This window comes from Acinetobacter sp. TW_SC_4 (assembly GCF_054861205.1).
The window spans coordinates 3,052,092-3,109,762 of sequence record NZ_CM142174.1; the positions used below are offsets into that span (position 1 = coordinate 3,052,092).

Annotated in this window: 55 protein-coding genes and 2 pseudogenes (2 of these 57 cut by a window edge); 21 read left to right on the forward strand and 36 right to left on the reverse strand. The window is 43.7% G+C overall.

The window, feature by feature from the left end; translation table 11 throughout:
- The 6 genes from ftsZ to murG all read right to left on the reverse strand — a co-directional run.
- Positions 1-515, reverse strand: partial view of a cell division protein FtsZ gene (gene ftsZ / locus ACWM1W_RS14865; RefSeq protein ID WP_341120510.1) — the 5' end (the start) only. 673 nt of this gene lie to the left of the window's left edge; 515 of the gene's 1,188 nt are visible here — the first part of the coding sequence; the start codon lies at positions 513-515; its stop codon lies beyond the left edge, outside the window.
- 159 nt (positions 516-674) lie between these two features.
- Positions 675-1,937: a cell division protein FtsA gene (ftsA, locus tag ACWM1W_RS14870; protein WP_341120509.1), complete on the reverse strand. Its 1,263-nt coding sequence runs from the start codon at positions 1,935-1,937 to the stop codon at positions 675-677.
- A gap of 71 nt (positions 1,938-2,008) precedes the next feature.
- Positions 2,009-2,863: a cell division protein FtsQ/DivIB gene (locus tag ACWM1W_RS14875; RefSeq protein ID WP_448765252.1), complete on the reverse strand. Its 855-nt coding sequence runs from the start codon at positions 2,861-2,863 to the stop codon at positions 2,009-2,011.
- A gap of 3 nt (positions 2,864-2,866) precedes the next feature.
- Positions 2,867-3,796 (reverse strand): D-alanine--D-alanine ligase, encoded by a 930-nt coding sequence (locus tag ACWM1W_RS14880; RefSeq protein ID WP_312085897.1) that lies wholly within the window; start codon positions 3,794-3,796, stop codon positions 2,867-2,869.
- Positions 3,797-3,849: 53 nt separating this feature from the next.
- Positions 3,850-5,298 carry a UDP-N-acetylmuramate--L-alanine ligase gene (gene murC, locus ACWM1W_RS14885; protein WP_341120504.1) on the reverse strand — a complete coding sequence of 483 codons (1,449 nt, stop codon included), beginning with the start codon at positions 5,296-5,298 and terminating at the stop codon, positions 3,850-3,852.
- Between the two features lie 12 nt (positions 5,299-5,310).
- On the reverse strand, positions 5,311-6,408 hold the full coding sequence (murG, locus tag ACWM1W_RS14890; RefSeq protein ID WP_340810478.1) for an undecaprenyldiphospho-muramoylpentapeptide beta-N-acetylglucosaminyltransferase: 1,098 nt from the start codon (positions 6,406-6,408) through the stop codon (positions 5,311-5,313).
- A 468-nt stretch (positions 6,409-6,876) separates the two neighbouring features.
- Between murG and ACWM1W_RS14895 the strand changes: the two genes are divergently transcribed.
- Positions 6,877-8,022, forward strand: coding sequence for an MFS transporter (locus tag ACWM1W_RS14895; protein WP_448765251.1), 1,146 nt, complete (start codon positions 6,877-6,879; stop codon positions 8,020-8,022).
- A gap of 40 nt (positions 8,023-8,062) precedes the next feature.
- Here the strand turns inward: ACWM1W_RS14895 and gshB are convergent, their stop codons facing one another.
- Both gshB and ACWM1W_RS14905 read right to left on the reverse strand, forming a co-directional pair.
- Complete coding sequence (gene gshB / locus ACWM1W_RS14900; RefSeq protein ID WP_034703620.1) at positions 8,063-9,010, reverse strand: glutathione synthase; 948 nt, start codon at positions 9,008-9,010, stop codon at positions 8,063-8,065.
- Positions 9,011-9,145: 135 nt separating this feature from the next.
- Positions 9,146-9,892 (reverse strand): IS5 family transposase, encoded by a 747-nt coding sequence (locus ACWM1W_RS14905; protein ID WP_261634917.1) that lies wholly within the window; start codon positions 9,890-9,892, stop codon positions 9,146-9,148.
- A 107-nt stretch (positions 9,893-9,999) separates the two neighbouring features.
- Between ACWM1W_RS14905 and ACWM1W_RS14910 the strand changes: the two genes are divergently transcribed.
- Entirely contained in the window at positions 10,000-10,194 is a 195-nt protein-coding gene (locus ACWM1W_RS14910; RefSeq protein ID WP_005232702.1) for a DUF3565 domain-containing protein, read from the forward strand.
- A gap of 120 nt (positions 10,195-10,314) precedes the next feature.
- Here the strand turns inward: ACWM1W_RS14910 and ACWM1W_RS14915 are convergent, their stop codons facing one another.
- Positions 10,315-10,626: a hypothetical protein gene (locus ACWM1W_RS14915; RefSeq protein ID WP_004781472.1), complete on the reverse strand. Its 312-nt coding sequence runs from the start codon at positions 10,624-10,626 to the stop codon at positions 10,315-10,317.
- Positions 10,627-11,043: 417 nt separating this feature from the next.
- The gene (gene pyrE, locus ACWM1W_RS14920; protein WP_034705445.1) at positions 11,044-11,694 is read right to left on the reverse strand and encodes an orotate phosphoribosyltransferase; all 651 of its coding nucleotides are present in this window, start codon (positions 11,692-11,694) and stop codon (positions 11,044-11,046) included.
- A gap of 41 nt (positions 11,695-11,735) precedes the next feature.
- Between pyrE and ACWM1W_RS14925 the strand changes: the two genes are divergently transcribed.
- Both ACWM1W_RS14925 and ACWM1W_RS14930 read left to right on the forward strand, forming a co-directional pair.
- On the forward strand, positions 11,736-12,554 hold the full coding sequence (locus ACWM1W_RS14925; protein ID WP_034705448.1) for an exodeoxyribonuclease III: 819 nt from the start codon (positions 11,736-11,738) through the stop codon (positions 12,552-12,554).
- 474 nt (positions 12,555-13,028) lie between these two features.
- Positions 13,029-13,379: a Spx/MgsR family RNA polymerase-binding regulatory protein gene (locus tag ACWM1W_RS14930; RefSeq protein WP_005232706.1), complete on the forward strand. Its 351-nt coding sequence runs from the start codon at positions 13,029-13,031 to the stop codon at positions 13,377-13,379.
- Positions 13,380-13,464: 85 nt separating this feature from the next.
- On the opposite strand, the gene ACWM1W_RS14935 is transcribed toward ACWM1W_RS14930, so the two are convergent.
- Positions 13,465-13,902 carry a DUF2147 domain-containing protein gene (locus ACWM1W_RS14935; RefSeq protein WP_004781465.1) on the reverse strand — a complete coding sequence of 146 codons (438 nt, stop codon included), beginning with the start codon at positions 13,900-13,902 and terminating at the stop codon, positions 13,465-13,467.
- Positions 13,903-14,057: 155 nt separating this feature from the next.
- On the opposite strand from ACWM1W_RS14935, the gene ACWM1W_RS14940 reads away from it, so the two are divergent.
- On the forward strand, positions 14,058-14,969 hold the full coding sequence (locus tag ACWM1W_RS14940) for an alpha/beta hydrolase (protein WP_341120837.1): 912 nt from the start codon (positions 14,058-14,060) through the stop codon (positions 14,967-14,969).
- Positions 14,970-15,040: 71 nt separating this feature from the next.
- Here ACWM1W_RS14940 and ACWM1W_RS14945 read toward each other — a convergent pair whose 3' ends face one another.
- On the reverse strand, positions 15,041-15,610 hold the full coding sequence (locus tag ACWM1W_RS14945) for an FMN-dependent NADH-azoreductase (protein WP_341120839.1): 570 nt from the start codon (positions 15,608-15,610) through the stop codon (positions 15,041-15,043).
- A gap of 264 nt (positions 15,611-15,874) precedes the next feature.
- Between ACWM1W_RS14945 and ACWM1W_RS14950 the strand changes: the two are divergent.
- Positions 15,875-17,067: pseudogene (locus ACWM1W_RS14950) on the forward strand (GGDEF domain-containing protein).
- Between the two features lie 55 nt (positions 17,068-17,122).
- Here ACWM1W_RS14950 and dsbD read toward each other — a convergent pair.
- The 4 genes from dsbD to ACWM1W_RS14970 form a co-directional block, all read right to left on the reverse strand.
- The gene (dsbD, locus tag ACWM1W_RS14955) at positions 17,123-18,967 is read right to left on the reverse strand and encodes a protein-disulfide reductase DsbD (protein WP_461603278.1); all 1,845 of its coding nucleotides are present in this window, start codon (positions 18,965-18,967) and stop codon (positions 17,123-17,125) included.
- A 17-nt stretch (positions 18,968-18,984) separates the two neighbouring features.
- Positions 18,985-19,752, reverse strand: a complete 768-nt coding sequence (locus ACWM1W_RS14960) for a transporter (RefSeq protein WP_422842119.1) — start codon at positions 19,750-19,752, stop codon at positions 18,985-18,987.
- Positions 19,753-19,776: 24 nt separating this feature from the next.
- Positions 19,777-20,319 (reverse strand): ankyrin repeat domain-containing protein, encoded by a 543-nt coding sequence (locus tag ACWM1W_RS14965; RefSeq protein WP_004781453.1) that lies wholly within the window; start codon positions 20,317-20,319, stop codon positions 19,777-19,779.
- A 128-nt stretch (positions 20,320-20,447) separates the two neighbouring features.
- Positions 20,448-20,816 (reverse strand): HPF/RaiA family ribosome-associated protein, encoded by a 369-nt coding sequence (locus ACWM1W_RS14970; protein ID WP_005232722.1) that lies wholly within the window; start codon positions 20,814-20,816, stop codon positions 20,448-20,450.
- A 240-nt stretch (positions 20,817-21,056) separates the two neighbouring features.
- On the opposite strand from ACWM1W_RS14970, the gene ACWM1W_RS14975 reads away from it, so the two are divergent.
- The 4 genes from ACWM1W_RS14975 to ACWM1W_RS14990 all read left to right on the forward strand — a co-directional run bounded on the left by ACWM1W_RS14975 (position 21,057) and on the right by ACWM1W_RS14990 (position 23,577).
- The gene (locus ACWM1W_RS14975) at positions 21,057-21,200 is read left to right on the forward strand and encodes a hypothetical protein (protein WP_155757201.1); all 144 of its coding nucleotides are present in this window, start codon (positions 21,057-21,059) and stop codon (positions 21,198-21,200) included.
- Between the two features lie 192 nt (positions 21,201-21,392).
- Positions 21,393-22,127 carry an outer membrane protein OmpK gene (locus ACWM1W_RS14980; RefSeq protein WP_286713968.1) on the forward strand — a complete coding sequence of 245 codons (735 nt, stop codon included), beginning with the start codon at positions 21,393-21,395 and terminating at the stop codon, positions 22,125-22,127.
- A 97-nt stretch (positions 22,128-22,224) separates the two neighbouring features.
- Positions 22,225-22,728 carry a GNAT family N-acetyltransferase gene (locus tag ACWM1W_RS14985; protein ID WP_341120841.1) on the forward strand — a complete coding sequence of 168 codons (504 nt, stop codon included), beginning with the start codon at positions 22,225-22,227 and terminating at the stop codon, positions 22,726-22,728.
- A 120-nt stretch (positions 22,729-22,848) separates the two neighbouring features.
- The gene (locus tag ACWM1W_RS14990) at positions 22,849-23,577 is read left to right on the forward strand and encodes a hypothetical protein (protein WP_341120842.1); all 729 of its coding nucleotides are present in this window, start codon (positions 22,849-22,851) and stop codon (positions 23,575-23,577) included.
- 62 nt (positions 23,578-23,639) lie between these two features.
- On the opposite strand, the gene parE is transcribed toward ACWM1W_RS14990, so the two are convergent.
- Both parE and ACWM1W_RS15000 read right to left on the reverse strand, forming a co-directional pair.
- Positions 23,640-25,520, reverse strand: a complete 1,881-nt coding sequence (gene parE / locus ACWM1W_RS14995) for a DNA topoisomerase IV subunit B (protein ID WP_341120844.1) — start codon at positions 25,518-25,520, stop codon at positions 23,640-23,642.
- A 1-nt stretch (position 25,521) separates the two neighbouring features.
- The gene (locus tag ACWM1W_RS15000; protein ID WP_004781441.1) at positions 25,522-26,115 is read right to left on the reverse strand and encodes a YqiA/YcfP family alpha/beta fold hydrolase; all 594 of its coding nucleotides are present in this window, start codon (positions 26,113-26,115) and stop codon (positions 25,522-25,524) included.
- Between the two features lie 247 nt (positions 26,116-26,362).
- Between ACWM1W_RS15000 and ACWM1W_RS15005 the strand changes: the two genes are divergently transcribed.
- Positions 26,363-27,694, forward strand: a complete 1,332-nt coding sequence (locus tag ACWM1W_RS15005; protein WP_286713963.1) for a PGAP1-like alpha/beta domain-containing protein — start codon at positions 26,363-26,365, stop codon at positions 27,692-27,694.
- Between the two features lie 88 nt (positions 27,695-27,782).
- Here the strand turns inward: ACWM1W_RS15005 and ACWM1W_RS15010 are convergent, their stop codons facing one another.
- Positions 27,783-28,310, reverse strand: a complete 528-nt coding sequence (locus ACWM1W_RS15010) for a disulfide bond formation protein B (protein WP_004781437.1) — start codon at positions 28,308-28,310, stop codon at positions 27,783-27,785.
- 18 nt (positions 28,311-28,328) lie between these two features.
- On the reverse strand, positions 28,329-29,906 hold the full coding sequence (gene gshA / locus ACWM1W_RS15015) for a glutamate--cysteine ligase (protein WP_448765283.1): 1,578 nt from the start codon (positions 29,904-29,906) through the stop codon (positions 28,329-28,331).
- 212 nt (positions 29,907-30,118) lie between these two features.
- On the opposite strand from gshA, the gene ACWM1W_RS15020 reads away from it, so the two are divergent.
- From ACWM1W_RS15020 to ACWM1W_RS15030, 3 genes are read left to right on the forward strand one after another with little or no spacing between them, the layout of a single operon-like run.
- Positions 30,119-30,658 (forward strand): DUF924 family protein, encoded by a 540-nt coding sequence (locus tag ACWM1W_RS15020; protein WP_004781435.1) that lies wholly within the window; start codon positions 30,119-30,121, stop codon positions 30,656-30,658.
- Positions 30,659-30,699: 41 nt separating this feature from the next.
- The gene (locus ACWM1W_RS15025; RefSeq protein ID WP_448765282.1) at positions 30,700-31,269 is read left to right on the forward strand and encodes a CC0125/CC1285 family lipoprotein; all 570 of its coding nucleotides are present in this window, start codon (positions 30,700-30,702) and stop codon (positions 31,267-31,269) included.
- Between the two features lie 11 nt (positions 31,270-31,280).
- Complete coding sequence (locus ACWM1W_RS15030) at positions 31,281-32,582, forward strand: DUF445 domain-containing protein (protein ID WP_448765281.1); 1,302 nt, start codon at positions 31,281-31,283, stop codon at positions 32,580-32,582.
- 87 nt (positions 32,583-32,669) lie between these two features.
- On the opposite strand, the gene ACWM1W_RS15035 is transcribed toward ACWM1W_RS15030, so the two are convergent.
- Positions 32,670-32,957: a DUF2798 domain-containing protein gene (locus tag ACWM1W_RS15035; RefSeq protein WP_448765280.1), complete on the reverse strand. Its 288-nt coding sequence runs from the start codon at positions 32,955-32,957 to the stop codon at positions 32,670-32,672.
- 253 nt (positions 32,958-33,210) lie between these two features.
- Here ACWM1W_RS15035 and argS point away from each other — a divergent pair, with 253 nt between their 5' ends.
- Positions 33,211-35,001, forward strand: coding sequence for an arginine--tRNA ligase (gene argS / locus ACWM1W_RS15040; RefSeq protein WP_448765279.1), 1,791 nt, complete (start codon positions 33,211-33,213; stop codon positions 34,999-35,001).
- 313 nt (positions 35,002-35,314) lie between these two features.
- The gene (locus tag ACWM1W_RS15045) at positions 35,315-35,929 is read left to right on the forward strand and encodes an SPOR domain-containing protein (RefSeq protein ID WP_005232743.1); all 615 of its coding nucleotides are present in this window, start codon (positions 35,315-35,317) and stop codon (positions 35,927-35,929) included.
- 16 nt (positions 35,930-35,945) lie between these two features.
- Here the strand turns inward: ACWM1W_RS15045 and ACWM1W_RS15050 are convergent, their stop codons facing one another.
- From ACWM1W_RS15050 to ACWM1W_RS15075, 6 genes are all read right to left on the reverse strand, one after another.
- On the reverse strand, positions 35,946-36,908 hold the full coding sequence (locus ACWM1W_RS15050) for an IS30 family transposase (RefSeq protein ID WP_104425752.1): 963 nt from the start codon (positions 36,906-36,908) through the stop codon (positions 35,946-35,948).
- A gap of 259 nt (positions 36,909-37,167) precedes the next feature.
- The gene (gene asd / locus ACWM1W_RS15055) at positions 37,168-38,019 is read right to left on the reverse strand and encodes an archaetidylserine decarboxylase (RefSeq protein WP_341120850.1); all 852 of its coding nucleotides are present in this window, start codon (positions 38,017-38,019) and stop codon (positions 37,168-37,170) included.
- Complete coding sequence (locus ACWM1W_RS15060; RefSeq protein WP_341120859.1) at positions 38,016-38,864, reverse strand: sulfurtransferase; 849 nt, start codon at positions 38,862-38,864, stop codon at positions 38,016-38,018. Before ACWM1W_RS15060 ends, asd begins: the two co-directional genes overlap by 4 nt.
- Before the next feature lie 179 nt (positions 38,865-39,043).
- Positions 39,044-40,249, reverse strand: a complete 1,206-nt coding sequence (gene pncB / locus ACWM1W_RS15065) for a nicotinate phosphoribosyltransferase (protein ID WP_180033946.1) — start codon at positions 40,247-40,249, stop codon at positions 39,044-39,046.
- Between the two features lie 128 nt (positions 40,250-40,377).
- Positions 40,378-40,905, reverse strand: coding sequence for an ankyrin repeat domain-containing protein (locus tag ACWM1W_RS15070; RefSeq protein WP_312316604.1), 528 nt, complete (start codon positions 40,903-40,905; stop codon positions 40,378-40,380).
- A 186-nt stretch (positions 40,906-41,091) separates the two neighbouring features.
- Positions 41,092-42,606 (reverse strand): catalase, encoded by a 1,515-nt coding sequence (locus tag ACWM1W_RS15075; protein ID WP_448765278.1) that lies wholly within the window; start codon positions 42,604-42,606, stop codon positions 41,092-41,094.
- A 227-nt stretch (positions 42,607-42,833) separates the two neighbouring features.
- Between ACWM1W_RS15075 and dtd the strand changes: the two genes are divergently transcribed.
- A complete protein-coding gene (gene dtd / locus ACWM1W_RS15080; RefSeq protein WP_175966567.1) occupies positions 42,834-43,274 on the forward strand; it encodes a D-aminoacyl-tRNA deacylase in 441 nt (146 codons plus the stop codon).
- A 54-nt stretch (positions 43,275-43,328) separates the two neighbouring features.
- Here the strand turns inward: dtd and ACWM1W_RS15085 are convergent, their stop codons facing one another.
- The 4 genes from ACWM1W_RS15085 to serB all read right to left on the reverse strand — a co-directional run bounded on the left by ACWM1W_RS15085 (position 43,329) and on the right by serB (position 47,370).
- Positions 43,329-44,633 carry an IS4 family transposase gene (locus ACWM1W_RS15085; RefSeq protein ID WP_159124039.1) on the reverse strand — a complete coding sequence of 435 codons (1,305 nt, stop codon included), beginning with the start codon at positions 44,631-44,633 and terminating at the stop codon, positions 43,329-43,331.
- A 143-nt stretch (positions 44,634-44,776) separates the two neighbouring features.
- Complete coding sequence (locus tag ACWM1W_RS15090; protein ID WP_004781417.1) at positions 44,777-45,256, reverse strand: SCP2 sterol-binding domain-containing protein; 480 nt, start codon at positions 45,254-45,256, stop codon at positions 44,777-44,779.
- Between the two features lie 140 nt (positions 45,257-45,396).
- A complete protein-coding gene (gene aciT / locus ACWM1W_RS15095; protein ID WP_004781415.1) occupies positions 45,397-45,732 on the reverse strand; it encodes a ciprofloxacin tolerance protein AciT in 336 nt (111 codons plus the stop codon).
- A 417-nt stretch (positions 45,733-46,149) separates the two neighbouring features.
- Positions 46,150-47,370, reverse strand: coding sequence for a phosphoserine phosphatase SerB (gene serB / locus ACWM1W_RS15100; RefSeq protein ID WP_004781413.1), 1,221 nt, complete (start codon positions 47,368-47,370; stop codon positions 46,150-46,152).
- A gap of 77 nt (positions 47,371-47,447) precedes the next feature.
- Here serB and ACWM1W_RS15105 point away from each other — a divergent pair, with 77 nt between their 5' ends.
- Positions 47,448-48,701 (forward strand): hypothetical protein, encoded by a 1,254-nt coding sequence (locus tag ACWM1W_RS15105; RefSeq protein WP_448765277.1) that lies wholly within the window; start codon positions 47,448-47,450, stop codon positions 48,699-48,701.
- A gap of 95 nt (positions 48,702-48,796) precedes the next feature.
- On the opposite strand, the gene ppk1 is transcribed toward ACWM1W_RS15105, so the two are convergent.
- The 4 genes and pseudogenes from ppk1 to mhpT all read right to left on the reverse strand — a co-directional run.
- Positions 48,797-50,860: a polyphosphate kinase 1 gene (gene ppk1, locus ACWM1W_RS15110; RefSeq protein ID WP_448765276.1), complete on the reverse strand. Its 2,064-nt coding sequence runs from the start codon at positions 50,858-50,860 to the stop codon at positions 48,797-48,799.
- Between the two features lie 177 nt (positions 50,861-51,037).
- Positions 51,038-51,985: a bile acid:sodium symporter family protein gene (locus ACWM1W_RS15115; protein ID WP_448765275.1), complete on the reverse strand. Its 948-nt coding sequence runs from the start codon at positions 51,983-51,985 to the stop codon at positions 51,038-51,040.
- Between the two features lie 107 nt (positions 51,986-52,092).
- Positions 52,093-52,722, reverse strand: coding sequence for a bifunctional nicotinamidase/pyrazinamidase (gene pncA, locus ACWM1W_RS15120; protein ID WP_448765274.1), 630 nt, complete (start codon positions 52,720-52,722; stop codon positions 52,093-52,095).
- 250 nt (positions 52,723-52,972) lie between these two features.
- Positions 52,973-54,160, reverse strand: a pseudogene (mhpT, locus tag ACWM1W_RS15125) (3-(3-hydroxy-phenyl)propionate transporter MhpT); the annotation flags it as partial.
- Positions 54,161-54,888: 728 nt separating this feature from the next.
- Here mhpT and dapA point away from each other — a divergent pair.
- From dapA to purC, 3 genes are read left to right on the forward strand one after another with little or no spacing between them, the layout of a single operon-like run.
- The gene (gene dapA, locus ACWM1W_RS15130; protein ID WP_461603279.1) at positions 54,889-55,788 is read left to right on the forward strand and encodes a 4-hydroxy-tetrahydrodipicolinate synthase; all 900 of its coding nucleotides are present in this window, start codon (positions 54,889-54,891) and stop codon (positions 55,786-55,788) included.
- A gap of 12 nt (positions 55,789-55,800) precedes the next feature.
- Positions 55,801-56,406 carry a hypothetical protein gene (locus tag ACWM1W_RS15135; protein WP_004781397.1) on the forward strand — a complete coding sequence of 202 codons (606 nt, stop codon included), beginning with the start codon at positions 55,801-55,803 and terminating at the stop codon, positions 56,404-56,406.
- A 38-nt stretch (positions 56,407-56,444) separates the two neighbouring features.
- Entirely contained in the window at positions 56,445-57,164 is a 720-nt protein-coding gene (purC, locus tag ACWM1W_RS15140) for a phosphoribosylaminoimidazolesuccinocarboxamide synthase (protein ID WP_004781395.1), read from the forward strand.
- A gap of 267 nt (positions 57,165-57,431) precedes the next feature.
- Here purC and ACWM1W_RS15145 read toward each other — a convergent pair whose 3' ends face one another.
- Positions 57,432-57,671: the end of a replication-associated recombination protein A gene (locus ACWM1W_RS15145; protein ID WP_008305874.1), read on the reverse strand. The gene runs 1,032 nt beyond the window's last position; 240 of the gene's 1,272 nt are visible here — the last part of the coding sequence; its start codon lies beyond the right edge, outside the window — the gene reads right to left on this strand; the stop codon is at positions 57,432-57,434.

Sequence of the window (57,671 nt, forward strand, 5' to 3'; positions counted from 1 at the left end):
TTTGGAATGATGATCAGAGAATCTACGTGCTGTTCTAGCGCTTCAATCCCCTTCTCGGCAGATTGCAAACGGCGTTTACCTTCAAAGTTGAATGGCGTAGTCACGACACCAACAGTCAGAATGCCCATTTCTTTGGCAATTTCAGCAACGACTGGCGCAGCACCGGTACCTGTACCGCCACCCATACCGGCAGTAACGAATACCATATCGGTACCTTCAAGCTGCTGGCGGATCAGTTCACGGCTTTCTTCTGCTGCCGCTTGACCGACCTGTGGATTTGCTCCAGCACCCAGACCACGTGTACTTTGCTCGCCCAGCTGAATTTTAAATTCGGCTTCCATGCGATCCAGTGCCTGTTTGTCTGTATTGGCACAGACGAACTTTACGCCCTGGATATCGGACTGCAACATATGCTGTACAGCATTACCACCCGCACCACCTACACCAAATACAGTGAAACGGGCTTGACCATTGCTATCGCTATGATCTTCTTCGAAAAATTCAAATGAGGCCATGACCTATAAAATTCCTAATTCATAATTGGCAGTCACTAAGCCCGTATACTGCCTTAATCTTGATAAAAATTGTTTTTAAGAATGCTGCTCAAGCAGGCACTTGTCAAGTACAAGCCCGATTAACTACAACTTCTCAACAATATTCACAATAAAAATCGCTTAAAAGATCGCTTTTAACGTTTCGTTAAAACCTGACCATGCCCGTTTAATGCGCTGTGTTACTGATAATTTGTCCCCGTCTTCGGTTTCAACGAGGGTTTCTTGGGTATCACTCTGGCTAAACATCAGCAAACCAGCCACTGTTGCGTACTGGGAACGACGTAAAGCTGCCTGGTGCTGTTCATCCGTATAGACCTGTACTGGCGGATTGCCCAGATGCGCGGACACACCCAAGGTACGACGTACAAAGCTGACCATACCTTCAATCTGACTGGCATCACCAGTCAGCACCACACCATGATAAAGGCCCTGCATTGCGCCATGGTTCACCAGTTCATCACGCACCAGACCCATGATTTCTTCATAACGTGCCATGATAATTTCAGTCAGTTCAATCCGGCTGATAGTTTGTGGTCCATCAATGCCCTGGAACTGAATCATATGCTCTGGTTTAACCACTTTCAGGTCAACACAGCCATAGAGCAATTTCAGACGTTCTGCTTCTTCTGTGGTCGTCTGTAAAACCGCTGCAATATCACGGGTGACATGTTCACCACCACGCTGAATGGTATGGGTTAGCGCCAGACGGCCATCCAGATAAACAGCGACATTGGTGGTTCCCGCACCGATATCCACCAGACACACGCCATATTCTTTTTCATCTTTGAGCAGGCTGGCTTCAGCGGTAGCCAGACAGGACACCACCATTTTCTCCACACCGATATTGGCCCCTTTTAAAGCGCGGTCAATATTCTGCATGGTGCTGATCGGTAACATCATCAAATGATAATGCCCGGTCATGCTATGTGCCGACATACGGATCGGGTTGAGTACCCATTCCGGTGCATCGTCCAGCTCGAAGCCTAAAGGCACCGCACTGACCAGATAGTGATCTGAGGTGACATGACTGGCTTTGGCCAGCTCAAGTGCCCGCACCACTTCACTGGTCGTAATTGAATGTTCACTATTATCAATGGTGGTACGACCCGAGGCATAAAAGCTTTTTAATTCAGCACTTGGGATCGAAATCCACGCAGAATGCACACGACATTCAGCCATATCTTCCGCTTCTTGTACGGCGTTTTTAATGGCGGTAATGACTTTATCGAGACTGACAATTTTTCCTTTATTCATGCCTCGGTTACGAGCGGTCGCCATCCCAACCACTTGGATATTATCTGGCGCGTGTACCTTACCAATCAAAACTGAAACTTTGTGTGTCCCAATGTCAATCGCCACAACCGAGGGAACAGCTTCACTCATTATTAACTACTACCATTACGTGTTTGTTAGATTTATGGCTTTATAAGGCCTCTAGTTTTTAAAGCCGGTCATTATGGCTTTACTGTTACATTATTCTCAATGCCCGTGTCATTAATGGTTACAATAAATTGACCATTTACAATTTTAGGCGGAATTGAATTTTTCCATTGAATCGCCAATCCATTACGATAACGCAGGTCAATCGCTGAAATTTTTGACCATACCGGTTTTAGTTCGCTATAGGACAGATGACTCAAACGTTGCAATTTGCTCATGGTCTGGTCTTTATCGACAATCACACGCAAACCTGAATCAAACTGCATAAACCATGTCATTCGTTCAGTTAAATATAATTCTTTTAAACGAATACCTTGTGGTAAAAATAACTGGTTGATTTCATTATAACGTCGCATCATGGTATTTGCATGAGTAGAGGGTCCATGCAGCAACGGTAAAGCTGAATAATCTTTAGGACTGACTTCAGTGAAAATAATGCCACTATCACTCAGCAGTCGTCCTGTACCCCATCGGGCAATAGCATGATGCGGCATTACCCGGACATGAATCTTGTCTGGCCAGGCACGAGATACCACCACACGGTCCACCCAGGACAATTCCAGTGCGCGGTCACGAATCGATTCCAGGTCCGAAGTGAAATAGTTTTCAGTCACAATCGGTGATACGTACTGCATCACCTGGCGCTCTTCAGCTGCTGAACGCGTTCCTGCCACTTTCAGCTCTGCTACCTGAGCATCAGTCATCACCTTGTACAGGCCAAAAATCCCAAAAGCCAGCACCACCAGCGCGACACACAACAAGGCCCAACCACCCAGGTTGGTCAGTTTCTCTTTGCGTGTCGGCGGCTTGTCGTGAATTGAGGTAATCGCAGCACGTTTACGGCGCATGGTTGCTGGGAGTTGAGCCATAACTTAGTGTGCCGCACCGTTTAATGTTTGTTCCAGAATCGCTACACAGAGCGTATCAAAACTATAGCCAATTGCTGCAGCCGCTTTTGGTACCAGAGAGTGACTGGTCATACCTGGAACTGTATTCACTTCCAGTAACCAGAACTTGCCCTGCTCATCCTGCATTGCATCAATACGGCCCCAGCCACTTGCACCCACTGCCTGGAAAGCACGTAGAGCCAAGGCTTGCAATTCTTTCTCTTCAGACTCGCTCAAACCACATGGAATGCCATATTCCACATCATTACGCTGATATTTAGCTTCATAGTCATAGAAAGCCACATCTTCTGGAGGTTGCAGACGAATGACAGGTAGGGCCTGACCATTCAGAATCACAATGGTAAATTCACGACCTGTGATCCATTTCTCTGCCATAACCACGGCATCATGTTCAGTGGCTTTGGCAATCGCATCGGCAAAGTCTTCTACTTTTTCAACTTTACTCATGCCAATACTCGAACCTTCATGCACAGGCTTAATGATCAGCGGTAAATCTAAAGCAGATACAATTTCTTGCGCATTCGAGTTCTTGGTCACGATCCGGTATGGCGCAGTAGGTAATTCTGAACCCTGCCAAACCTGTTTGGTTTTGACTTTATCCATACCAATGGCAGAACCCTGTACGCCTGTACCGGTATATGGAATATTCAACCATTCCAGTGCACCCTGAATTTGGCCGTCTTCACCGCCACGACCATGCAATACCACGAACGCACGATCGTAATTTACCAGCTCGGTAACACTACGCTCTTGTGGATCAAACGCTTCTGCATTGATCCCAGAACGCACTAATGCCTCAAGTACGGCGGTTCCACTATCTAGCGAAACCTCACGCTCTGCAGATTTACCACCCAGCAATACGGCAACTTTTCCGAATTTTGAAGCATTTGACACGTTTATATCCTTAAACTTTTTGAATCTGTTCAATTAGTCATAACATGACTATTTTACTTTACATATAAATGATTTTGAGCAAGTTCGATTGAGATTGCTCCAACATTACCTGCGCCTTGGGTTAATAACAAGTCATTTGCTTGCAATACCTTTTTCATCACTTGGCTCAGGTTCCCCTCAACCGGATCAAGCAGAATTGGTTCAACTTCCCCACGTAAACGAATACTACGAGCCAATGCACGGCTATCTGCACCTACAATTGGCTTTTCCCCTGCCGGATACACTTCAAGTAAGAGCAGTTGATCGACTTGTGAAAGCACTTCTACGAAGTCATCAAAACAGTCACGGGTACGGCTAAAACGGTGCGGCTGGAACATCATCACCAGACGGCGATCTGGATGGCTGGCACGAGCGGCTTTAATAGTGGCTTCTACTTCTTTTGGATGGTGACCATAGTCATCGACCAGTTTCACATCACCGCCTTCAAGCTCGAATTGGCCTTGTACCTGGAAACGACGACCTACGCCACTAAAGCCTTCCAGTGCGCGGCAAATAGCTGCATCGGATACGCCTTCATCTGTCGCAATACCAATTGCAGCCAACGCATTGAGTACATTGTGCAGACCCGGTTGATTTACAGTAACACGTAGCGGCTCACGATCTTTACGTAATACGGTAAAGTGGCTGCGCATACCTTCCTGTACAACATCGACAGCACGAATGTCATTGTCTTCATTAAAACCATAAGTCAGTAATGGACGACCAATACGCGGCATGATTTCACGGATATTGGCATCATCACCACACACAACCGCCAAACCATAGAATGGCAGTTTTTGCAGAAACTGGATAAAGGTGTCTTTCAAGACATCGAAGCTACCCCCATAAGTATCCATATGGTCAGCATCAATATTGGTTACCACGGCAGCCATTGGTTCTAGATACAGGAATGATGCATCTGACTCATCGGCTTCTGCCACGATATAACGGCTCGCACCCAAAGCGGCATTCACACCAGTACGGTTCAGCAAGCCGCCGATCACATAAGTTGGATCCAGATTTTCTTCTGCTAACATACAAGTGATCAGACTGGTGGTTGTGGTTTTACCGTGAGTGCCTGCAACCGCGATCCCGTGACGGTAGCGCATCAGCTCACCCAGCATTTCTGCACGGCGGACTACCGGTGTACGGGTTTCAAGGGCTGCCTTGATTTCCGGGTTTTCCTTATCAATCGCGGTAGATAACACGATGACATTGGCACCTTTGATGTTGCTGGCTGCATGGCCGATATAGACCTTGATACCATTTTCTTCTAATTGAGCCGTAGTTTTAGAGGCTTTGATGTCTGAACCAGAAACTTTATACCCCTGGTTTTTCAGTACTTCCGCGATCCCGCACATCCCTGCACCACCAATCCCTACAAAATGGATATGCTTGATCCGGCGCATTTCCGGGACTTTAATTAATTTCTTTGCTTGGTCTGCTGGGGTTACTGGAGACATAATTTACTCGGATTACAATTCTTGAATTAAACGGACCACATGCTGGGTCGCATCGGGTTGAGCCTGACGGCGTGCTTTTACCGCCATTTCCATCAATACCTGACGGTCAAGCATCGGCTCTAATAAGGTTTTTAAACTGTCTGGCGTCAAAGTGGCCTGTGGGCAGATTTTGGCTGCCTGCTGATTGGCCAGGAATTTGGCATTCGCAGTCTGATGGTCATCAACCGCACTTGGTAGCGGTACAAAAATTGCAGCTACGCCAGCAGTTGCAATTTCAGTAACCGTCAGTGCACCGGCACGGCAAATGACCAGATCGGCATCGCTATAGGCTTGGGCCATATCTTCAATAAAAGGCTGAACTTCAACCTGCAAGGAAGCTGGTTTGTCTGCATAACGTGCGCGCGTTGCTTCAGCATGATTTTGACCACACTGATGATAGACATTTAACGGCACATTCAACTGTTTCAAGGCTTCCGGCACGCGTTCATTTAAGGCTTGTGCCCCAAGTGAACCACCAACAATTAAAATTCGTAGCGGCTGGCCAGCTTTTTCCCGCTCCTGATAACGCCAGGACGGATTTAAAATTTCTGTAATTTCTTTACGTACCGGATTCCCAGTGGTCACCACTTTATTTTGTGCCGGAAAAGTATCAGGAAAAGCCTGACATACTATTTTAGCGACCCGTGACAACTGGGTATTGGTAAAACCCGCGACTGCATTCTGCTCGTGAATAATCACAGGAATACCCAAGATCCGCGCTGCCAGACCACCCGGTCCTGCCACATAACCGCCAAAGCCTGCAACAGCTTCGACTTTGAGCTGTTTCATATGCTTCATGGCACTAAGAGTGGCTTTTAGAATTTTAAAGGGGGCCAAGGCTTTACGCACAAAACCATTGCCACGCACACCTTGAATATCGATTTGATAAATTGGAATATTATGGTTTTTTAATAATCGGTTTTCCATGCCTGCTGGTGTTGCCAACCAGGACACTTCGATTCCTTGTTGTTGTAAATCTTTTGCAACGGCTAACGCTGGAAACACATGTCCACCCGTACCTGCGGCCATCATCATGACATGTTTAGGCTGTTTTTGCTGAGCGTCGGTCACGGTCTAATTCTTCAATTTTAAAAATGAAACAGGAGGTCTAATTTAAGTCATCAATTGTAATCACAAACGCTTGCCCTTGAAAGTTTATTTACCTTATTTCAACAAGCGTTTCATTGTTTTTTTCATACTAATTTGAAGTTTAAACTAGTTTTATTATAAGGTCTGCATTTTTCCTTAGACTTAAGTGAAATATCAGCATAATTTTTGAATATTTTTCATTTAATCTTTTTATAGTCATTCCCTAAATCTATACATTTTTTCACTACTTACTGGCTATTTTTCTATTTAATTCATCCTATTAACTTATGCCTAAATCATATAAATCTGAATAAAATTTTATGTTATCCCTATATCTAAATAAATTTTTTCAAATTGATCTGTATATTCCTTAAATGGATTCAAGCATTATAGATGTCAAAAATATCAATTCGTGACTTATAGATTATTTTAGCCGGTTATCTGGCGGCCATGCATGTCGGTAAACTGTCTGCTGTTATTCCCATTCTGCAACAGGATTTAAGCTTAAGTTTTACACAAGCCGGGTTTTCTCTATCTTTAGTGCAAGGGGCTGGGATGCTGTTTGCCCTTTGTATTGGTGCTTTTTCGGAAAAAGTGGGGTTAAAGCGCTGCCTGATTTTGGCATTAACCATTTTAGGACTGAGCAGTATCGCTGGCCTCTGGATTCAGCATGCCACAGCCTTATATTTCTTCCGCTTTACCGAAGGGATTGGATTTTTAACTATTTCCTTGTGTGCGCCTGCAATTGTAAAACGGATCAGCCGGCCTGAAACACTGAATTTTAAAATGGGACTCTGGAGTTCCTATATGGGCGTGGGTGTCAGTCTGGCTGTTTTTAGTATTCCTGTTTTACTCGAATACCTGAACTGGCAAAATATTTGGGCCATTCTCGGCAGTCTATGCTTGATTATTGCAGGCATCATTAAACGATACCTACAAATAGATTCAGCCACATTTACACCCAACACAACTACTCATTCAGCACCATCAAATACTTCATTCTGGCAGATTTTCAAAGTTACCCTCACCCATCCACCTATTCTGTGTTTAGCTATTATTTTTGCCTGTTATACCAGTCAGTGGATTACCGTGACCGGGTTCCTGCCCAGCATGTACGTCGAACACGGTATTGATTTAAAAGTTGCAGGCATTTTGGTTTCAATCGTGGTACTTGCCAATCTGGGCAGCACTTTTGGTGCAGGTATGTTGTTACAACGTGGCTGGAAACCCAAGACGCTATTCAGTACCGGATTTACAGCCATGCTGTGCAGCAGCTTTCTGGCTTTTGCAGCCAGTTCATGGCTCATGTTCGACTTACAGTTTATAAGTGCTGTACTTTTTTCACTGATTGGTGGAATTATCCCCACCACTGTTTTTGCCATTACTTTGCAGCATGCCCCGCATGCCAATGCCGCAGCAGCCAGTGTGGATCTGGTTTTACAGCTTTCAGCCTGTGCTCAATTTTTTGTGCCGCCTTTGAGCGCAGCACTGGTTTCGATCACACAGAATTGGGCCTATATCGCGGCCGTTACCGCCAGCCTTTCTATATTAGGAATCTTAATGACCTTGCTTTTATTCAAGCGTTATGCCCAATAAAAAAGAGCCTCAGATGAGGCTCTTTTTTATTATTGGAAGCTTAGGCTTGATCCAGACCGGCTTCCAGTACATCAAACAGGTCATCTGCAATGGAGGTACCAAACTGGGTATCAATTTCACGGATACAGGTTGGACTGGTCACGTTAATTTCAGTGACATAATTGCCAATCACATCCAGACCAACAAATACCAAGCCTTTTTCTCTGAGATAAGGACCAACTTGCGCTGCAATAGCTCTATCATTCTCAGTTAATGGACGCGCTTGGCCTAAACCACCTGCTGCCAGATTGCCACGCACTTCACCATTTTGCGGAATACGGGCCAGACAATACGGTACTGGTTCGCCATTGATCATCAGGATACGCTTATCCCCTTCTACAATTTCAGGAATATAACGCTGTGCCATAATCGGCTGGTTACCATTGTTGGTCAGAATCTCAATAGTAGAGCCGATATTAATACCATCCTGATAGAGACGGAAAATTCCGGTACCGCCCATGCCATCCAATGGTTTTACAATCACATCGACATGTTCTTTTAAAAATTCACGGATCAGGCTTTGTTGCGACGTTACCAAAGTCGGAACTTGCAGATGCGGGAACTGAGTAGCAAACAGCTTTTCATTGCAGTCACGCAGGCTTTGCGGTTTGTTGATAATCCATGCTCCTTCACGTTCTGCCTGTTCCAGAATATAAGTGGTATAAACAAAGTTCATATCGAATGGCGGATCTTTACGCATCAGCACCACGTCATAAGCCGCAATCGACTCTTTTTTCTTTTCACCCAGTTCGTAGTAATGGTTATAGTCTTCAAATACCTGCAAAGGCGAGATCAGACCAAAGGCCTTACCTTGCTCGATATATAAATCTTGCTGTAATGCATAACCGAGTTCATGTCCACGGCGTGCAGCTGCCCATAACATGGCCATGGTTGAATCTTTTTTCAGGTTTACATTTTCGATGGGATCCATCACAACAAGTACGCGCATGTCTGTGTGCTCTTTCTTAAAAATACATTAGCAAGGAGTATAGCCTGTGCAGTTTCTTTTGTTTATGGTGATTTTGCATGACTAATTTTGTATAAATGCTTAGGGTCTGTTGACATTTACTGTTCATAATTAAACCTATAAAGGTAACCATAAAAATATACAGGCTAAGGCAACAGAACTTTGATAATTTCTTTTGAGCTTGTCATATCGGGTAGCTATTCCTCTAAATTGCTTTAATCTACAAAACATATTTTCAACTAAATGCCTGATTTTATATAAATACCAGTCCATATGATCATTGTTCGATTGGCTATTTATTTTCTTTGGTATATTCGCTTTTGTCCCTGTTTTTCTGATCTGTTCACGCAGTGGTTCTGAATCATAGCCTTTATCTGCGCAGACCACTTTTGTCTCTTTTAAGTCTAATGTTGATATTAAATCAGGTGCAACTTTGACGTCATGTGTGGTTCCATCGGTAATCATGAAATCAACAGGATTGCCATTTGCATCAACAATCAAATGTATTTTTGAGGAGTTTCCTCCTACACTTTTAGAAATGGATTGATTCGCTATACCGGCAGAATGTTGATGAGCACGTACGTGAGAGCCATCAATAAAAATCCACTCCATATCGGGGCATGATGCTAATAATTTGAATAATCTAAGTAACTTACCACTGCTTGACCAACGATTAAAACGTTTGAAAATAGAGTTTGATTGACCGAAATAGGAAGGAATATCTCGCCACGGACAGCCTGTTCTAATTCTATAGAGAATAGCTTCAATAAAATTACGTAAGTTTGAGTTGTGATGAATAGATAAATTACGCAAAATAGTTTTCAACTTTTGCCAGTGTTGATCTGTCAGCATGGTACGAGGCATAGCGAATAGTAAAATTGGGTTTGGCGATTTGATTTTACTACTTCGCTATTTTTTAAGCTAAAAGTGTCAACACACCCTAAATACTTTAATCAACAAGAGCATTTATCATGCAGCAGGCAATTGTCGGCTTTCATCTGGATGAAGAAAATCATTGGGTCGCTGAACTGACCTGTGGTCATGGTCAGCATGTGCGGCATGATCCCCCTTGGCAAAACCGTCCCTGGGTCATGACTGAACAAGGCCGCAAAGAAAAACTAGGCGTCTTATTGGACTGCAAAAAATGTGAAATACACGAGGATTAATATCTTCTAAATCAAATCAGTATATACTCACCATAAGTATTTTATCTTGACATAAAATTGATTAAAAACCTGAATAAAAAATAATAATACCTTGTTTGCAAATGCATCTAATTTTATAATTTAACGATTATTTTTCGAAATCATGGTTCCCAGCATAATAATAAAGGTACTGACCCCACCAATCAGTAAACTCATCAGGGCAATTTCCAAGGTGATTTTATGATGCCAGCTCTGATCGGGAATCCAAGGCAAATGCAAATTTTCCCCAAAGATAAAGTTAATAGTACATATAATCAGAAAACCAATTGTTGTAGAGATTAGTAAAGTCACCACTAGGTTTTTCCACATCTTGTAGCCCACTAGCATGACAATAATGGCTAAACCTACCACCATTATAATCGATACAAATAAAACACTGTTCCAGTAATCCATTCCTAGCACTCTTATTTTAAATTAATTAAAATTATGAAATTCTTATAATTAATTACTTAATGTTTATTTTAATATAGACGGATTACAATTTTTAAACAATGATCATAACTATCTTATTCATTTTATTTGTAAAGAGACTTTATGAGGTTTAATTCATGCTTTAATGAGTTTCTTTTAAAAATATTGTTCTTTTTTGATAGAAAAATTTTGATCAAGATTTATATATTGAGAAGAATATTTAGATAGAATTTAATTTTGAAGAAGATAATACAACTTATCGAATTTAAAGTTTATCTAGATCAAAATTTCTATCTTATCATTTCTTTCAAATACAGTCGCCTGAACAGAATTTTTCTTCCCATAAAAAGTAAAGCCTTAGATTACTAAGACTTTACTTTTTATCTGGTGAATCAGGTCTTAGATTCCGTATTTCACACGATAAGCTTCCATCTTCGCCAATGCATCATTATCACCTTTTGCATCTAGGTAATTCATTAAATCTTTCATTGTAATCAGTGCATGTACTGGGATTTCTAGTTCTTTTTGCACTTCCTGAATGGCGGATAATTCACCTTGGCCTTTTTCCTGGCGGTCAAGAGCAACCAGTACACCTGCAATTTGTGCACCAGCATTTTTCAGGATAGTGACCACTTCACGAATCGCAGTACCAGCTGTGATCACATCATCAATGATCCAGACTTTTTTCCCTTCCACTGAAGCACCTACCAGCACACCACCTTCACCGTGATCTTTGGCTTCTTTACGGTTAAAGCCCCACGGCACGCTTACTCCATGATTTTGAGACAGTGCCACTGCTGTAGCTGCTACAAAAGGAATGCCTTTGTATGCTGGTCCAAAAATCACTTCAACATTGTCACATCCAGTTAATTTTGCAGCATAGCCAGAAGCCAGTAATGACAAGGCTTCACCGTCATTGAGCAAGCCAGCATTAAAAAAATAAGGACTCACACGTCCTGATTTTAAAGTAAACTCACCAAATTTAAGCACACCACGTGATAATGCGAGTTCGATAAAAGCTTGCGGGTTAAACTGAGCTGGCGTTGACATGAGGTGCTCCTAAATCCATTAATTAAGGGTAAGACTTGCGCATGATACCAAAGAGTAGCTATCCAGGTGATCAAAAAATTCTTCGTGTCGTTTCAATTAATGTCAACGGTTTACGTTCCTCTGTCAGCAAGGGCTTGTTAGAGTGGATCGAACAGTCTGATGCCGATGTGATCTGCATGCAGGAAAGCCGGATTACCCATGCGCAGTGGACTGACAAATTCAAGCCTGAAGGCTGGTATACTCACCTGTTCCCTGCCGAGCGTCCGGGTTATGCCGGTACAGCGATTTACAGCCGTCTGCCTTTTGTTTCGATTACCGATGGGCTGGGTTTTGAACTAGCTGATTCTCAAGGCCGTTTTATCTCGGCAGAATTTGACTTGGGTCTGGAAAAAACAGCGCATATCTGTTCCCTGTATTTACCTTCAGGTTCTTCGGGAGATGAAGCGCAGGCACGTAAAGATCACTTTCTGGAAGAATATGCAAAAATCCTGAAACAGTGGCGCGATGAAAATAAATCGGTGATTGTCTGCGGTGACTATAATATTGTGCATAAACGTATTGATATTAAAAACTGGTCGGGCAACCAGAAAGCCTCGGGCTGTTTACCGCACGAACGTGCCTGGCTAGATCATATCTACGATGAACTCGGTTACGTGGATACTTTCCGTGAAGTCCGCAAAGAAGCCGAATTATACTCCTGGTGGTCAAACCGTGGACAAGCACGCGCCAAGAACGTGGGCTGGCGGATTGATTATCAGGCCTGCTCTCCAGACTGGAAAGAGCGCACTTTGAATGCCTGGGTCTATAAAGAACAATGGTTTAGCGACCATGCTCCCGTGATTATCGACTACAAATTATAAAGCCTCATCATTTAATTGAGTGAACATTTGTTCACTCAATTAAGGCTTATCTCTTACATGACATGACGTATTTTTTGGGTTTATCTCAATGTAATAACATAGCATTATAGCGCTACGGCACAAGGACATGTCAGGACGACAACATAAGGACAGGACGCCGTAGGACGAAAATAAAACAGACTATAGATTTAGCTTGTTTTGCATGGATGTGACATTGGACGTTGGATTGAGACCCGCATGATCAGGATGATTAAATGCGGGTTTTCTCTTTCTATCATTCCCAAATTTTTATTTTTCTTATTATTTAGATTGTTCTTTTTCTTGCTGCTCATATTAAAGCTGCTTGATGTCATTTTGATGACATGACTTTTCTGCTATTTAAAATTTTTTCCTTTTTTTCATTTGCTTTTGCATGGTCTGCTGCTGCCAAATTGGTTAAGCTAGTTCATGATTTAAATTTTTTAGATGGCAGCTATGTTAAAAATTTACGGAATTAAAAATTGTAGTTCGATGAAGAAAGCCTTTGATCTGCTGACTGAGCAAGGTCTGAGTTATGAATTTCATGATTATAAAAAACAGGGCATCGATGCTGAAACCATCAAAACCTGGCTGGATGCCTTGGGTCAGGATGTAGTCCTGAATAAGAAAGGCACCACCTGGCGTAAACTTACTACTGAAGAGCAGGAAAATGCGCTTGCCAATGAAAATAATCTGATTACCACTTTAACTACTCATACCAGCTTAATCAAACGTCCGGTATTACAGACCGCAACTGGTTTTATCGCTGGTTTTGACGAAGCCGCTTATCGGGAGTTAAAAGACTAATCGTTCGATAAATGGGAAGAATAAAAAAAGCCTGACAGAGGTCAGGCTTTTTTTATGGTAGTTTTTAGAGAACGGTTCTGATCCATTATTTGGCACGAATCCAGGTCTGGTTACGACCTAAAGCAGACACGCCGATATAACCGCGTAGCTCAAGCTTCTTGCCACCATCTGTCAGGTTGCCTTTCAATTTGTAAGTTTTACCAGATTTTGGATCTAGGATCGAACCACTGTCATAGCTGGTTCCGCCTGTATTTTTCAGGCCTTTCACAATCGTCAAACCTTTCAGCGATTTATTGTGATACGGACCTTCACATTTTGTACAAGCATTTTCTTCACCCGGTGTTAATACCGATTGGATGCTTGCAGATAATGTCCCATTTTTTTGCTCAGTAAATTTTACTATAGCCTTTGGTTGCTTGGTTTCGTCGTCAATCGTTTTCCAAACGGTACCATTTAAAGGATCTGCAGCATTGGCCAGCGCAGATAAGCCGAGTAGTCCTAACATTAGCGTAATTTTTTTCATTTTTCTTCATTTCCCTAGTCTGAGATAGACCGATGTAGTATTAAAAAGTCACAACATTTTTGCAATTTTTACCTGTGACTATTTAGTGTAACCTTGTAAATATTGTTGGTAAATAATCAACATAATCAATAAAAGCAGAAAAAGATGGAAAGAAGATGAAGATGAGCCCCGTGACGAAACAATTAATTACAGAAAGTCTTTTAAAAGCGACCATCCGCGCGCCTAGTCGGTTCAATCTTCCTCCAAGCTCCTTACGGGTCGCACTGGAGCAGATGTGCAAGATTTTTCCGCAAGATAAGTCCGTACAAATCCGTTCGCTCCGGCTGGCAGGTGTACATGCCGAGGAAATCAAACCACAGCAGGAATCCAGCCAGCTGATTTTCCATATTCATGGTGGTGCTTTTTATCTCGGTTCCTTAAATACCCATCGTGCCTTTATGACCCAGATTGCCGCTCGCACCCAGATGCAGGTACTGCATATTGATTATCCTCTAGCTCCTGAATCTGCTTATCCTGAACCTTTGGAGGCCCTATTTGATATCTATAATCTGTTATTAGATCAGGGCATTCAGGCTAAGGATATTATTCTGTCCGGAGATTCGTGTGGTGCTAATCTGGCGTTGGCATTGGCACTCAAATTACAGCAGGAAGGCCTGCCCCAAGTGAGTGGGCTAATTCTACTTTCCCCTTTCCTTGATCTGACCCTGACCAGTGAATCACTACGCTATAATCAGAAACATGATGCCCTGCTGTCGATTGAAACCCTGAAAACCGGGATTCAGTATTATGTACCGAGTGCAATGGATCGTGGCGATCCAGAGATTTCCCCATTTTTTGCCGATCTCAGTGGTTTGCCGCCGATACATATACAGGTGGGATCTAAAGAGATTCTGCTGGATGATGCCACACGCTTCAAGGAAAAAGCGGAACAGGCGGGTGTCGAGGTTGAATTCAAGTTATATACCGGCATGTGGCATAATTTTCAGATGTTTAGTGCCTGGTTTGAAGAGGCTCGACAAGCGCTGGCGGATCTTTCGGAATTTGCCCATCGTCTAGATCGAGACTAGAAATTTAGAAGAAGCCATAAAAAAGGTCAGCAATTACTGACCTTTTTTGTTCATTAATTTTCTATCGCTTTTTAGATCTGGCTTACCTGCGCCATCGCCGTTTCAATTGCCTGCTGTTTCGCAGCATCGCCCATATTGACGCCTTCAGCACGAATCACGTGCACATCAGTTACGCCAGTAAAGTTAAATACAGTTTTCAGGAAAGCTTCCTGGAAATCGGCTGGGCTTTGTTCGCCATAAACACCACCACGGCTACTGGCAATATAGACTTTCTTTTCACCTGCCAGACCCACTGGCCCATTTTCTGTATATTTAAAAGTACGCCCTGCCACACTAATGCGGTCAATCCAGGCTTTTAAGGTAGAAGGTAGGCCGAAGTTATACATAGCGGCCCCAACTACCACGATATCCGCCTGTAAGTACTGCTGTAAAATCTGTTCACCTAAAGCCGCCTGCTCAAGATTCTGACCCATCAAAATTTCAGCAGTTAAATGTGGAATCGGCTGTGCAGCCAAGTCCAGATATTCGAGCTCAACTGCTTCACCATGTTTCTGTTGAAGCTGTCCCACAATAGCTTGAGTCAACTGACGAGAAATAGAGGCATCGCCTAAAATACTGGAATCGATCTGTAAAATTTTCATTGCTTAATTTGGTCCGTTCATTGTTCGGGAATAGACATAGCTTAATAAATTTTAAATAATGAAATAATGGGGTTAAATAAAACACTTCATTGCGTATTTAGAACAATAAATTTCCAGCTTAATTTTTCTCCTTTTTTTTAATTTTTGATAAATATTACTGATTATCAATGAATTAATTTTATGTTGTATTTCTGTAAATAATTAAAGCAATATTTTTCCATCTTTTAAAAACTTAGCAATAACAATAAAGGTCAGACCTGTTGTATGAAGCGAATGTCAGCAGTATTACAAAAATTCCAGAATCATCGACTCAAGAAATATCTGATCGAAGATGAAGTAGTGATGAGCTGGGGGATTTTGAAAAAGTGTATCCTGATGCTGGCACTTGGCTGTGGCATACATATAAGCTGGCTAAGTTGGGATCTGTTTGTCCTGTCACATCCACAATACTGGCAGCATGTCCATATTGACGTTGTTCGTTCCCAGGTTCACATGAATGGCCTGTTTTTACTGGCGCTGGTTCTTTTGATTTATCCCTGTTATAAATTTCAGGGTAATGCGCTAATAGAACGATATTTTCCCTATCTGGCAGTGGGTATCTTTGTGGTTTCCCTGTGTCGGGATGCGTATATCGTAGGCATGATTAGTCCGGAGCCACAATTGCCTATGTCTGCCTGATGACGGTAGGACTGGTCCTGTTTCACCGGAGACTGATCTATAGCATGCTGATTCCGGCCTCACTGTTTCTGGTGACTTGTGCCTATTTAAGCTTTAACCAACAACTGCCTTATTCACCACTCTTTAATATTCAGGACCAGTTTTTCCATAATAGCTTCTGGCTATTATCAATGCTGTATTTTATCCTGCCGATTCTTGCTTTCTGCATGATTTTATTTGATATTTTACTCAGTCAATGGCGCTATCGTGAACAGCTGATTAACCATCTCAGCCAGATTGATCCCTTGACCAACTTGTTTAATCGCCGCAGCATTAATTAGTGTCTGGATCAGTTAAATAGTACTGCGACTTTTAACTATGCCCTGGTGCTGCTGCTGGATCTGGATCATTTTAAAAAGATCAATGACTACTATGGACATCACAAGGGCGATGAAACACTGGTACAAGTCAGTGCGGTACTGAACCAGCAATTACGTGAAAGTGATGTCGTCGGAAGGTTCGGTGGTGAAGAATTTATTCTGGTCCTGAATAATTCCAGCCTGGAAAAAGCTCAGCAGGTTGCAGAGCGTTGCCGAAGCGCGATCCGGCAACTACAGATTTTTAGTGATGAAGGACAGTTAATTCCGGTGACTGCCAGCTTTGGTATTGCTATTTCAAAACCAAAATTACGCCCGCAGCAACTCCTGAGCCAGGCCGATCAGGCCCTTTATCAGGCCAAAGCCGGTGGACGGAATCAGGTGAAATCTTATCTTGAACCTCTAAAAGTTCAACCGGCCTGATATTTTCGGCTTTATTCACTTTAAAGCATGTATCAGAAAAGTTTTAAAGTGAATGTTAGAGCTGTTCTAAACGCTGTAGCTGTGCCAATAACTCTGCTCCACTAAATGCACCTGTCAAACGTAAGCTGCGAATTTCCTGCTGCTGAGTATCGAGAAATAAATAAGTCGGTGGTCCCAGAATTTCCCATCGGTTAAGTAAAGTCTGATGGGTAGCATCATACTGACTAAGATCAAGCTTGATCAGAAAATAAGGGGCTAAGGCCTGCTGAACAGCAGCTGCCTTTAATACTTTATGTTCAATCGGCTGACAGGCCACACACCAATCAGCATAGACATCAATAATGACCTTCTGCCCTTTCGGTACTGTAGCCAGTAACTGTTCAAATTCAGTAGCTGTTTTTGCTATATGCCAACTCGCCTGTTGTTGGGCAGTTTCAACAAAAAAGCGCTGACTATGCTGATACTGACTATATGTAATATAAGGCACGGCGATAGCCAAACAGATGATATAAAGCCAGCGCAGTCCGGTATTTTTCCAGAATAATCGTGCCAGAACATAGGCAACAAAGCTTAAGCCCAGCCCTAGCGACAGCCACTGCAATGCAGCTTCTGAAATCAACGGACGGATAAAATACAAGGCCAGAGCCAGCATGATGAAAGCAAAAAGCACTTTCACCTGATTCATCCAGTGCCCGGCTCGGGGTAGAATGCGTGCCCCCATAATACTGGCCAGCAGCAACGGGGTACCCATACCGAAACCTAAAGTAAATAGGAGCACTGCGCCTTGCCATTGGTTCTGGGTCTGGGAAATAAATAATAATGCACCGGCTAATGGTGCCGTCATACAAGGCCCGACCAGCAAGGCAGAAACAGATCCCATGACCGCAGCGCTGACCAGAGTTCCCCCTTGCTGCATCGCCTGAACCCGGTCCAGACGCTGTGTCAGACGCTGTGGCATTTTAATTTCAAACAGGCCAAACAGGTTGAGGGCAAATACCACAAATAGTGCACTAAATGCCATCAGGGTGGCAGGTTGCTGTAACCAGCGCTGAAAGTTGAGTCCGGCTGAAGACGCGATCAAGCCCAGTACCGCATAGACTGTGGCCATACTGCTTACAAAGCTTAGGGCAATCATCCAAGCCTTGATGCCTTTGCTATCACGAACAATCAGTGAAGTCAGAATTGGCAGCATCGGCAAAGAGCATGGCGTAAATGCCAGCAAAATACCCAAGCCAAAAAACAATAGCAATCCATAAGCTAGCGAACTTTCAGCGAGACGTGCAGACCATAGCTGATCTTGTGCCGAGTCGCTGCTGGATCGTGTAGAAATGACTTCGACGATTTTGCTGTCTGTATTTCCTGATTCTAGATCATCAGCAGAATTTGCCATAATCCGGTTGTGTTGCGAGGAAGAGCTGCTTAGATCCAGTAACCTTTTATTACCCGAGCTAGTAGATTCAGATTGCACCAGACCGGATAAGTCAGTCTTGAATTCAATGGTTTGAGGAGGATAACAAAGCCTGTCTTTGGCACAGCCTTGCCAGCTGACCTGATAAGTTTGACCCGCCTGTGTCGGAATCTGAACTTTTAATTGCTGATAATAAACCTGGGTATGACCATAGTTTTCATCATATAGATCTTCAGCGGGTGGTAATTGCAAGGTCATCGGCTGACTTCCCTGCTTTAGCTCTACCTTATGCTGATAAAGATAATAGTTTTGCGGAATTTCCCAGCTAAGTTCAGCCTGTTGCTGAGTGACTGAACTGATACTCAGAGGGAAAGCCTGCTCAGACGAAAGCAAAGGTGCTTCTGCCTGAGCAATATTGCTAAGCAACACTGTGCCCAATAAGACTGGAGAAAATACTTTTCTCCCGATCTTAAACCGTAGTACTTTGGTCATATCGAAATAAGAGCAGCTTAGAATAGGAACGATACGCCCAAGCCTGAGAAGTAACCTTTATTCTGACCTTCCAGATCCACCCCCACACTGGCATCAAGCTGTACCTGATCATTCAATGCATACATAACGCCAGTGCCTAGCGCATATTCATTATCCTGACTTTCGGCTTTGCGATAAATCAGTTCTGAATAACCTGACCAGCGATCAGCAATCTGATAGCCTAAAGTCGGAATCGCAGTAATCGCCCAGTTGCTATCCTGCCATTCATAACGCATGGTCAGTGCAGTATTCACCAAATCATTATATTGATAAGCAACTGCTGAGCTCAGGCTGTAAATATCTTCTTCATTGCTAAAATTAGCATTACCTGTGGCAATAATGGCTTCAGCCATCAGCGCCATACTGAGTTTTTCATCATCCAGATCAATGGCTTTTTTCAGGCCAATACTGACATCGCCTAGACCGTCATCCTCTTCAGTCTGGCCATTGAACTTGGTTTGTGACCAAGCCGGACCGGCCCAGCCTAAACGTAATTCCAGATCATCAGTCAAACCGGTACGCAACAAGACGTCGGCATTTAAAGTGGTTTTTTTCAGCTTGCTTCCATCCGCAGTCGCTTCGCTATAGGAGAAACTCGGTAAACCCTGTTCCCAAGCTAACTGACCCACTGGAACTGTACTGGTGCCCAGACCTTCACCTGGTCGGTCAAACTCTACCGCTGCACAAAGCTGTGCACTCACACCCATCAGTGCCATCAAACCCAATATTCTTAAAGTTGTCTTCATCTTGCTGGAGCTCTTTCTTAAAATTTAATGTAATTCCTTGGTCATTTTTGCGCCATGACTACGCAATAATTCTAGGGTCTGTTTTTCTTCTTCCAGTGCTTCTGCCCAGTTAATTTCATCAAAATCACAATCAAAGAATAAATCACTAATCGATGACAGGATGGTTAAACCTTCTTCATCCTTGCTGTTTGGATTGACTTTTTCTTCTAATAGGCGCTGCACTGCAGGTACACAGGCTGCACTGGCCGCATCCCAAAGCGGGCCATAAACCTCTTCAGCATCCCAGAGATGCAAATTGACTTTGGCCTGAATCAGCGCTTCCAGAATCTGTAAATGTACATCCAGACGTTGCTGTTTTTCTTCGGCAGTTAATGGACTACCCGCTTCATAAGCTTCGCACACTTCTTCCCACCATTTGAACAGACCATCCGACCAGATGGAAATGACTGGACCTTTTTCCAGATCAATAAAATTCGGGTTAAGTCCATCTGCCAAAAGCTGTTTGACCTGACCCAGATTAAGTTCTTCGAGTGCTTGCACAAAAAGCTGTTGTTGCGCAGTTAACATGATGGAGCTCACTTCAAATTCGTTTTTCACTATTATGCCGAATAAAGCAGGATTTGTTTTGTTCTCATTCGTTTATTTTATCTAAAATTGAAAAAAGCCCCGTAGGGCCTTTTTCATCTGCGAATTATTTATTGTTCTAGATCTGTACCTGTATCTTCTTCCGCAAGTTTTAGCGGAGTGCTACGTACGTTATCTTTTTTCTCAATCACATGTTCCAGACTGCGTTTTAAACGGTCAATAGCACCATGAATGGCAGTATCAACATTATGACCATGATGGTTCACGACAATTGGCTTCAAGCCGGCAGGACGTGCTTCGATCATGCAGCGAATATCGTCATCGCCTCCTTTGGCGGCATTTTCATCGCTAAGATGCACTGAGAAATGGGTAATACGCTCACTGTGGCGCTGGAATTCCTGATTTAATTCGGTACGAACGTAAGTAATTAGACGATCACTATTGCGAATGTTTTTATCGGTACGGAGTTCAATGTTCATAAAATACCATCCTCAAATCATTTTAACTTTTTAGTGCAGAATTTTTATCTTGGCACGTGTATAGCTTGCTGTTTTATATTGCATTTCACATCTTCAAATCGCTTTGGATAAAACCCTCCAGATTGAATGATGAACACATTTTTGAGTCTGCAGAACCGTGTTCCTATACTTCGAATATCGGTCCTCTGTTGAAAATATGCAAGTGATATTTTGATTTTTTTAGCAAAAGGACAACCGATCGTGACAACTGCTTACCGGATCATGATTGACCTTCCAGATTTGGGACAATCGAAATACTATTCACATGACTTTCCCAAAATTAAAGCAGTCTTTGCCCTGTTCATAGAGGATCTATGTCTTTACTTTAACCAGCTTCAAAATTGAGTCTCTATTCTTAAAATTAATTTAAATATAAAGACTTAACTTCATTTAAATATCCTATAAACCTTCTTCTCCCAATATCTCAAATTATCATCAGCTCAAGACGATGAAATATTTCTGTCAGTGATCAATTTTGACTTTATTTTTACTTATTAATCTGTATCCTTAAGCTGCTTTCTCGGGGGAGATATTTAAATGAAATTTACACAAATCGCGGCACTTTGTGCATTGGCTTCAACAGCAGCTTTCACTCAGGCAGCAGTTTGGCAAGATTTTAGTTTGTCAGCTTTATATGGTGAAAACTATAAAGCACCATTTGCAGCGGGTAATGAAAAAATTGATCAATCAACCATTACTGCTGAATATGCAGCTGGTTTAAAATATGGTGATATCTTCGCCTTTGCTGACCGTACCAATAATGACTTCGGTAATGAAACTTACTTCGAAGTTGCACCGCGTTTAAGTTTAGGTGCAGTCACTGGTCAAAAGCTTGAACTTGGCCCAATTAAAGACGTACTTATTGCGACTACTTGGGAGGGCAATAGCGGTGCGAGTGACTTTAATAACTACCTATACGGGATCGGTTTTGCACTTGATATTCCATATACTAGCTATGCAAATATTAATTTCTACAAAGCTGACAATGACCTGCAAAAAGATGATTATCAAATGACGATCACCTATGCAGTTCCATTTAAAATTGGTGGCGAAGAATTCCTGGCAGATGCTTTCCTGGACTGGTCAACCGCTGAAGGTCCTGATCACAAAAGCGAATTGAACTGGACTTCACAATACAAATGGAACGTTGGTAAGCATATCTCTCCTGAGACTAAACTTTACCTAGGTATTGAACATTCTATTTGGAATAACAAATTCGGTACTGACGTTGATCAACACGATGTCAGCGCATTGGTTAAATACCACTTCTAAGTTTTTAGAATGAATAAAGCAGGATTTCGATTCTGCTTTTTTATTGCCTAAATTCAGGTTATGGTTAGATATTGTCTTTCTTTTTTGGCATCTGCTTATGAGCTTTATTATTCGTCCTGCTCAAATTCAAGATCTGGAACATCTACTCCCGATCTACAATGCTGAAATCTTATACGGAACCTCAACCTGGAATAGCACGCCAAAGACAATTCAGGATTTTCAGAACATGCTAAGTGAATTAAGTGCTCAGCAATTTCCTTTATTGGTGGCTGAACATTCAGCATCCAAGCAAATTGCAGGTTATGCGGATTATTCTACTTTTCGGCCCATTCAGGGCTTTAAATACACTGTTGAACATTCTGTCTTTCTTCATGCAGATTTTATTAGGCAAGGTCTGGGCAAAGCCCTGATGCTCAAGCTGATTGAACATGCCCAGCAAAATGCAATCCATGTTATGGTCGGTGCCATTGACCATGAAAATCAGGCATCGATTGCCTTACATGAGAAATTAGGCTTTAAACAAACCGGTTATATGCCGGAAGTTGGACAGAAATTTGGACAATGGCGCGATCTGGTATTAATGCAACTCAACCTGAACTAAACCAAAAATATTTTATTTTTTATGTAAAACTTAATATAAACAGGTCAATAATCTGTTAGAAAAATTGCGGATAGATAAAATTTCCTATTAAAACCAGAATAATGTCAGTTGAGTAAAATTATGAATAAATGGCTTATCTTTATCAGTATTCTCCCTCTGAGTAGTTTTAGTTTCGCCAATTCAGACTTTGAAACTGAACTCCGATCCGAATGTGCCAAGGTGAAAAGCTATGCCAACTCGGGAAGAAAATTTTATGATCAGAAACAGTATCAAAATGCGCTAGGACAATTTCAACAGCAAGCTTCCTGGTCTGCCTTTTGTGCAATGCATAGTGAAAATAGCGATGTATCTTTTTCCAAAAATGCCATTACCACTGCTTTTAATAATGTCGGCTTAAGCTATTTTAAATCAGGAAAGCCACAATGGGCACGGGCCTGGTTTTCAGTCTTTCCTCAGGCCAAAAGCAGTCAATTTAATTTAAAACAGCTTCCTCCCCCGCAAAAAACTCAAAACTTGGCTGGCATCTATATACAGCATGCTGGCTTCGGTCACTGGAATACCATTCAAGTCAAACGGATTAAAAATTCTTATCAGATTCATTTTAATGGCTTATATATGGGACTAAATAGCATGATTTATGGTCCAAATATAGGTGAATTTAAAACCACAATGCCTGTTAATAAAAATCAAACGGCCTATCGATCAGATGATTGCAAAATTAACCTCAATTTTGCTTTTGATCCTAAACAGGGGCAGCAGGTGATTTTAAAACAGTACAGTGGCAGTTCAGGTTGTGGCTTTGGACATAATGTCTATGCAGATGGGCATTATTTAAAAGTTGAGTCCTAAATGGAGTTGTTAAAAAAGCCCGCGATTGCGGGCTTTTTAATAGGTATTAGCAGCAAATCAGTTTACACAACGATATCTGCCAGATTACCTTTCTGTTCCAACCAGTCTTTACGGTCACTGGCGCGTTTTTTTGCTAGCAGTTTATCCAGTAAACCTGAAGTCAGGTGCACATCATCCAGATCCAGTTGCACCAGACGGCGAGTATTTGGATCTAAAGTCGTTTCGCGAAGCTGGCTGGCATTCATCTCGCCTAAACCTTTGAATCGGGTGATCTGCGGATTCTTGGTTTTGCATTTTTTCAGGATGCCTTCCAGTTCATCCTCATCCAACGCATAGTGCACATCTTTAGCATCATCGATACGGAATAAGGGTGGCATCGCTACAAACAGATGCCCTTCTTCGACCAGAATCGGGAAGTGTTTTACAAACAGCGCACATAACAAAGTCGCGATATGCAGACCATCCGAGTCGGCATCAGCAAGAATACAGATCTTGCCATAACGCAGTTCAGACAGGTCATCTGAACCTGGATCGACGCCAATCGCGATTGCAATATTATGCACTTCCTGAGAGGCCAGCACTTCATCCGAAGAGACTTCCCAGGTATTTAAAATTTTTCCGCGAATCGGCATAATCGCCTGGAAATTCTTGTCCCGTGCCTGCTTGGCTGAACCACCCGCAGAGTCCCCTTCCACAATAAACAGTTCAGACTGATCCAGATCATGTCCGACGCAATCTGACAATTTCCCAGGTAAAGTTGGACCAGCGACAATTTTCTTACGCTCAACTTTCTTGGCCGCTTTTAGACGGCGACCTGCTTTGGAAATCGCCATTTCTGCCAGTTGCATAGCGATGTCTGAATTCTGGTTCAGCCACAGTGCAAACGCATCTTTGGCAATATTCTGTACAATGCCTGAAGCTTCACGGCTGGATAAACGTTCCTTGGTCTGACCAGAGAATTGTGGCTCCTGGAATTTCAGTGACAGAATGTAGTTCACCCCGTCCCACACATCTTCTGCAGACAGTTTCATATTCCGTGGCAACAGGTTACGCAGTTCGCAGAACTCACGCATGGCATCGGTCACGCCAGAACGTAAGCCATTCACGTGAGTACCACCTTGTGCGGTTGGAATCAGGTTGACGTAGGATTCCTGAATACTTTCTCCACCTTCCACATTCCAGCAGATGGCAAATTCTGCACTGGCACGCTCAGCATCACCTGTCGCCACAAAAGCAGGGGCCGGAATGATTTCACGGTCTTCCAGCTCATCCATCAAATAGTCGACCAGACCATTTTCAAACTGCCAGGTGATCTTTTCATCATTGATCTGGTCGATATAGTTAATTTGCAGACCAGCGGCCAATACTGCTTTAGCTTTTAAGTTATGTTTTAAGACTTTAAGTGCAAATTTTGGAGAATCGAAATATTTAGTTTCCGGCCAGAAATGAACAGTTGTCCCTGTGGCACGTTTCGGTGCCTTACCTTCTAACACTTCTAACGGTGCAGTCGGTTCACCATTTTCAAAGGCCATTTTATACAGGTTGCCGTGACGCTGAACTTCAACTTCTACGCGGCTAGAAAGCGCGTTGACGACCGAGATCCCCACCCCGTGCAGACCGCCAGAAAATTGATAATTATCGGTACTGAACTTACCACCGGCATGCAGTTTGGTCAGGATAATTTCAATCCCGCTCTGACCATATTCTGGGTGAATATCGACAGGCATACCACGGCCATTATCTTCAACTGATAATGAACCATCCTTATACACCGTGACCGTGACTTTATTGGCATGTCCCGCGAGTGCCTCATCGACCGCATTATCAATCACTTCCTGCGCCAAGTGGTTTGGACGAGAGGTATCGGTATACATGCCCGGACGACGACGCACCGGATCTAGACCAGATAAAACTTCAAGAGATTGAGCCGTATATTGAGACACGTTATTCGGTTTCCTTTTTTATGCAGTCGGATAAAAACTGTAAGAGCAGCGGAATTTTCTCCGCAAAATCATCCATGCCATGGCTGCCATTGGCCTCGGTCATTAGCAGTGCAGGTGGACGAGCTGAACTATAATAGCGATGTGCTTCACGATAATCCAAAACTTCATCGCCTTGTTGTAACAGCACTAATATTTTGTCTGCATCTTGCGCAGTTGGTAGCGCCATGGCTTCGAGCTGGTCAAGATCTGCGTCATTCAGGCACCAGTTCGGATGAACCTGCAGGGGCAATTCATCATCAAACAGTTCACGAAACAGTTGCCATGGTCGCATTGCCGGATTGATCAGTACAGCCGGCACATGCGCTTGAGCGACCAGATATGTCGCATAGAATCCCCCAAGACTACTGCCGACCAATGCCACCTGATCCATCGACTGGATTAATTTAGAAATCTTCTGAATTGCAGCCATCGGCGGCATGTTCAAATCGGGTAAATGCACCTGAATATCCGGGTACTTGGCACAGTATTGTTCCAATAACTGGCCTTTAATTGAGCTGCTACTACTCTTGAACCCATGCAGGTAAATGATATTCATCGGCAATCAATAAAAAACAAACAAAATGTCAAAATTTAATTTAAAAGTGTGAAATACACTTCATTTTATAACCACTTAACTTAATTGCTTAAATTGTCTGACAAAAAAGCCTTTAATGTTATGCAATTCTCGCTATTTTAAGAGTATTCCGAATAAATTGAGAATCAAGAATACTGAAAAAAGAATTTATACCGTGAAGTGCTCAAAAAAGAAAGATGTCTACGGCTCATATAAAGGATAGGATCAAATGCCAAGTTTAACGCCATTGCATGAAACCTATTGTCGATGGGACCGAACTCCGCTTAGCCAGGCAGATGTCCTGGAAGGCCTGGCACAATTGGTCACCATGCGCTTTAGTGATGTAGTACAGGAGCTGATTAAATCGATTCAGCGTGAAATTTTAATGAGCGTATTCGGGCTGAGTGAAAAAAATTCCAAAACTTTCCAGAATATTCCTTATATCGTACGTCTGTATCAAATGTCTTATGACATGATCTTTCATTATGGCAATACCCTGATCGCGCCTGGACTGCGCCGCATTATTGAAAGATTTCCCAAATTACATAATAAACCCCTGACCCCGACCATGCATTTTATGGTCAGTGCCCTGAACGGGATTATTGGCGATTATCTGCTGAAATATCAGAATCCTCTCGCCTTGCCGATGCTTATTTACGATCATTATGGTTCTCTGCAACAAGGTGAGCTAACCGGACGCATTACCCTATTTGTGCATGGTCTGTGCATGAACCATCTGGACTGGTCAACTCGTAAATACCCGGGTATTGGGGAAAAATTGCTGGCTCAGCGCGACCATAACACCATGCTGTACCTGAACTATAATACCGGACGCCGCATTTCAGCCAATGGCCGCAGTCTGGCCAATACCTTGCAAGATCTGGTCAAACGTAATCCGGGAATTACCAGTATTGATCTGATCGGACACAGTATGGGCGGTCTGGTGTCACGCAGTGCCCTATTCTATGGCAAACAGAATGTCTATGACTGGATCCCGATGGTGGAAAACCTGGTCTGTCTAGGTTCACCGCATCATGGTGCGGTATTGGAACGTTTTGGTTTTAGCTTGCAGGAAAAAATTGGACATTTTCCTTTAGTGAAAATTGTGGGACATGTGGTGAATATTCGCAGTAACGGGATTCTGGACTTACGTCATGGCAGTGTCCGGGATGATGACTGGGAATATAATCCGGTACGGATTGGCTTTATGGACGATAACCGTAAACCTGCACCGATTCCTGCGCATATCGATGCCTATCTGGTGGCAGGTACGATCGAGTTTGAACACCATACCAACAAAACGCTTAATGTGATCGGCGATTATCTGGTCAGTGTCAAAAGTGCCTTGGGCGAACATCCCCATCCACGTTTTGACCTGAAAGTACCTGATGCGCATAAGGCGATTTTCTATGGTCTAAATCATTTTGAAATTCAGTATCATCCACTGGTAGCTGAACAGATTGTGCGCTGGTTCTATCCAAGTGTGGAAGATGAAGCCTATACGCAAATTCATGAATATGTGAACGATCTGGACAGTATTGAAGGCATTGCCCTGACCTGATCGAAGGTAAAAAATTTGGTTCGCCTCTAAGAGAGTAATAAAAAAAGCCAGTCTGTAGACTGGCTTTTTTTGATTCAGATTTTGAAAATCAGTATTTATCTCTTAAACGTTTGACGGGCGCAGTCTGATATTTGCGGAATAATTGCCACAGGCTGATCAGCAATAAGATACTGAAGAACACCAATGACCAGACCGGTAAAGATTGCCCCAGGAACGTCCAGTCAATGGCGGCACATTCACCTGACCCATTCAGTACCTGCTGTAATACCGATTTCATCGGCAAAGTTTCCAGCCAGTAATCCAGACCTGGGCCACAGCTCGGCACTCGATCTGGGGGCAGATTCTGTAACCAGACATGCCGTGCAGCGACACCGACTGACCATAAGATACTGAGCGAGCCTAAGAAAGCATAACCACGCTTCATGGCATTGGATTTCGGATTATGCAGCAAAGCAATCAGGGAGATAATCCCCAGTCCGATTAATCCGATTCGTTGAAACACACACAATGGGCAAGGATTCAGCCCCTGTCCATGCTCAAGATACAAAGCAAATGCCATCCCGGCAACAGATGCCAAAAACAACACACCACTCACGAAGCGATAACCCCATTGCATGGTTAATCCTCTTATTTATTATCGATATTGGGCTAAATATTCAGTAAAACTGATCGTATTATCTTGCTCGAGCTGCTGTTGTTGCTGCAATGACTTTTGTGACAATTCATTGAAATATTTAAGTGTTTCTTTGCTTAATCGATGTGATTCATAGAGATTGCTATGCTGATGGGCCAAATGCTGGCCAAATTGCCACATGCTGCTATGACTACGAATATCTCCGACAATCAGGGCTGACAAGGTCGCATCAACTTCATCGACACGGATCTGCATCGCTTGCATGGCGTTGCTATATAAATCAGTTTCATAAGCTTGATCGAGCAATTGGGCCAGTGGCTGCATACGTTGCAAATGCAGATTACACCAGTCTTCAATCATATAACGCTGACTATTTTCCATAATCGCAGCGTTATAGGCACGACCACGGTTGACCACTTCTGCCTGATTCTGGTCAATGATTTCCTGTTCTGCATCCAGCAGCGCCGGGCTGTCTTGCAATAAGCAGTACAGTGCCACTACTTCCAGGAAGCCGGCAGTATCTTCATTGATCCCGATCGCGCTATACGGATTGACATCGACAGCACGCAGCTCGACATAGCCAATCCCGCGATTTTGCAAGGCTTGCGATGGAGTTTCACCTTCTTGAGGTACCTGCTTTGGACGCACCAGACTATAGTATTCATTTTCAATCTGTAGCACATGGTCATTGATCTGAATTGGCTGACCATTGGCATCATCCAGACCCAGACGGGTAAACTGTTTGTACGGTGTTTTAACCGCTTTTTGCAGACCTTCCAGATAATCCTGTAGATTATTGTAGTGAATACCCAGCTGTTTCTGTGCTGAATTCTGATAGCCAAAACGTCCCATCCGTAATGCAGTCGAATAAGGCGTATATAAAGTACCGCGTACCAGCGGGAATAAATGGTGATCGCGTCCAGTCATAAAACACTGGCAAACTGCTGGACTGGCGCCGACCAGGAAAATCACCAACGGGGTTAAACGAATAAAGTTACGGATCAGCCCCATATAACGATGGCTGCGATAATCCTGCAGGCTTAAAGCGCGCAACTCTTCATCAGTTTCCTGTTCTTGTAACGCTATAAAGAAATGATCCGGGAAAGACAGATTATAGTGAACCCCGGAAATGGTCTGCATACGGCGACCATAACGCACGCCTAAACCATGACGATACAGCGTTTTAAATAAGCCAATATTGGAGCTGCCATATTGCGCCAACGGAATATTTTCATCCTTGCTGTCGAGCATGCACGGCATGGACATCGGCCAGAGCTTTTCATCATTTTTCAGATGACGATGTACAAAAGCATGAATGTCGGTCAGGTAGTGGAGAGCTTCAGTAATACTCTCTTTTGGTGGAGTAATAAACTCCATCAAGGCTTCAGAATAATCGGTCGTAATATGCGGATGTGTCAGAGCTGAACCTAAGGCATGAGGATGCGGTTCCTGTGACAGGAAACCATTGCTTTGCATACGCAAGCTCTCACGCTCGATACCGCGCAGCATTCCTTTGATGAGCGACGAATCTACCCATTCCGGTAATACATCATGGGCAGTCGATTCAGGTTGACTCATTACAATCTCGCTTAATGGGGGGTAACTATTAAAATAGAATCATCGGTTTAGCTTAGTATACCGCGATTTCCAGACAGCACATGCTGCCCTGCCTAGTTTTCAAGCAAACCATTGATTTTTAGTTAGGCAAATTTTTAACACAAAGTTTCTCTATAAGACATGTGAAATTTGTGATTTTATTGACAAATAAATGCTAATAAATTGTAAACATTATGAATTATCAAGATATTTTAGATTTCTGGTTTAGTCCTGAGACTCAACCCAACTGGTTTGCCAAAAGTGACCAGTTCGACCAAAGTTTGAAGGAAAAATTTGGCGATATTCTGGAACAGGCGAGTAAGGCTGAACTATGGTCATGGCGTAAGAATGCTGACGGCCGGTTAGCAGAAATCCTTGTTCTGGACCAGTTTTCACGGAATATTTTTCGGGATACGCCGGGTGCTTTTGCCCAAGACAGTCTGGCTTTGGCACTGGCCCAAGAAGCCATCAGCCAGGATCTGGACAAGCAGCTGAGCCCGGAGCAACGTTCCTTCCTTTATATGCCTTTCATGCATAGCGAATCTAAATTAATCCATGAATTTGCACTAAAATTATTTCAGCGCCTCGGCAATCCAGAAAACCTCGAATATGAAATCAAGCATAAAATCATTATTGACCGTTTCGGACGCTACCCACATCGCAACCAGATTCTGGGCCGTGAATCCACCGAGGAAGAATTGAGTTTCCTGACCCAGCCAGATAGCAGCTTCTAGAGGTCTGTAACTCGCTGGATCATCCTATCAGGAGAACGAAGATGAAAAAAACCGTCATTGCCCTGGTTCTTGCGACCACTGCCCTGCTTTCTGGCTGTGCAACGACACCGTCCAAGCCGCTGACCTTTGACCAGCTCGGCCAGTACAGCACCACACCACTGAATGCCAACACCTACCGCATCAGTTTTCAGGCGCGACCTAATATGAGTTTCGGTACGGCCGAAGAAATCACCCTGCTGAAAGCCGCTCAAACTACGGTACAAAATGGCTTCCAGTTTTTCCAGGTATTGAACGATCCTAGTAACCGTACCCAGCAATCACCGCGTCAGGCAATTGTCTATCCGGCGCCTAGTGTCTATCCATATGGCTATTATCGTCCTTATGGTTATTCCCGCCGCTATCCAGGATTCTGGCCTGATCCATTCTATGATCAGCCCTATACTGTTACTTTAGATCCTGCTCAAGTGGCTTATACCATTGAGTGCTTTAAAGCCGGTCAGGAACCGAAAGATGCCTTTGATGCCCGCTTGATTTTACAATCACTTGGCGCTAAATATGGAGTAAGTCCATCCGGCCAAGTATTCCAACCGCAGCCGGCCACGTCCCAATAACAGGATGATTTATGCAGAAAGAGCAGCCGTCACCAAGCTTACAACGCAGTAAACGTTTTGCGACCATTGCACTGGTCGTTGCAGTACTGGCTTGGCTGGCGCTGATGATTACTGCCAAACTGCTGCCTGAATATGTCTGGCTGATTCATATCCTGATGCTCTCTGCTGAGGCGGGTGTGGTCGGTGGTCTGGCAGACTGGTATGCAATTACCGTACTGTTCCGTAATCCTTTTGGCCGGCTGCCGATTCCAAAATTTTTACGTGACCATACTGAAATTATTCCACGCAATAAAGCCCGGATTGCCGAATCTATGGGTCGTTTTGTGCAGGAAAATTTCCTTTCTCCGCAAATCGTGCAGCGCAGTCTGGCCAGTACCGATTTAAGTCTGGCTGCCGGCCGCTGGCTGGCCAATCCACAGAATAATGCTCAGGTCACACAAGTGATTCAGCAGACCGTACCCAAAGTATTTGAATTTGTCGGGCAGGAACAGATCGCCGGATTTATTCAGAGCAACAGTGTGCAATGGGTCAAAAATACCCAGATCAATACCCTGGCCAGCGAAATGCTGCGTGCTATTTTAGAAAATGATTTCCATCAGGATGTGCTGCAACGCGGCCTGGATGTGGTGCATGCCTGGATGACCTCACATCCCGAACAGACCCGTGAGCTGACCCGCACTTTATTCAAGGAAATGGGCGTCTGGCGTCTGGCCAAAGGCGCCAGCTGGATCGGCATTGATGTGCAGCAACGCAGTATCGATTCAGTAATTCAGCGGGTGGAAGCCATGCTGGCAGATCCCGACCATCCTTGGCGGCTTAAAATTGAAGAAACTGCTCAAGAACTGATGCAGCAATTGGCAGATTCTGAAAGTATGGCTAGCCAGCGACTGAATGAAACCAAAGATGCCCTGCTCGACAGCCCGCAAGTACTGAATTTTATCAGTGGTGCAGTGGTCATTTTATGCGATGCCATCAAAGCAGATTTGCAAAAATCGGATTCGGGGATTGCGGAGAATCTGCGAGTCGCCATTCAGCAAGTCGGTGAGAATATTATTTCAAATACCTCAGTACGTGAGTTACTGAATAAACGTCTCAGTGGTATCGCTGTAGACTTAAGTGACCAGTACAGTGAGAAAGTGATTCGTTTTATCAGTGAACGTATTCATGAATGGGATTCGACCGAGATGATCGACAAGATTGAAAATGAAGTCGGTGGTGACTTGCATATGATCCGGGTCAATGGTGTCGTGGTCGGAGCCTGTATTGGTCTGATCCTTGGGATCATCCGCGCTGCAGTCGAGCATCTGATTTAATTGGTTTTTTAGCTAGAAACCCCATCTGTTAGCGAATGCTTTTTACCTTCTAAAACTTCTTTCTTAATTCTCATTGATAGAAAACAATTATTTGGGTGGCTGATTTCCTGACATATCGACCAGCAATCCAGCAAATTTGCGTACAAAAGGCAAAAGCGTTACCACAATTGGAAAAGCAATTGCCCAGGAAATCATCCAGTTATGAAACCAGAGCGCTATAAAGCCTTCAATCCAGCCCAGATTGCGCAGCATGTTGATCATGGAAATAATCCCACTCATCAGGCAGGACAAGATAAAAGGCACAATGACCAAGGCCCATTTGGCTGGAAGTTTGGGAATATTGCCGATGATGGTCGGGCGCTGTTTTGAATCCATGCTGACTCTTTTTATTGTTTCAATCAGGCTAATATAGGCCATTTTGATTGCTGGATGATTCATTTTTTATAGCAAAGTTTGCAACTTATTTATTCTCCTCTTTCTCATGTGATCCTTCATTGATGACCGACCGATGGATAGAAACCATAGGCTGTTAATCGTATATTTTTTATTCCCCATAAATGGTTTTACCTAAAGAGCCGGAAATTTGCTATATTTGCTGTTTTTCTGCGATATCTATTTTCGACTGATTATGAATACGGCAATCCAAGCAGCTCTCGATCATGCAGTGCAAACTTTACAGGCACAAAACGTACTCCCATCTGACTGGAACAATACAAGTAATTTGACGCGTACCAAAGACCGCAGCCACGGTGACTTTGCATCAAATATTGCCATGATCGCGTCTAAAGCTGCGGGTATGAAACCGCGTGATTTAGCAGAAAAAATCCTTGCTGCCCTACCTGAAGTGGCGGATATCAGCAAGGCAGAAATTGCAGGCCCAGGCTTTATTAACTTCTTTTTAAATGCAGACCAGCGTTTTGCTGTGCTGGATCAGATTCAGGCTCAACAGGCAACGTATGGTCGTACCCAGGCCAATGCGGAAAAACGCGTTCAGGTTGAATTTGTTTCTGCGAACCCGACTTCCAGCCTGCACGTAGGTCATGGTCGTGGCGCTGCTTATGGTATGACTGTTGCAAATCTGCTTGAAGCGACAGGTGCCAAAGTTGACCGTGAATATTATGTCAATGACGCTGGCCGTCAGATGGATATTCTGGCGACTTCAACTTATTTACGTTATTTAGAATTGACGGGTCAGGAACTGGTGTTCCCGAAAAATGCCTATCAAGGTGACTACGTCAAAGAAATCGCACAAAGCATTATTGATAAAGACGGCTATATCTATGTTCGCCCTGTTGCAGACGTTTATAAAGACGTCCCTGAAGATGTACAGTACGCTGCCGAACCAGATGCTGAAGGCAATAAAGTGGTTATTTCAGGCGATAAAGAAAAACACATTGATGGCCTGATCTTTAACTTACAAACTTTATTAAATGAAGGTTACCGCGTCTTCCATCAGGCTGCGTTAAAAGCCATCCTTGATGATATTAAAGATGACCTCGGTGAATTCGGGGTGACTTTCAATCAATGGTTCAGTGAAGCGACTTTAACTGAAAAAATTGATGAAGCGTTACAAACTCTAGATCAGCGAGGCTTCCTGTATGAAAAAGATGGCAACATCTGGTTCAAGTCAACTGAATTTGGTGATGAAAAAGACCGCGTGGTTAAACGCCGTAATGGTCAAACCACTTATTTCGCCTCTGATATTGCGTATCACCTAAACAAATTACAACGTGGCTATACCGATATTATAGATATCTGGGGTTCAGACCACCACGGTTATATCGCACGTGTAAAAGCCGCGATTGATGCTCTGGGCTATGACTCGAAAAAACTGACTGTACTTCTGGTTCAGTTTGTCAGCCTGTGGCGTGGTGGCGAGATGGTACAGATGTCCTCTCGTTCAGGCCAGTTCGTGACTTTACGTGACCTGCGCAAAGAGGTCGGGAATGATGCAGCGCGTTTCTACTATGTCATGCGTAAATCTGAACAGCACATTGACTTCGACCTTGACCTTGCCGTATCTCAAAGCAAGGACAATGCCGTGTATTACATCCAGTATGCGCATGCGCGGATCTGCCGTATGTTAGAAAAGGCAGCCTCTACAGGTGTGAACTTTGATGCAGCCACTGCACGTGGTCTGGCAGCCAAACTTGAGCTGGAAGCGGAGACTGAAATTCTGGCAAAACTGGCAGCTTATCCAGAGATTGTTGTTCGTGCTGCAAACAGCTATGAACCGCATCAGATTGGTAACTACCTGAAAGAGCTGGCTGCGCTGTTCCATGGCTGGTACAACGACAACAAGGTTCTGGGCGATGATGCAGAATTAACTCAGGCACGTTTATTGTTATCTGTAAATGTTCGCCAAGTGCTGCGTAACGGTCTGGAACTGCTTGGTGTATCTGCGCCTGAGTCAATGTAAAGCACTGCTTTTACATTGACGCAAGGCGAAGAGCTCTGCTCGAAGTGAGCATGTAAGCAAAACACTGTTTTGCATGCTCGCAAGGCGAGAGCTGTGCTTGAAGTAAGCATGCTAGTCATTGCCGTTTATCTGCTGAATAAACATTTTGTAACGTTAGCTATGTGCTTGAAGATGTAGATAAATTAAAATTCTGTGTGATTTGTGATCTAGATAATGACTTTTCTATCATGATCACATAGGATGAAGTTATAGTAGGGGCATAACTGCTGTTATGCCTTTTCTATTTGCCCCGATAAATAAGAGGAAATCCCAAGTGTTTGGAAAAACGCAGCGCGGTGTATCTGAAAGACCGAATAAGCCCAAAAAGCCACTTATTCCTACCTGGCTCGGCACACTCGTGATCATTTTAATCGTGTTAAGTTTTTTAATGGCACTCATGCTGTGGAAGCCATGGGAACCTGTTAAACCTAAAAACCAGGCTACGGCTGAGCATTCTCAAGAAGAAGATACCAATAAAGACTACCGTTTTTATGATCTGTTGCCACAGCAGCAAGTGACACCGATTCCTGAAAAGGCGGTTCCTGAAGCAAAAAATCAGGAAGCAGTGGTGATTGTAGAGGCACCAAGACCTGAAGTTGATGAATCAGAAACAGCAACTGAGCCAGGTCTGGATGCAACCGAAGCCCCAACTCCTGCTTCTGCAAGCTATATTTTACAAGTTCGTAGTTTTGATGACCCGGATCAGGCAGATGCCCGCCGTGCAGAAATTATTCTCAACGGTTTATCTGCAGATGTAGTCCGCAGCGTGGAAAATGGCAAGGTTTGGTATCGTGTCGTGTCTGGACCTTATGATTCAGCAGAATCTGCGATTATTGCACAGCAAACCTTACAGCATAGTGGTATTGATTCGATCGTGGTCAAACGATAAGGTTTAAATGGCGGATTCAAGCAGCAAGTGCAACAGTATAAAAACCAGCCATAACTTCACTAGGCGTATACCAGCCTAGTGTTTTTCTAGGGCGATGATTGAGAGCAAATTCTATCTGCTCTATTTGTTCATTTGACACTTCATCAAACGAAGATGATTTTGGCAGATATTGCCTGATCAGACCATTGGTATTTTCATTTCTGGCTCGTTGAATCGACTTGTATGGATCTGCAAAGTACGTCTCTATTCCTGCTTCCGTTATCCGCCGGTGCTCGGAGAACTCCTTACCATTATCAAAGGTTACACTGTAGGCATGACTGCTGCGCAAACATGCTAAAGCACACGAGATCGTTTTAGTTGTGGTTCTAGTTTGTCCCAAATGAACGATATGTACATACAAGCTTTTGCGCTCAACCAGAGTTAATAATGCCCCCTTGTGATTCTTGCCTATCACGGTATCACCTTCAAAATCACCTAGGCGTTGACGTTTCTCGATGACCTCATCGCGACAGTGAATACTTGTTCTATCAACGAGTTGGCCTCTACGGTCTGTATTTTTATAGCCTCGTTTACGATATTTCTTTTGATGTCTTAAATGAATGTGGAGCTTACCGCCTTTAGATTTATCTAGATAGACGTACTGATAAATCCATTCATGTGAAGGCACATCAAGCCAACCTCGTTGTGTTAAAGCACCTGAAATTTGCTCAGGAGACCAATCTAAGCCAATCAGATAACGAATATAAACGAGAGCAAAATCCGTCATTTGTGAAGAGGATCGATATCGTCTTTGACTTGAAAATTTCTCTGCCTGTTGAGCTCGATATCCACGTTTTCCAGTATTTCTTTTGATCTCACGATAAAGGGTTGATCGAGAACGTCCAAGCTCCCTGGCAAGGGTAGAGATTGAAGATTTGCTTTTCAAAGCAGCATAAATTTCGTATCTTTCATCTTGAGAAAGTTGGGTGTATTTCTTCATTGGGTGCTTTCCAATTGCGAGTTGAAAAAAGTCTAATGATTTTAATACACCTAACTTTTTCAACTAACTACAAATATGTCGCACTTGGTATTTGAATCTGCGAATATAAAAAGCGCCAGATGGCGCTTTTTTTCCCTCTCCTAAAAGGAGAGAAAATCTCCCCCTTTAATAAAAGGGGAATGAGGGGAATTTACTTATTCTGAGTCAGCAAATATTTAATCCCTCCAACCTCCCTTTAAAAAAGGGAGGCTTTGGGAACTTAAATAGTGTGACCTAGCGCCTCACCCATCAATACGGTTGAATTGGCTTTAAACTTCTCATCCCATTGCATCTTGTTTTCTTCAAACAGAATAACAGCGGTTGAACCTAGGTAAAAACGGCCCAGCTCGGCACCTTTTTCTAAGAAAAGATTATGCTGGTTTAGCTCAATACGGCCAGAGGGTTTTACTTTGCCAGTCGCTACAGTTTCAATGCCAGCCACAATCATCGCGCCAACTAGAACCACTGCCATACGACCAAGTTCGGTATCAAACAGACATACCATACGTTCATTACGGGCAAACAGGCCCGGAATATTTTCGGCCGTGGTCTGGTTGACTGAGAACAGTTCACCCGGTACATATAAAGTTTCAGTCAGAGTCCCGGAAAATGGCATATGGACACGGTGATAGTCACGTGGTGACAGATACACTGTCGCAAACTCACCATTCTTGAATGGCTGTGCCAGTTGCGGATCAGCAATCAGGTTTTCAACCGTAAACTTCTGACCTTTGGCTTGGAACACATTGCCATTTTCAATTTTACCCAGTTGGGAAATCGCGCCATCTGCCGGAGACACAATCGCAGTTGAATCAGCATCGACCGCACGCACCCCGGTTCTTAGTCCACGGGTAAAGAAATCATTAAATGATTTGAATTTTAAGGCATTCGTCTGCTCAGCAATCGACATATCAATCCCGTATTTGGTCTTGAACGCTGCGATCACGGCTGTTTTTACAATCGGATTTTCGCTGGCTGCAATTTTTCCCACCACACGGGACAGGCGATGCTGTGGCACCACCTTTTGGGCCTGGATAAACAGTTGTTGTTTTAGACGCGATGTGATGCTCAAGATGGCACCTCTCCTGTAGCGATTGGACTATCGAGGCGGTTGCCCCATTCACTCCACGCACCATCATAGGCTCGAATTTTCCAGCCGAATAAGCGACCCAGAATATAAGCCAGACCTGAACGGTGATGGGACTGACAATACACCACAACTGGTTGATCCAGATCAAATCCCAGTTGTTCCAGACGCTGCTGAGTACGTGGTAAAGGATGTAATTTTAAATGATTTTGCCGGTTAAGGGCAGTACTCCACTCAAAATGACGTGCACCCGGGATGTGACCACCGCGTCGCGCGGCCAAACGAAGGCCAGTATATTCATCTTCTGTACGGCAATCCCATAACTGAATATTTTCATTTTCAATGAGTTGTTTTAGTTCATTATAATCGATCTGAAATTCAGCCTTTCTTTCAAGATTAACCGGAACCAGATGATCGACAGGTGTAAACGTTTCCTGATCTGATGAAGTCGGTAGTCCTGCACCCAGCCAGGCATGGATACCGCCATTGAGTAAACTGGTATTTTCAAAGCCCAAACAATGCAGGTTCCAGAGCAGACGCCCTGCCCACGCACCGCCTTCATCATCATAAGCCACGACATGATGGTCAGGAGAAATGTTCAGGTAACGAATTAAAGCTTCCAGCCCTTCCGCATCCGGTAACAGGCCCATGGCTGTTTCCTCCTGATGAACCAGCAGCTTGGATTGCAGATGTAAGGCATGTGGAATATGGAATTGTTCATAAACCGACGCCCGGCTTAAATCAACAATTCGAAGTTTTTCGTGTCCCAAATGTGGAACCAAATCTTCTGCTTCAATCAGCAGACCAAAGTCAAAGGCGGAAGCTGTCATCTTAGTAGTTGTCATTGCGGTCAAATCCTTTTGATCTTAGCACAGCTCATTTTTTCAATTATGTTGTTTTTATCTAGATCCTTAGCATAATTTTAGCTAAAGCTAATTCAAGAAGGACCATCCTCTAAGAAAAAACCGCCTCATGATTGAAGCGGTTTTTTTGAATAAAGCAGATATTTTTAGGCAGGTTCTGAGATATTGAATACCTGACGCAAATATGCCAGGAAGGTATCATTATCCGTCATGGTTTTGCCTGGGCTATCGGAGATTTTCGCCACGGATTGACGGTTACATTCCACCAGTTTCAATACGATATTTAGCGGTGTCTGCCCCATATCATTGGTCAGATTAGTGCCAATCCCGAAACTGACCTGAAAGCGATCCTTAAAGTATTGATGTAATTTCCAAGCTTTTTCCAGATTCAGACCATCACTAAAAGTCAGCATCTTGGTCTTACTGTCAATTTTCAGCTTTTTATAATGTGCATAAGCTTTGTCACCCCATTCATACGGGTCGCCACTGTCATGACGCAAGCCATCAAACAGTTTCGCAAAGTACAGGTCAAAGTCACGCAGGAAAGCATCCATACCGACTACATCGGTTAAGGCAATTCCAAGGTCACCACGGTATTCTTGCACCCAGGTTTCCAGGGCGGCTTTCTGGAAATTACGCAGACGCACATCTAACGCCTGAAAGGCTTGCAGAAATTCATGCGCCATGGTGCCAATCGGGGTAATACCCAACTCTTTGGCTAAATACACATTACTGGTCCCACGGAACACGTGTGGTGCAGCTTTATTGAATTCTTCGACGACATGCTTTTGCCAATCAAAACTATAACGACGACGGGTACCAAAGTCCGAGACCAGGAATGGTGGATCATTCGGGTTCTGCTCGGCATCATACTGTTTTAAAAGCTCAATTTTAGCTTTTAAACGACGCTCACCTTCAGCCCGCACTTCAGGTGTACGGATACGACTGAAATACAGTTCATTCACAATGGCCAGTACAAAGATTTCAAACATCATTGCCTGAACCATGGGGCCTTCAATAGTAATATCCAGGCGGCCTTCATTGTCGATGGTGGCCTTAATAAAACGGCGTTTAAGCTGGAATAGTTCCAAATAATCCACAAAATCGCTTTTGATAAAACGCAGGCTGCGTAAATATTGTAATTCGTCTTCTTTAAATTTGAGCTGACACAGCAAATCCAGTTGGTGATTCAAATCATCCAGAATATCCGTCAGTGGATATTCCGTGTCTTCCAGATTGCGACAACGGAAATGATAGACACTATGCGTTTGCGGAAACTTGTGTAATACCACTTGTAGCATGGTGAATTTATACAAGTCAGTATCTAATAAAGAGTGGATAATTGGAGCCATAACTAAGGGAAATATCGCTGTGCTTATCCCGCATTAAAGCATAAAAGTTTAGGCAATATTGCAGGATTTACGTACAGCTAGCTGAATTATCGACAAAAGTTCAAGAAAATAAACTGCTTCCTGCCCGGTCATTTGGCTGCTTTCAGCCCGTTTTCCTGTTCCTTGATAATTTTCTGTAGCTGCTTTTCCTGACCGATCACCTTGGCAAATTCAGCTGTGGTTTTTTGCCCGGTTTTCTTGGCTTGGGCATCACAGTCTACCTGACGCAGCTGTTTGGCAATGGCAAATTCCATTTTAAACAAGGCGCCCATCAAGGCGGTATTGCCACGATTGTCCCGGGCGCAGCGGTCTGCCCCTTTGGCCAGTAAGGTGGTCACAATATCCTGATGGCCATAATAGGTCGCCATCATCAACGGGGTATAACCATCTTGATTACGTACATCGACTGGAAAGCCGTGTTTTAAAAATTCATTGATCACTTCGCTATTGCCGATTTTAGCGGCAGCAAAAAATAGATCGATCAATTCCTGTTGTGAGGTCATCTGAACGCTTGCCGCAGTTTTTGCAGGGGAGACATTCTTCACTTCAGCAGCAGTTGCGAATGCGGAGCTAAAAGCAAGAATACTGGCTAAAAATGCATATGGCAGAACTTTCATGATGAACTCCAATAGAAATCGAAAGGAAAATTTAAGTCTCTAAAGACTCAATTGACCTGAGATGAAATAAAAAACGGAGTGCCTGTAAAACTCCCCCTAGGGTGCAGGAAAGGTTTGGAGTATTACAGGACTTTTTGGAGGTGATGCGCTATGCCCTAGTCACTAGTTCCTCAAGACCAATCGGAATTAGTCTTTTAATTTTGCAGCTTTGGCCTTAACAATGGCGATGTCGCCATTTACAGCTTTGGTCATACGCATACCGTAGTCCGCATCTGCCTTATAGAAGTAAGACAACATGATGTGCTTGGTTTCTGAATCTTTGACATTGCCTAAGTCAGCCGCCAGATTCATGATCAGGTCATCTTTTTCTTTGGCAGTATAAGAGCGGTAAAGTTCACCGGCTTGCTTGAAGTTTTGCTCTTTAGTACCGACCTGCTGAACATGACCAGTCAATGGCGTTTCAACTGCACGCGCTTTTTCAGTCGCCGGTTTAGGCTCTTTACGGCTTGGCTCGTAGTTCACATCAGAGTCACGTTCAGACACATTCATGTGACCTTCCTGGTTATTGTTGTTTACATTCACCACAGGACGGTTTACCGGAATTTGCTGATGGTTAGCACCTAGACGGTACATCTGTGTATCTGAATAAGAGAAGATACGGCCTTGAAGCAAACGGTCTTCAGATGGTTCGATACCTGGTACCAGATTACCTGGCGCAAATGCAGCCTGTTCAGTTTCATTGAAGAAGTTCTTCGGCATACGGTTCAGCGTCAATGTACCGATTTTTACTTCTGGAACCAGATTGGTTGGCCAGATTTTGGTTGGATCTAGCGGATCGAAATCAAAGCTGTTCAGATCTTTAGGATCAAGCACCTGAATATATAGATCCCATTTCGGGAAATTACCTGCATAGATGTTGTTATAAAGATCGTTGGTCAAGTGGTTGAAATCTTTACCTTGTTGAACAGCCGCTTCTTTGACGTTCAGGCCCTTCACACCCTGTTTAGAGCGGAAGTTGAATTTTACGTACTTGTATTCGCCTTTGTCGTTATACAGTTTGTAGGCATGTACACCGAAACCGTCCTGTTCGCGGTAGCTGGTTGGGACACCTTGCTTGCCATAAACATAAGTCAGCATGTTGGTTGCCCAAGGCTGGCTAGACAAGAAGTCAAACACACGGTTGGCATCTTGTACATTGGTGACCGGGCTTGGTTTCATCGCGTGGATGAAATCCGGGAATTTGATCGCATCACGGATAAAGAAGACTGGCGTCTGGTTACCGACCAAGTCCCAGTTACCTTCCTGAGTATAGAATTTGATGGCGAAACCGTGAGGATCACGTAGGGTTTCTGGTGAACCTTTACCATGAATGACGGTAGACATGCGCACAAAAACTGGAGTTTTGGTACCGGCCTTGAATAAAGAAGCAATTGTTAAATCAGACAGATCTTTCGTAGTAACGAATTCACCATAAGCACCTGTACCACGTGCGTGAACCACACGTTCAGGAATGCGCTCACGGCCAAAACGTTGCAGTTTTTGAACCAGTTGTACATCTTGCAACAAAGTTGGACCTTGTGGACCCGCAGTGATCGAGTTTTGGTTATCACCGACAGGTGCCCCGTTATCTTTGGTTAATGGCGCAGCTTGTGCAGCTGTCACCGTTGCAAGCATTGCAACAAGTAATGAGCGCTTAAACATTTCTAAATCTCTCAATTTAATACCTTTCCTTCATGCAGCTAAGATACTTGAGAGCAAAAAATAGATAAAACAGATAATTTTTATTATTATGATCGTGTTTTTAGATAATTTAAAATATTATCAATGATAATCAATAAATTAAGCCCATTTTTTAGACATTAACTTAATAATAGATGAGTCTGATCTTGCTACAATGGCGGCAATTTTGAATCTGACTGAAATTGATTATGCGTGCATTATTACAACGGGTACTCGAAGCCAAAGTCGTGGTCGATGGTGAAACCACCGGAGAAATTGGCAAAGGTATTCTGGTTTTTCTGGGCTTAGGTAAAGAAGATAATCTGGAAAAAGGCAAAAAACTGATTGATAAAATATTGAAATATCGCTTCTTTGATGATGAGCAAGGCAAGATGGGCTGGAATGTCAGTCAGGCCGGTGGCGGTTTACTACTGGTGTCCCAATTTACCTTGATGGCGCAAACCCAAAAAGGCTTACGTCCAGATTTTGGTCCAGCCATGCCGCCAAGCGATGCCAAGGCCTTATATGAACAGTTAGTTGAATATGCGCAAAGCCAGTTCGAAAATGTACAAACCGGTATTTTTGCGGCCGATATGAAAGTGCATCTGATCAATGATGGACCGGTAACGTTTAATCTGGAAGTTGAATAAACCGTCATTGTTTCAGAATGAAAAAAAGCCCTCTAAATGAGTAATGCCAGTCAGTTAAGAAATTGACTGGCATTTTCTTGGGTATTTCAGTGGTTTACCTTTCACAACTCTTGGGCAACTTCTAACCCTCCTCTCAGGCAAAACATACCTCCTAGATTTCTCCAGTAAACTTTCTAGATGTTTGGGTAAATTCCCTGCGGAGTCTAAAGAGTCGAATCTTAATATATTAAGGATGCCGATAGATGCAATATGAAAGCTGATTCTCAAAGGACTGACTTTTGCACGTTGAGCCATATATTTCATTTGTCTTCTTAGAATATTATAAGCAATGAAGACACCCCATAATTCTTGATAAATTAAATCAGGTTGCTTGCTCCTCAAATGCTTACTTTCCTGTAAATCACTTTTGATTTCTCGGTAACACATTTCTATTTCCCAGCGCTGAGCATAAAGCTTTGCTAAGGCTAGCAGTGGATATATCTTTGAATCTATTAATGAAGTGATATAGCGTCTAATTTTTCCTGCCTGCTCAACTTCAATCAAACGCGCTTCCCAATAATCCCCTAATGTTGAATTCAGCTTCTTGGCTCTTGCTGATATTGGCATCCTGATATGAAAGTCATGCTGGGAATTACGCTTAATGATCTCATAGCGTAAATTATCTTTTGCGCGCATAAGCCAATGGCTTGCCTCTGCACGTGTTTGCCATCCTATTAGAAAATCAGCAGAAAAATAGGCTCGATCAAACAGAGTAATACTATGCGATGGAGGACATAATCGATTTGCCAGTGTAAGTTCACCTTGATCCATGCTACCTATTTGGGCATCAATGATTTCATGGGTGTTGGTATTCACCAGACAGGTTGCTCTCACTTGCGGATAAGGTGCTACCGCAGTTTTACCCTTAGATGAGCCAAAGTGTGCAAAATTCTCATCTGTATAAGGCATAGACCAAACCACCCCGTCAACAGCACATACACTAAGGCCATGAAAGTTTGAGTATTGCTGTTGGGATTCTTCAAACCAGGCTTGGCTGAGTAGAGAAAACAAGGCATTCAAGGGCTCTCGCCCTAAGCGTTGTCGTGCTTGTACTGCTGCACTGGGAACGCAATATTCTGTGGTACCAAACACAAGTTTTAGTTGCTCTACCACATACCCGATCGGTTGATCTCGAAACAGGGCAAGCCCAATCACCAGCCATACCACATGTTCGGCAGGTAATTTTCTTCTCCTGATAGAAGCCTTACCTGTTTGACGCAGGCTCTCTTCAATCCAATTTAAATCAATGAATTCACTGAAATGGCTAAGTGAAGGTAGAGAATGTTGAAGAGTACAATCTAAATTTTCAGATAAAGTCATAAAAAAATGAGCGTATTGGCATACACTCATTTTTACTACATTTTTCTAATGTCTGCTTAACTGACTGGCATTACTCAAATGTGGGCTTTTATATGATAATCCTCCCCTAACCCCTCCTTTAATTAAAGCAGGGGAATTAGGAGTTATTTACCAGTTTTCTCTTTAATAAACTGACGTGCCATTTTCACTTTATCTTTGACCGGTTTTGGCAGTTTAGGCGGAATCATTTTCGCAACCTGGTTAAACCAGACTAGCAGACCAAAATCACCTTCCATTTTAATCGTGCCACTTTGCATACCGGTCATGAATGCAGTCGGATCACCTTTAAGCAACGTTTTTACACCCTGTTCACTATCAGCAAATTGCAGCACAAAATCAGCTTTCTCTGCATCACCTGAAACAGTATCGATATGACCATTATTCACAACGATCTGACGTGCCATTCCCTCATCTGTTCCGATCTGGATACGGAACTGGCGTTCATGTACCAATTCAATAAATTTCGGGCTGGTGCGTGCTAACTGCTTCATACGTAATGCAAGACCTGCGACCAGCAAATCAAGTGGATCGGTACTGAGGTCAACCAGAGGAAGTTTGAGCACAGGAATGGAGGACAGTTTCATGGAATTATGCCTATTCTAATTGTACGAAAATTGACAAATATCCTAGCATAGATCAAAGCTAGGCAGATGCAGGACTTTGTATCATATTTCTAAACGAAAAATGCACCCGCAGGTGCATTATTTCGCTGATATTAGAGAACTTAACGGCTAGATAGCTGCTGCTGGTCATCTTCATACACTGGTGTATGTTCGATATAACGGCGTTTAGCCAAAGCACGCTCTGCACGTCGATCTTCACGCAATAACAGTAAGGTCACTACGACCATCACGGTCGTTAAAGCTGTCAGATAGCTATATGTCATCGGGAGCTCAAACAAGGCTTGAGTACCTACTCGAATCACTTCGATCAGGCCCCAGGCCAGCATTCCCGCAGCCATAAAACTTAACCAGCGACGATAAGGCGAGAAGAAAACAGCAAGCACAGCCGCGGCGACTAAACTAAAGCCTACGAGAGTTGCTAGATTCGCTGTTACCATATAAACCCCTCCATCCAAAAGGATAGTGTGTATGCTTGATATTGCAACCGTACTACCTATTGAATTTCGTTAAATCAATAAAATGGAATGTGTTGATTTGTATCTCTATGCATGCATTATGCTGAGTTTTTTGCATAAAAAAAGTCCTGTTTTATCCCCTTACGACATACTCTGTCGCGATATTATTTTGTCATTACATTTTTTATTTTCACAGTATTTGTGGATCAATTGCTGCGTCGATGTTGGCGTGTCATTACAAAATCATATGCCCTTTCATCGACTTAAAAAAAATATTTTCCGTTTAAGATGATCGGGGTATTTATAGACAAGCTGCGCCGTCCCTCGATAAAAGTTAAGCTAAAAATATAAAAAAACGCGACCCTAAGGCCGCGTTGGATTTTACCGCAAAGCTATGTATTACGCGCGGCTCAGATCTTTATCATGTACACCGAGCAGGTAGAGCACGCCATCCAGCCCCACACTAGAAATGGCCTGATTGGCATTCTGACGAACCAAAGGTTTGGCACGGAAAGCCACCCCTAGACCCGCAATTGAAAGCATTGGTAGGTCATTGGCACCATCACCCACAGCGATGGTCTGCTCCAGAGAAATTCCCATATTGTCGGCAATTTCACGGAGCAATAAAGCCTTGCGTGCGCCATCCACAATATGACCTTTGACTTCGCCTGTCACCACGCCATTCTGCACATCCAGAATGTTGGCATGAACTTCATCAATTCCTAGTTTGGCTTGCAGATATTCTGCAAAATACTGGAATCCGCCAGACAGAATCGCAGTACGGTAGCCCAGTGCTTTCAGGGTTGAAATCAGACGTTCTGCACCTTCAGTCACGGTCAGACGTTCTGCAATTTTTGGCAATACCGATGCATCCATGCCTTTTAATAAAGCAACACGAGCGCGGAAACTTTGCTGGAAGTCCAGCTCGCCCTGCATCGCGCGTTCAGTAATTTCAGAGACTTGAATACCGACACCTGCTTCGATCGCCAGCTCATCAATCACTTCCTGCTCGATCAGGGTCGAGTCCATGTCAAAGCAGACCAGACGGCGATTACGGCGGTAAGCATTATCTTCTTGTACTGCCACATCGACATTCAGGTTATTCGACAGGCTTAAGCAGGCTGCACGCATGGCTGCTGCATCCAGCATCTGGCCTTTCAGACCAAACTGTACACAGGCACGTTTAGGGCCAGTATTGGAACCATCCAGCTCAGGACGGCCAGAAAGACGGGTCACGGTTTCAATATTGAAGCCCTGACTCGACACAATCTGGGTCACGGCTTGCAGATGAGAGGCATTTAATTCCGGGGCCAATGCCGTTACGATATAACGCGTGCGGCCGCCCTCTCTTACCCACTGTTCATATTCAGCAGCAGAGATTGGTTTAAAGCGCACTGTTAACCCGATATCATGTGCTAGAATCAGGATTTCCTTCATGGCTAATGCTGTTGCAGTTTGGTCATCAGACGATACAACAATACCTAAGGTCAGTTGATTATGAATGACCGCTTGCCCCACATCTAGAATCTGTAAGGAATGAGCGGACAAAACCTGCATTAATCGTGTAAATTGATTAGGCTGGTCGGGTCCTAAGAATGATATAAGAATGATTTCTCGCATGAATTGACTCGGGTCTGAGCTACAACTATTGTTAGAATCATAATCGAAATTGAACAGAATTGCCTTGGAAGTTTACGTTGAATGCGCCTAGACAAGGGCTATTTGCTAGCCTACTGATTGTAAGTTTTGCTCTGCATACCTTTTTACTGGTATTGGCAACGACTCACCAACTGAATGATAACCGTGCCAACCAGGGACAGCTCATGACGAGCCAACTGGTCACAGACAGCCTGGCGGAGCTTGAACCGGCGAACCGCGTTTCTCTGGCACTTCTGGCCAACCGTTATGCGACTAACCCAAGCGTTGCTTCAATTCGCATCCTGGATGCGAAGGGTCAGGTTTTAGCTACTGGTGGGCTGACCAAGACCCGTGATGGGGAAGTTTTTGTCCGTGATGCCCTACAAAACGAGAAAAAAGTCGGTGTGATTGAAATCACCCTGATTGAGCCAAGTATTGGTGAAATTCTGCGGACTCAATGGCTTGCCATTCTGTTCTCTTTTATTATTCATGGTCTGCTTTGGGTCGGTTATCGTGCGGTAGCGCGTCCAAGCCGTACCGAGTATCTGGCACGTATCAATAATGAATCGCGACTGAAATTCGAGATTCAGACTTTGACTCAGGCATTGGAACAGGAAAAGCATAATGCCGCCCTCGCCATTGCCCAGGCACAGCAAGCTCTGAAAAACAAACCGAAAGAAAAAGACAGCAAACCGGTGGTACTGGATACCGATAGCCTGAGCTTGAACATTCAGTTCTATGATCCAAAACAGTTGCTGGATAGTGTGAATAAAACGGTATCGGTTCCTTATTTCAATTTGTGCCAAATTTTCCTGAACAAAGCCACTGAACTGTGCATCCAGCACTACAAACTGAACAGCACGGATATTTGTACCGTGCACAAGTTTGATGAAAAAGGTGCCAGTATCAGTATTGCGGCAGACAAGCCAGATGCCCTTATCTGTCTGACCATGATCAGTTCAGTATTCCAGTTACTTTCGGAAGTCCTGTATAAGCGTTATCGTGAAGAAAAACGTTTTGTCCTGCAGACACGTAGTGCGATTTCTTCAGCTGTTGAAGAAATGCAGCTCAATTCAGTTCAAGCCGCAGAACGTCTGGTTCAGCAACTGGTCGCTAAGGAAAGTGCACTGCATGTTCCTAATGCCCTGTTGAAACAAATCGCGGACCACTTTGAGCTGGTCAGCATGCCAAATCCGACCAATGTCCTGACCCGTCATGCTTTTGTGGTGAATGGGATGGATGCTGAAAGCGCCGAGCTGGCACAGACTTTTAGAACCGAAATTCTAAAATCCAAACAATCCAAAGCCTCATAAATATCCCTGAATGTTGCAATTAAAAAAAGCCGGATCCAATATCCGGCTTTTTGATGGGTACAAAACAAATACGCCAGCGTGTCTTGGACTACCCTTTAAATTTTTAACTGTTTTTGTTCCAGCAGATATTGCTGGGCATTATAAGGCTGGGCCGGATCCTGACAAGGGACTTTATGCCATTGACCATCGGCATCTAATTCCCATGCATTTTGACAATCTTTTAAATAGCCGATTAGGCCATCTTTATAAATCCGTTTTTTCAGCTCTGGATCCAGCACCGGGAAACAGGTTTCGACCCTGGAAAACAGGTTGCGCCCCATCCAGTCGGCACTGGCACAATACAGTTTCTTGGCGCCGCCATGCTCAAAATAATAAACCCGGGTATGTTCCAGGAAACGTCCTACGATTGAACGGACCTGGATATTTTCAGACATACCGGTAACTTGTGGAATCAGACAGCAGATTGAACGCACAATCAGGTCAATTTTTACCCCAGCCTGTGACGCCTGATAGAGGGCAGCAATCAATTGCGGTTCAGTCAACGCATTCACTTTAATGATGATATGCGCGGCTCTGCCGGCCAGGGCAAATGCCTTTTCCTGTTCAATCAGTTTCAGCAATTCGCTATGCAGGGTAAACGGTGCATGCAGCAAGGCTTTCAGTTTGGCCATTTTCCCCATACCAGTCAGTTCCTGGAACATGCGGTGCACATCTTCACAGATATCCGGCTGTGTGGTCATCAGGCCATAATCAGTATACATACGGGCATTCCCGGCATGATAGTTTCCGGTACCTAGATGCGCATAACGCAGTAGTTCCTGATTTTCACGCCGGACGATCAGAATCATTTTGGCATGGGTCTTATAACCGACGATGCCATAGACCACCACTGCCCCGGCTTCTTGCAGGATATTGGCCACCATAATATTGGATTCTTCATCGAAACGCGCCCGCAATTCAATCACGGCCGTGACTTCCTTGCCATTCCGTGCGGCTTCTGCCAGCACCTGAACAATTTCCGAATCCGGACCACTGCGGTATAGCGTCTGCTTGATCGCCAGCACCGCCGGGTCCTTGGCCGCTTCGCGCAGTAAAGTAATCACCGGCTGGAATGAATCAAAAGGATGATGCAGCAGCACATCCTGTGCCTTTAAAATTTCAAAAATACTTTTCTGTTTACGGAAAATTTTCGGAATGACCGGACTAAAATGCGGATACTTTAATTCCGGACGCTCAAAGCTGGTACTCAGGCGGGACAAATTGATCGGTCCATCAATCCGGTACAGCTCCTGTTCCGTCAGATCAAATTCATCTAGCAAATAGTCGATGATGTTCTGTGGAGAGTCATTTTCAATTTCCAGACGTACTGCACGCCCAAAGCGGCGCGAACACAGTTCGTCTTTTAAAGCCACCGCCAGATCATCGACATCTTCCGACAATACCAGATCGGCATTGCGGGTGACCCGAAAGGCATAACATCCGGTCGCTTTCATGCCTGGAAACAAATCACTGATATGCTGCTGGATGATTGCGGTCAGAAAAATCTGGGTGGTATTGTTTCCGGCAACGTCTTCCGGAATTTTAATCAGGCACGCTAAGGAACGTGGTGCCGGCACAATCGCCATCTCGATTTCACGGCCAAAGGCATCTTTACCTTCCAGGCTGATAATAAAGTTCAGACTTTTATTCACCAAACGTGGAAAAGGATGTGAAGGATCCAGACTGATCGGGGTCAGTACCGGTTGCACTTCTTTGGCAAAAAAGGCTGCAATCCAGGCCTTATGTTTTTCCAGAAGATCCTGGTATTGAAGAAACTGAATCCCCTGCGCCTGGAGTTCAGGCAAAATTGCATGATTCAGAACCTCATACTGTTTGTTCACTGTGGCATGAATGGACTGGGACAGTTCTTGTAGAATCAGCTCGGTGGGTACAGCATCAGGCGTCCGGGTAGTCGCATTCAGATCTTGCTGTTTCATCAGCCCGGCAATCCTGATTTCAAAAAACTCATCCAGGTTACGGGAAAAAATAATCAGGAAGTTTAAGCGCTCTAAAATCGGTAAATTCGGATCGAGTGCTTGTGCCAAGACACGACGCTGAAATTCAAATAAGGAAAGTTCCCGATTAAAATAGGTCGCTGACGAATGCTGAAATTGTTCCATGCCCTCTCAATGCTGCTGATCACAGTCTGTTGTTTCACATCATTGAGGGGCGATCTTAGGCAGACTTCATGACACTTATGTTACAAAGCTCGATAAATCCATATAAATTAATATTTTAATTTTTCACCGTATAAAAAATCATGCTATGGCTCGTTGGGCACCGTCATCAAACTGCAATTAAGTGTCCGTTTTTTCAGTTTGTCTGGCAGCCCAATAAGTGGCTAAAGCAGGTCCTGAAATATTATGCCATAGGCTGAAAATGGCACTTGGAACCGCAGTAATGGGAGACGCGGCAAAATGGGTCGCAGCCAAAGCCACCCCTAAACCGGAATTCTGCATTCCCACTTCAATCGAAACCGCGCGACAATCGATTTCTACTAACTTAAATATTCGGCTGGCCCAATAACCCAGTAAATAGCCCATCCCATTGTGTAAAGCCACAAGCCCTAAAATCATTAAACCAGATTCCAGAATCTGGGTTTTGCTGCCGGCAATAATTGCCGCCACAATTGCGACAATGGCAATCACTGAAATTACTGGCATTACTTGGATATAGCCTTCTACCTTGGTTTTTAGAAGGGCGCGGATAATCAAACCTAAAATGATTGGAAACAGCACCACTTGCAGAATCGAAATCAGCATGGACAAGGCATTAATTTCAATCCATTGGCTGGCCAGCAGATAAAAAATTGCCGGAGTCAAAAGCGGTGCCAATAAAGTTGATACCGAAGTACACGCCACAGACAAGGCCGTATTACCTTTGGCCATATAGGTAATCACATTGGATGCGGTGCCGCCTGGACAGCAGCCCACCAGAATTACACCAATCGCAATTTCAGCCGGAAGCTGGAATAGCTGACAGAGCAAAAAGGCTAACCCTGGCATCACCATAAACTGAGCCACGACCCCAATCGCGACGGCCTTAGGACTTTGCAAGATACTTTTAAAATCGCCTGGCGTCATGGTCATGCCCATACCAAACATGATCAGACCCAACATCCAGGGAATGTATGCACGTAACCAGACGAAAAGATCGGGCAGCATCAGAGCAATGGCAGAAAATAGAATGACCCACAGAGCAAAAGTCTTTTGGACAAACTGGCTAAATTGAAGAAGTGCTGACATGGGAAAATCCAGGGGTCATGAAAAAGAAATCAAGGCATCTGTGGATGCCTCAAAGTAAACAAACCATTGCATAATGGCAAATGGCCCTAATCGCCTTAAGTCAGCGCTTAGGCGGCATTAATAATATCTTTCAGATAAATCCGTTTTACACCCTGTGCCAGCATGTCCTGCCAAGCATGTTGTAGCGAACCATTCAGGTCTATGCCTTTGGTAGCATCCGCAATGACATAGGCCTTAAAGCCGAGTTTACAGGCATCCATCGCGGTCCAGGCCACACAAAAATCAGTCGCAATACCCACGACAAATACGGTATCAATGCCACGCTCACGTAAATAGCCGGCCAGACCGGTACTGGTTTTTTGATCAGCTTCCATAAAGGCGGAGTAACTGTCGATATTTTGATGAAAGCCTTTGCGGATAATCAGTTGGGCTTGCGGAAGGTTCAACTCCGGATGAAATTCAGCATCCTCAGTCCCTTGTACACAATGACTCGGCCAAAGGACCTGAGAACCATAATTCAGCTGAATCGTGTCATAGGCTGCTTGAGCAGGATGATTGTCTGCAAAGGAAATATGCTCTGCCGGATGCCAATCTTGAGTCAGTACAATATTCTGAAAATACTGCCCCAATCGGTTGATATTCGGAATAATCTGATCGGCATTAGTAACAGCCAGATTCCCGCCCGGGGTAAATCCTTTTTGTACATCCACCACAATCAGCGCTGCATTCTGCATCATTTTCATCCCTTGAAATCTGAGTTTGCATCCAAGCATAGCCTAAAACTAAAGAAAATTTTTAGTCCTTTAGGTAAAAATAGAATGACTCTGCGTTCTGATAAAACTCATGATGAGTTAACTGTAAAAGCTATTGCTCTGCAAAACATAGAAAGAATTTGTCTTTAGCTGAACTGATACTAGAAAATAAAAAGCCTGCATCAGTGCAGGCTTTTTGGATATTCATCTTTTTATTTTTAAACTTTGGTAGGCTGACCAGGAACAGCATACATACCGCAGAGATTACGATACATGGAATCGCTGCCGAGATCACCCCTGCTGCACCGAAGCCTGCTGTCAGTAGCTGACCCGCAATTGCAGGGCCAAGCATGGCACCGATATGACCAACTGCAGAAGCAACACCTACCCCTGTACCACGTACTTCAGTCGGGTAAACGATACTACCAAAGGCATAGAGTACGCCCTGACAACCAATCACGAAGGCACCTGCCAATGCTGCGGCCATGTACATCTGTTCAAGTGAGCTTGCACCGTTCAACGCTAATAAACCCGCCAGGATACCGCCGTACATCAACAGAATGACATACGCTTTTTTCAGACGATCCGTCAGCATACCCAGAATCACGGTACCAATCGTTGCAGTCACCATGAAATAGAACTGTGCAGTTGAACCATCTTTACGGGTGAAGCCCAGCTCCATAAAGAGTGAAGGCAACCAGCTCAACATGATGTACACCACCATCAGGGTGAAGAAGTAGCTCACCCAGATGCAAAGCGTACGAAGTAGGTTGTCAGAGTTAAACAAATCCTTGAATGAACCCTGAGGAGATGCTGCACGTTCTGCGGCTGTCTTGTTTTGTGCCTTTATGTATTCTTTAGATTCAGGCAGACACACCATCATCAGAGGAATCTCAATGATGGGCAATAAACCACCCAAGTAAAAAACATTTTTCCAGTTTGCACCGAATTCAGGTGCTGCGATTAAAGACAAGATTGCAGCACCCACTGGCATACCACAGTACATCAGGCCCACGGCACGTCCACGGTTTTGTGGAGCCACGGCTTCAGAAGCCAGCGTGATTAAGATTGGCATTGCACCGCCAAGACCCGCACTCGCCAGAAAACGAACTGCCAGCAAACTGTGGAAACTGTTCACCCACACGGTACATAAGGTAAATAGTGCAAAAATTACGGTTGACCAGATTAAAACTTTCTTACGACCAATACGGTCCGCAAATCGACCACCGACCAGTGCACCAGGCAATAGGCCCAGAAGCCCTGCACTAAAAAACACACCCAATTGTGAGCTATCAAGACCAAAGTGCTCACGAATACCAGCAGCGGCAATCCCGGCAGCCTGAATATCCAGGCCTTCAATCACAGCGATCAGAAAGCAGATCCCTACCGTGATGATCGCGTGCTTATTGTCTGATTTTTCCATTGGAATATCCTTGTTCAATCAGCGTTCAAAAGAGAGGCCATCATCTATGAGCCGCTAAAGAGAATTAACTACCAATAAGTTGAACAATTTGCTCGGATATACTGAAAAATCCAGAAAATTAATGACTTTAAGATGCTGTTCGATAAAGTCAAAAAAGCAATTAATGAGAAGTATTAAAATCCCAGTATTTTTGGATTTAGACTTATACATCAAATCCGGAAATTCAACAGTGAGAAAAATTCGGGGCCGATCACTAATACGAAAAAAAGATTAGTTCAGGCATTTTTGCTTTTTATTCATCATAAATGAGATTTATTATTGGATATATTTTAGCTCTTAATTCATCGAATATAAATATTAATATTCCCCTAAAACGCCATAAAAGAATGTTTTCTAAATCTATCTAATTCACTTAAGTGACTTATTCTGTGTATTTTTTACTGAAAAAATGAATTCATTAGCTTTCATACTGCTGGAGGATAAAGGATGATTTGGACAGCAAAAAATCATAACGATTAAAACTTGATTGTTGCCTAGAGGCTTTGTATAAAGAATTCAGTGGCTTTTACTAAAGCATATTGTTCTTATGCGTTTGATCAGTCATAATTTGCATAAGCAATATTCAATTCAGTGCAAATCTATTGAATTTGCTACAAATCAAAATACAAACCCATCCCAAATATGTTTTCTCATTCTCTTCGGATGGACAAATAGGATAGTTTTTTAAAATGACTCAGCAAGCACAGACCATTCAGGGTTCCATTGTCGCAATCGTCACCCCCATGTTTGAAGATGGCAGCGTAGATTGGAAGGGTCTCGAGAAGCTGGTTGAGTGGCATATTGCAGAAGGCACTAACAGTATCGTCGCGGTTGGTACTACTGGTGAAGCATCAACGCTCAGCATGAGCGAGCACACTCAAGTGATCAAAGAAATCATTCGTGTTGCCAACAAACGTATTCCTATCATTGCCGGTACAGGCGCAAACTCGACTCGTGAAGCAATCGAGCTGACTCAGGAAGCCAAAGAACTTGGCGCTGATGCTGCCCTGCTGGTTACTCCTTACTACAACAAACCGACTCAGGAAGGTCTATACCAGCATTATAAAGCGATTGCTGAAGCGGTTGACCTACCTCAAATTCTTTATAACGTTCCAGGTCGTACTGGCGTAGATATGGCCAACGAAACCGTGATCCGTCTGGCAGATATTCCACAGATCGTGGGCATTAAAGATGCAACAGGTGATGTAGCCCGTGGTGCTGCCCTGATTGAAGGTCTGACAGGCAAAAACATGACTGTTTACTCAGGTGATGATGCAACTGCCTATGAGTTAATGGGTCATGGTGCCAAAGGTAATATCTCTGTGACTGCTAACGTTGCACCAAAAGTCATGAGTGAAGTATGTGCTGCAGCCATTGCAGGCGATGCGGCAGGTGCTGAAGAGCTCAATACTCAGGTTGCAAATTTACACAATATTCTATTTTGCGAATCAAACCCAATTCCTGTGAAATGGGCTCTCCATGATATGGGCTTAATTGGTACAGGTATTCGCCTTCCATTAACACCACTTGCAGAACAATATCGCGCTCCGCTTCATGAGGCACTTGTAGAAGCGAGCGTCATTAAATAAAGAGCAACGATTATGCAATTACGTTTAGGACTTACCCTGGCACTTTCAGTATTCAGTTTAGCAGGTTGTAGTTCAATGGCCTTTAAAAACGGTACCTTGGACTATAAAGAGACAACCACGCTGCAACCATTACAATATCCTGAAGGGTCAATGGTTCGTCCTGCAACGCCTTTGTACCCTGCTCCGACCGTAGATCCGCTTGCCCTGGAAAATGCACCAAAGCTTGAAAATCAGCGTGGTAACCGCTTTGCGATGCCACGTCCTACTGCACAGCCAGTAAATTCAACTCAAGCAGATGAAACTCAAGAAAATTTTTCGGGAAAGCCGCAATTAGTCACTGACGGAAATCAAAATCCACTGCTCAAAATTGATGGAAATGCTGCTACAATATGGCAATACACTCTTGCCACGCTTAGCAGCCTTAACCATTCTATCGTTGGTCAAAATAAAGATCGTTATGAAGTAGCGATTCAGGTCGATCAGCAAACCTATGTTTTAAGACTCTCTCCCGCAGGTTCGAGTAACACCCTGGCTGTGTTTAATCCCGATAACAGTTTTGCCGACCGCGAAAAAGCAGCAGAACTGTTAAACCAGATTTACCAAAATTGGCCAGCCTAGACATTTTCTAGGCATTTTTTTTTGTAGAAGGTTCCCTCATGTTAAAACAAACCTTGCTCTATACTGGTAAAGCGAAATCTGTCTATACCACGGACAGTGAAGACCACCTGATTTTAGTTTTTCGTGACGATGCGTCCGCATTCAATGGCGAAAAAATCGAACAACTGGATCGTAAAGGTAAGGTGAATAACCGTTTTAACGCCTTCATCATGGAAAAGCTGGCTGCTGCTGGTATTGAAACTCATTTTGAGAAACTGCTGACACCGACTGAAGTGCTGGTGAAAAAACTTAAAATGATTCCAGTAGAATGTGTAGTACGTAACTATGCTGCGGGTTCTTTATGCCGTCGTCTTGGTGTAGAAGAAGGTAAAGAGTTAACGCCTCCAACATTCGAATTGTTCTTCAAGGATGACGCGCTAGGCGATCCAATGGTGAACGAATCTCAAGCGATTGCTTTAGGTTGGGCGACTGCTGAACAACTGGCAAAAATGAAAGAACTGACTTACCAAGTGAACGATGTGCTTAAAGCATTATTCGAAGCGGGTAATATGCTTCTGGTTGACTTTAAACTTGAATTTGGTGTGTTCCACGACCGTATCGTACTGGGTGACGAATTCTCTCCAGACGGCTGTCGTCTATGGGATAAAGACACCAAGAAAAAACTGGATAAAGACCGTTTCCGTCAAGGCCTAGGCGGTGTGGTTGAAGCGTACGAAGAAGTTGCAGCACGTTTAGGTATCAATCTTGAAGATATCTAAGCACTAATAATGCTTCAAAGAACCGGGCAAATAGCCCGGTTTTTTATTGTCTAATCTTATGATCGAAAAAATGAATTTTATTAATAAAAATGATCGTTTTTACATTATTCAATGCATGCCTTAATATTACTGCATCCCAGCCACATCCCCAGCAGATGCAATCCATCTGGTGTTGTCGGCTAGATTTATACCCTTACCCTCTAGGATGTATCTCCCCCAAGACATCCTATTTCAGCCCAATTCTCCTTGAATTGGGCTTTTTTTTGTTTACTGCTGCTGTTGTTCCTGCCAGCGACGTTGTTGCAGACGTTCGCCTTCCACTTCACGCTTATTACGTGCCGATTCGTACAGTTTGGTGCCTTTCAGCTCAGGCGGCAGGTAATCTTGCAAAACAAAATGTTCCGGATAGTTATGCGGATACAGATAATTCACTCCATAACCCTGCTCTTTCATCAACTTGGTGGTTGCATTACGCAGATGTAAAGGCACTGGCAAATTGGCCGTTTT

Bases quoted from the DNA above. Each gene is read 5' to 3' on its own strand.
- ftsA (WP_341120509.1), bottom strand. From the start codon at position 1,937: ATGAGTGAAGCTGTTCCCTCGGTTGTGGCGATTGACATTGGGACACAC.
- ppk1 (WP_448765276.1), bottom strand. From the start codon at position 50,860: ATGGAACAATTTCAGCATTCGTCAGCGACCTATTTTAATCGGGAACTT.
- ACWM1W_RS15085 (WP_159124039.1), bottom strand. From the start codon at position 44,633: ATGACTTTATCTGAAAATTTAGATTGTACTCTTCAACATTCTCTACCT.
- pncB (WP_180033946.1), bottom strand. From the start codon at position 40,249: ATGGCTCCAATTATCCACTCTTTATTAGATACTGACTTGTATAAATTC.
- ACWM1W_RS15030 (WP_448765281.1), top strand. From the start codon at position 31,281: ATGCAGAAAGAGCAGCCGTCACCAAGCTTACAACGCAGTAAACGTTTT.
- ACWM1W_RS14930 (WP_005232706.1), top strand. From the start codon at position 13,029: ATGTTAAAAATTTACGGAATTAAAAATTGTAGTTCGATGAAGAAAGCC.
- dsbD (WP_461603278.1), bottom strand. From the start codon at position 18,967: ATGACCAAAGTACTACGGTTTAAGATCGGGAGAAAAGTATTTTCTCCA.
- ACWM1W_RS15020 (WP_004781435.1), top strand. From the start codon at position 30,119: ATGAATTATCAAGATATTTTAGATTTCTGGTTTAGTCCTGAGACTCAA.
- ACWM1W_RS15075 (WP_448765278.1), bottom strand. From the start codon at position 42,606: ATGTTTAAGCGCTCATTACTTGTTGCAATGCTTGCAACGGTGACAGCT.
- aciT (WP_004781415.1), bottom strand. From the start codon at position 45,732: ATGGTAACAGCGAATCTAGCAACTCTCGTAGGCTTTAGTTTAGTCGCC.
- ACWM1W_RS14895 (WP_448765251.1), top strand. From the start codon at position 6,877: ATGCATGTCGGTAAACTGTCTGCTGTTATTCCCATTCTGCAACAGGAT.
- ACWM1W_RS15050 (WP_104425752.1), bottom strand. From the start codon at position 36,908: ATGAAGAAATACACCCAACTTTCTCAAGATGAAAGATACGAAATTTAT.
- ACWM1W_RS14965 (WP_004781453.1), bottom strand. From the start codon at position 20,319: ATGTTAACTGCGCAACAACAGCTTTTTGTGCAAGCACTCGAAGAACTT.
- dtd (WP_175966567.1), top strand. From the start codon at position 42,834: ATGCGTGCATTATTACAACGGGTACTCGAAGCCAAAGTCGTGGTCGAT.
- ACWM1W_RS14945 (WP_341120839.1), bottom strand. From the start codon at position 15,610: ATGAAAATTTTACAGATCGATTCCAGTATTTTAGGCGATGCCTCTATT.
- ACWM1W_RS14985 (WP_341120841.1), top strand. From the start codon at position 22,225: ATGAGCTTTATTATTCGTCCTGCTCAAATTCAAGATCTGGAACATCTA.
- ACWM1W_RS15070 (WP_312316604.1), bottom strand. From the start codon at position 40,905: ATGAAAGTTCTGCCATATGCATTTTTAGCCAGTATTCTTGCTTTTAGC.
- ACWM1W_RS15060 (WP_341120859.1), bottom strand. From the start codon at position 38,864: ATGACAGCTTCCGCCTTTGACTTTGGTCTGCTGATTGAAGCAGAAGAT.
- ACWM1W_RS14935 (WP_004781465.1), bottom strand. From the start codon at position 13,902: ATGAAAAAAATTACGCTAATGTTAGGACTACTCGGCTTATCTGCGCTG.
- pyrE (WP_034705445.1), bottom strand. From the start codon at position 11,694: ATGTCAACGCCAGCTCAGTTTAACCCGCAAGCTTTTATCGAACTCGCA.
- ACWM1W_RS15025 (WP_448765282.1), top strand. From the start codon at position 30,700: ATGAAAAAAACCGTCATTGCCCTGGTTCTTGCGACCACTGCCCTGCTT.
- ACWM1W_RS15135 (WP_004781397.1), top strand. From the start codon at position 55,801: ATGCAATTACGTTTAGGACTTACCCTGGCACTTTCAGTATTCAGTTTA.
- ACWM1W_RS14875 (WP_448765252.1), bottom strand. From the start codon at position 2,863: ATGGCTCAACTCCCAGCAACCATGCGCCGTAAACGTGCTGCGATTACC.
- ACWM1W_RS14940 (WP_341120837.1), top strand. From the start codon at position 14,058: ATGAAGATGAGCCCCGTGACGAAACAATTAATTACAGAAAGTCTTTTA.
- purC (WP_004781395.1), top strand. From the start codon at position 56,445: ATGTTAAAACAAACCTTGCTCTATACTGGTAAAGCGAAATCTGTCTAT.
- ACWM1W_RS15000 (WP_004781441.1), bottom strand. From the start codon at position 26,115: ATGAATATCATTTACCTGCATGGGTTCAAGAGTAGTAGCAGCTCAATT.
- ACWM1W_RS14910 (WP_005232702.1), top strand. From the start codon at position 10,000: ATGCAGCAGGCAATTGTCGGCTTTCATCTGGATGAAGAAAATCATTGG.
- pncA (WP_448765274.1), bottom strand. From the start codon at position 52,722: ATGATGCAGAATGCAGCGCTGATTGTGGTGGATGTACAAAAAGGATTT.
- ACWM1W_RS15115 (WP_448765275.1), bottom strand. From the start codon at position 51,985: ATGTCAGCACTTCTTCAATTTAGCCAGTTTGTCCAAAAGACTTTTGCT.
- ACWM1W_RS14970 (WP_005232722.1), bottom strand. From the start codon at position 20,816: ATGAACATTGAACTCCGTACCGATAAAAACATTCGCAATAGTGATCGT.
- gshB (WP_034703620.1), bottom strand. From the start codon at position 9,010: ATGCGCGTACTTGTTGTGATGGATCCCATCGAAAATGTAAACCTGAAA.
- dapA (WP_461603279.1), top strand. From the start codon at position 54,889: ATGACTCAGCAAGCACAGACCATTCAGGGTTCCATTGTCGCAATCGTC.
- ACWM1W_RS14980 (WP_286713968.1), top strand. From the start codon at position 21,393: ATGAAATTTACACAAATCGCGGCACTTTGTGCATTGGCTTCAACAGCA.
- gshA (WP_448765283.1), bottom strand. From the start codon at position 29,906: ATGAGTCAACCTGAATCGACTGCCCATGATGTATTACCGGAATGGGTA.
- serB (WP_004781413.1), bottom strand. From the start codon at position 47,370: ATGCGAGAAATCATTCTTATATCATTCTTAGGACCCGACCAGCCTAAT.
- ACWM1W_RS14960 (WP_422842119.1), bottom strand. From the start codon at position 19,752: ATGAAGACAACTTTAAGAATATTGGGTTTGATGGCACTGATGGGTGTG.
- ACWM1W_RS14905 (WP_261634917.1), bottom strand. From the start codon at position 9,892: ATGCCTCGTACCATGCTGACAGATCAACACTGGCAAAAGTTGAAAACT.
- ACWM1W_RS14990 (WP_341120842.1), top strand. From the start codon at position 22,849: ATGAATAAATGGCTTATCTTTATCAGTATTCTCCCTCTGAGTAGTTTT.
- ACWM1W_RS14915 (WP_004781472.1), bottom strand. From the start codon at position 10,626: ATGGATTACTGGAACAGTGTTTTATTTGTATCGATTATAATGGTGGTA.
- ACWM1W_RS15010 (WP_004781437.1), bottom strand. From the start codon at position 28,310: ATGCAATGGGGTTATCGCTTCGTGAGTGGTGTGTTGTTTTTGGCATCT.
- ACWM1W_RS15090 (WP_004781417.1), bottom strand. From the start codon at position 45,256: ATGAAACTGTCCTCCATTCCTGTGCTCAAACTTCCTCTGGTTGACCTC.
- ACWM1W_RS14925 (WP_034705448.1), top strand. From the start codon at position 11,736: ATGATACCAAAGAGTAGCTATCCAGGTGATCAAAAAATTCTTCGTGTC.
- murC (WP_341120504.1), bottom strand. From the start codon at position 5,298: ATGTCTCCAGTAACCCCAGCAGACCAAGCAAAGAAATTAATTAAAGTC.
- argS (WP_448765279.1), top strand. From the start codon at position 33,211: ATGAATACGGCAATCCAAGCAGCTCTCGATCATGCAGTGCAAACTTTA.
- ACWM1W_RS15005 (WP_286713963.1), top strand. From the start codon at position 26,363: ATGCCAAGTTTAACGCCATTGCATGAAACCTATTGTCGATGGGACCGA.
- ACWM1W_RS15035 (WP_448765280.1), bottom strand. From the start codon at position 32,957: ATGGATTCAAAACAGCGCCCGACCATCATCGGCAATATTCCCAAACTT.